The following is a 56,839-nucleotide window of genomic DNA, read 5'->3' as shown; positions in this document are numbered from 1 at the left end:
GGATTGGCAAGGGGGGTGCGAACTGGCGCAGGGCCTTGTGTGGCCGCATCGGGCCCACTGCGCGCTTGGCCACGGTGAGGATCAGGTCAGTGCCGGCGAGCACGTCGACGGCGGCGCTCCAGTGCGGCAGCGCCAAGGCGATGCGCCGGCGCAGGCCCCGTTCACCCAGTGCGCGCTCGATCTCGTCGTGGGCGTCCGGGCGCATGGCCATGAGCACGTGCGGCCGTGCCAGCCAGTCCTCCAGCGCAAGGCCGCCTTTGCCCGGCAATACCTGACGGTCGGCAATGCTGACGAAGCTGTCCTCGAACAGTGTTTGCGCGGTAATGCCTTGAGGCAGTTCGGGGAAGATGCCCAAGGCGAGGTCGAGTTCGCCATCGAGCAACTGCGCCATCATCGCCTCGCGGCTGGCCTGGCTGATGGCCAGGTCCACGCCCGGTGCCCCCTGACGCAGGTGGCGGACCAAGGGCGGCAGGATGAGCCGTGAGGCGTAATCGGACAACGACAGGCGGAACCTGCGCTGGGCCTGAGCGGGGTCGAAGCGAGGTGTGGCCAGCAGGCTGTTGAGGCTGCCCAGCGCGTCCTGCAAAGGTTTGATGAGGGACTGGGCGCGTGCGGTCAGGGCCATGTGACCGTTCTGGCGGATCAGCAGTGGGTCGTCGAAATGCGCGCGCAGTTGTGCCAGTGCATGGCTGACTGCCGGTTGGCTACGGTGCAGGCGGATGGCAGCGCGCGTCACATGTTTTTCGCTGAGCAGCGCATGCAGGGCCAGCAGCAGGTTAAGGTCGATCTTGCGCAGTTCATCCATGGTGCGAATGGCCAGTGGGGTATTTGGGGGCTTCGTATCAGCCTAACAGATGTGCGCAGTGCTGAGCGGCTAGGCCCCGCCGGCAGCGATAAACGCCAGCCAAAGCAGCATCGAGCAATCTCCGGCGCTATAATCGCCGCCCGTTTTACAGTAATCCGAGCATTCCAATGGGTCTTTCCGCAACCGCCACACCCGAACCGCGCCGTCTGCGCGCCCCCCTGATTGCCTTGGCCCTGTTGCTGGCCGGTGCCTGGTTCCTCAATCTCAATGCCGGTTTCAAGCAGGTCTTGCTGCTGATCCTTGGCGCCGCGCTGGGGCTGACGCTTTACCACGCAGCGTTCGGCTTCACGTCGGCCTGGCGCGTATTCATCACCGAACGACGAGGTGCCGGCCTGCGTGCGCAGATGGTCATGTTGGCCCTGGCCGTACTGCTGTTCTTCCCGGCATTGTCGGCTGGCAGCCTGTTTGGCAACCCAGTCACCGGGCTGGTGGCGCCAGCCGGGGTGTCTGTGGTGTTTGGCGCTTTCATCTTCGGCATCGGCATGCAACTGGGCGGCGGGTGTGCCTCGGGCACGCTGTTCACCGTTGGTGGCGGCAACGCCAGAATGCTGGTGACGCTGCTGTTCTTCATCATTGGCTCGGTCACGGCCACGCACCATGCCGACTGGTGGTTCGCCTTGCCATCGTTGCCGGCCACCTCGATCGTCCATGCCTGGGGCGTCGCGCCGGCGCTACTGGTCAGCGTGGCGGTATTCGCGCTGATTGCCTGGGCGACGGTGGTACTGGAAAAACGCCGCCATGGCGCCCTCGAAGCACCCGTAAGCAGTGAGCACCAAGGCCTGCGCCGCTTCCTGCGTGGCCCGTGGCCGTTGCTGTGGGGGGCTGTGGCCCTGGCCTTGCTGAACTACGCCACCCTGGCCCTGGCAGGCCGCCCGTGGGGCATTACCTCCGCTTTTGCCTTGTGGGGCGCCAAGACCCTTTCCAGCCTTGGGGTGGACGTCGGCAGTTGGGTGTTCTGGCAGGCCCCGGCCAACGCCAAGGCGCTGGCAGCGCCGCTGTGGCAAGACGTGACCACCGTCATGGACCTTGGCATCGTGTTGGGTGCGCTGCTGGCGGCTGGCCTGGCGGGGCGTTTTGCGCCGAGCCTGAACATCCCGCTGCGCTCGCTGATCGCCGCAGTGCTCGGTGGCCTGCTGCTCGGCTACGGTTCGCGTCTGGCCTACGGCTGCAACATTGGCGCGTACTTCAGCGGCATCGCTTCGGGTAGCGTGCATGGCTGGCTGTGGCTGGTCGCGGCCTACACCGGGAACATGATTGGCGTGCGCCTGCGCCCGTTCTTCTTTGCCGGTGAGCGCCGGCCAGCGGCGCTGACGGGTTGTTGAAAACAGTGTGGCCCTGCTCGCCGGCATTTGGCGGCCGGGATCTGTCTGGTTCGACCTTCATCGTGTGGGAACACTGCGGTCAAGAGGCGTGCAAGGTGGGGCCGCCTGAGCTTGAATTGTCTCAGGTTCTTTATGAGATTAATCGTTCAACTATATGATTAATAAGGCTTTAACGTTTTGCGACTGCGTGGTGTACGCATTGTTCGTAGTAGGTTTGCTTGATGGCTGCCGGCTTTAACCGCGAGCGGCTGTTGTAGGTCTGTTCGGTGATGCCAAAGGCGGTCATGCGCATCCACGGCTTGGCGAACCGGCGTACCTGCAGTTTCTTGCGCGTGGCATACAAGGTCACGCCGGAAAGCTTGGCCCGCTGGGCCTCGGCGGCGATCTGCGAGCCCCAGCTACATACATGGCGGTCGTTCTGGCTCAGCGCTCTGGCCTGGGCGCCGAAGGCAGTCGTGGCCAGCAGGCAGCCGGCCACCGTTGCTAGAAATACTCGCATGTTGCTGTCCTAAGCATCTGAAGAAGAACGGAGTTTGCCTTCGCTTCAGATGCCTGGGGGCCAGTACGTTTAGGGTCAAGTGGTGGCGATGCGCAGGCGATTTGCCAGTGTGGGGCGCAGGCTATACAGCGCAAGCCCGGCGACCCAGATCACCGAGGCGCCATAGTTCAGCCTTTGGTACAGGCCGAACAACTGCCCGTCCTGCGCCGCTTTGGCCATCAGGGCGGCAGTGGCGATCGCAGTTACCACACAAGCCACTGAAAAGACCCCCAGCGCGGGTGAGCCGGCCACGCGTTTCCCGGCCCATGCCCACAGCGCACTGGCCAGGGTCAACGAGAGAAACATGATCAAGCCGAAGAGGTTGTGCAGTTGCTGCGACAGGGAAGGTTGCGCAGGCGCACAACCCTGATCGCATGCAAACCAACCGGTGCCGGCGCTAGCGAGCCCATGCAGCAGTACCAGTGCAGCGCTGGCCAGGGCGAGCTTCGAGCCACGCCAGCGCCGCGCCAGGCCCCAGGCGAACAGGGTAAACAGCACCGCGAGGGGGAAGTTGTTGAGCAGGGGTGACCAGCGTTGGGTTGGGGCGCCCACTGCGCCCAACTGGCTCATGGCCTGCTGCAGATGGTCGTAGCCGGGGTAGGCTTGGGCGGTGAAGCAAACGCCAAGCAGCAGCCAGGACGGAATGATCAGCCCGCAGCAGAGCAGGCAGCGATCGAAGGTTTTCATCAGCGGTTTTCCTTCCATGGAGTGACCAATCGATGCCTATACAGTACCGGGATGTCTGCCGTCTGTCCTGGCTCCTTCGCGGTTAGGTCCGTTGCTGCGCTGCTAAATTCCGACGCCCTTTGTGCAGGGCGCATTGCGTCTATAAATACCGCGTCGGATGGATGTGATCGTACAACTGCTTGCGCTATCATGGCGGCTGTCTTTCAAGGTGAAAAACAGGGCATGACAGAGCAACAGGTACAGGCAAAGACCCGGCGCAAGCCGCGCAGTCTGGCCCAGGAACTGGTCACGGTGCTGACCGAGCGTATCCGTAGCGGCCAGCTAAAGCGTGGCGACAAGCTGCCGACCGAGTCGCAGATCATGGCCGAGGAGGGCGTGAGCCGCACCGTGGTGCGTGAGGCGATCTCGCGGCTGCAGGCGGCCGGGCAGGTCGAGACCCGCCATGGCATCGGCACCTTTGTGCTGGATACGCCTGCCACGGGCGGCTTCCGCATCGACCCGGCCACCGTGGTCACGCTGCGTGAGGTGCTGGCGGTACTGGAGCTGCGCATCGCCCTGGAGATCGAGTCGGCAGGCCTGGCGGCGCAACGGCGCAGCGAAGAAGAGCTGGCAGGTATGCGCGCGGCGCTGGACGAACTCAACGAGGGCGCCGCCCATGCCACGGATGCGGTGTCGGCGGACTTCCAGTTCCACCTGCGTATCGCCCAGGCCAGCGGCAACCATTACTTCGCCGATATCATCAACCATCTCGGTACCAGCATCATCCCGCGTACCCGGCTCAACTCGGCGCGTCTGGCGCATGATGACCAGGCCCACTACATGAGCCGGTTGATGCACGAGCACGAGGCGATCTACGAAGCCATCGCCCGCAGCGACAGTGAAGGGGCCAAGATGGCCATGCGCATGCACCTGAGCAACAGCCGGGAGCGGTTGCGTCAGGCGCATGCGGAAGCTGAAGCGCAAGGGGTTTGATAGCGCGGCTGGCTGTGCCGGCCCCATCGCCGGCAAGCCGGCTCCCACAGAGATTTGCGTCAGCTTTTAGCAGTTGAGCAAGACAGGTTCCCATTTAATTTGCGCGGGGCCTGAGGGCAGCGCGGTACCTGTGGGAGCCGGCTTGCCGGCGATAGGGCCTGTAAATCCAATGCAAGCGTCAGAAGAAAGCCCCGTAACTACGGGGCTTTTTCTCGCATCAGGGCATTCAGAGCGCGCCGTCACTCCATTGCCCATTCACCAGGCGGCGCAGGCCCAGCGGGTTGTTGTCACGCAGTGCCTCGGGCAGTAGCGACTGCGGATAGTTCTGGTAGCACACCGGGCGCAGGAAGCGGTCGATGGCCAGGGTGCCGACGGACGTACCGCGGGCATCGGAGGTGGCTGGGTACGGCCCGCCGTGGACCATCGCATCGCACACTTCCACGCCGGTCGGGTAGCCATTGATCAGGATGCGGCCAACCTTTTCTTCCAGCAGCGGTACCAGCCAGGCAAATGCTTCGAAGTCTTCAGGCTCACCGATCAGCGTAGCGGTCAGCTGGCCACGCAAGCCGAGCAGGGCGGCGCGCAACTGCGCGGTGTCCTGGGCTTCAACGGCAACGGTGGTCGGGCCAAACACTTCTTCCTGCAGCAGCGGGTCGGCGTCCACCAGCAAGCGGGCGTCAGCCTTGAACAGCTGTGCACGCGCCTGGCTGCCTTCCTGAGGCTGGCCTGCCAGGTGTTCGATGCCGGCGTGGGCCTGCAGGTGCTCCAGGCCGCTCACGTAGCTGCGCAAGCCACCGGCATTGAGCAGGGTCTGCCCGGCTTGCTGGTCCAGGTGCTGGCCGAGGTCGGTGAGCAACTGGCTGAACTGCGGCGACTGCAGGCCGATGACCAGGCCCGGGTTGGTGCAGAACTGGCCAGCACCCAGGCACACGGAGCCGGCCAGCTCGCGGGCAATGGCGTCGCCACGTTTGGCCAGCGCGCCCGGGAGGATGATCACCGGGTTGATGCTCGACATTTCGGCGAATACCGGGATGGGTTGCGGGCGCTCTGCGGCCATGCGGCACAGTGCGTCCCCGCCCTTGAGCGAACCGGTGAAGCCGACCGCCTGGATGGCCGGGTGCTTGACCAGCCACTCACCCACGCCACCGCCAAACACCATGTTGAATACACCCTTGGGCATGCCGGTGCGTTCGGCAGCGCGAACGATGGCCGCCGCGACCAGGTCGGCAGTGGCCATGTGGCCGCTGTGTGCCTTGAACACCACCGGGCAGCCGGCGGCGAAGGCTGCCGCGGTATCACCGCCTGCGGTGGAGAAGGCCAGCGGGAAGTTGCTGGCGCCGAACACGGCGACCGGGCCGACGCCGATGCGCATCTGGCGCAGGTCCACGCGGGGCAGCGGCTGGCGTTCAGGCAGGGCCAGGTCAATGCGTGCACCAAGGTAGTCGCCACGGCGCAGCACCTGGGCGAACAGGCGCATCTGGCCGCTGGTGCGGCCTCGCTCACCTTGGATGCGCGCTGCGGGCAAGGCGGTTTCACGGCAGACTACGGCGACGAATGCGTCGTCCAGCTCGTCCAGTTCAGCAGCGATGGCGTCGAGGAACTCGGCACGACGTGCCGGGGCCAGCTGGCGGAATTCGGCAAAGGCCGCTGCCGCCGCTTGAGCCGCCTGGTCCACCTCGGCCTCGGTGGCTTGGGCGAAGCTGTAGGGCAGGGCCTCGCCAGTGGTGGCGTCCAGGCTCTGCAGGCGTTGCGCGCCAGCGGCGCTGCGCTGGCCGGCGATGAAGTTGTGGCCAAGAATCTCAGGCATGGTGTGCTCCTGTGTTTGGAAGGGTTGATCAGTAAAGGGCGCCTGACCTGTGCGAGCCGGCGTGCCGGTGATCACTGGCCAAGCCCGTGCCCTGCACCGTACAGCCTGCGTCGCCGGCAAGCCGGCTCCCCCAGGCGGGCGCGTGCCATTTGCATACCGGGCAAGGCCGAACCATCAGGTGATTGGCGCCGGGTTGAACAGGGTGATGTCGTTGTGCAGCCGGTGTTGTTCTGCCCAGGTCTGCTTGCGGCCACTGGCCACGTCCAGGTAGTAGTGGAACAACTCCCAGCCCAGTTCCTCGATGCTTGAACGGCCGCTGGCAATGCGCCCGGCGTCAATGTCGATCAGGTCCGGCCAGCGTTGGGCCAGTTCGGTGCGGGTGCACACCTTGACCACCGGCGCCATGGCCAGGCCGTAGGGGGTACCGCGACCCGTAGTGAATACGTGCAGGTTCATCCCGGCCGCCAACTGGAGCGTGCCGCAGACGAAGTCGCTGGCGGGCGTTGCGCAGAAGATCAGGCCTTTGCGGTTCACCCGCTCGCCTGGGCCGAGCACGCCCTGAATGGCGCCGCTGCCGGACTTGACGATCGAGCCCAGGGATTTTTCGACGATATTGGACAGGCCGCCTTTCTTGTTGCCTGGCGTCGTGTTGGCGCTGCGGTCGGCAGCACCTTGCTGCAGGTAACGGTCGTACCAGTCCATCTCGCGCACCAGTGCGTCGGCGACCGCCTGGTTTTCAGCGCGGGAGGTCAGCATGTAGATGGCGTCGCGCACTTCGGTAACTTCCGAGAACAGCACGGTGGCGCCGGCCCGCACCAGCAGGTCGGCGGCATAGCCCAGCGCCGGGTTGGCGGTGATGCCGGAGAATGCATCGCTGCCGCCGCACTGCATGCCGAGGATCAGCTCACTAGCTGGCACGGTCTGGCGGCGGCGCTTGTCGAGCTTTTGCAAGCGCGTCTCGGCCAGGCCCATGATCTGTTCGATCATTTCGCTAAAGCCAAGGCTGGCGTCCTGCAGGCGATACAGCCACGGCTCGCTGAGGTCCACTGAGGGGTCGTTGTCGTGCATCACCTGACCGGCCTGCAGCTTCTCGCAGCCCAGGCTGATGACCAGCGCTTCGCCACCCAGGTTGGGGTTGCGTGCCAGGTTGCGCACGGTGCGGATCGGGATGTAGGCATCACGGGCGTTGATCGCCACGCCGCAGCCATAGCTGTGGGTGAGGGCGACCACGTCATCGACATTGGGGTATTTGGGCAGCAATTCACTGCGGATGCGCTTGACCGCATGCTCCAGCACACCGGTCACACATTGCACGGTGGTGGTGATGCCCAGGATGTTGCGGGTGCCGACGGTGCCGTCAGCGTTGCGGTAGCCTTCGAAGGTGAAGCCATCCAGCGCAGGCAGAGGCGCCGGTACTGCATCGCAGCGCGGCAGGCTGTCCAGTTCAGGGGCGGACGGCATGGCCAGTTGGCTTTCCTGCACCCAACTGCCTTGGCGCAGGTCTTCCAGGGCGTAACCAATGATCTGCCCATAGCGCTTGACTGGCTCGCCTTTGGCGATCAGGACCGTGGCCACTTTGTGGCTCTGCGGGACGGCTTCTACAAGGGTCAGGCCATCGGGGAAGCGCGCGCCTTCACCCAAGCCACCGTCGTTGACCACTACCACGACGTTATCGTCGTCGTGCAGTCGGACGTAGCGGGGCGAGTCGGAATGTTCGATCAACTGCATGTTCGGGCCCTGTTCGTGATGTTCTCAGGCTTTGTACATCCGCCCGCACCGGCATTGCCGGCCGCGGGCGTGCTCACTCAGTGACGTGCGTCAGCCAGTTCGCCCGGGGCGGCAGGCTCAGCGTCTGGCTTTGCACCTTCACGCAACTCGATACGCTTGATCGGCCCGACGATGACCAGGTAGCTGAAGATCGCTACCAGGGCGTTGGCGCCAACATACACCAGCGCCCACTTGAACGAGCCGGTGGCGCTGATGATGTAGCCAATGACGATCGGGGTGGTGATCGACGCAATGTTGCCGAAGGTGTTGAACAGGCCGCCGGACAGCCCGGCGATCTGCTTGGGCGAGGTATCGGCGACCACGGCCCAGCCCAGTGCGCCGATGCCTTTGCCGAAGAAGGCCAGGGTCATGAAGCCGACCACCATCCATTCCGCTTCGACATAGTTGCAGAAGACCATGGTGGTCGACAGCAGCAGGCCACAGACGATCGGCAGCTTGCGCGAGAAGGTCAGCGAGTTGCCGCGGCGCAGCAGCCAGTCAGACAACACACCACCGAGCACGCCGCCGATGAAGCCACAGATTGCCGGCAGCGAGGCGATGATGCCCGCCTTGAGGATGGTCATGCCACGCTCCTGCACCAGGTACACCGGGAACCAGGTCAGGAAGAAGTAGGTGATGGCATTGATGCAGTACTGGCCCAGGTACACACCCAGCAGCATGCGGCTGGTCAGCAATTGCTTGATGTAGCCCCATTTCGGGCCGTCGTTGCCACGCTTCTGGTCCATGTCCACCAGGCCGCCGTTCTGCTCGATGTGCTCGAGTTCCTGCGGGCTGATGCGCGGGTGTTGGCGCGGGTTGTAGATGGTTTTCAGCCAAACGGCGGAGAACACGATGCCCAGTGCACCCATCACCACGAACACGTGCTCCCAGCCGAAGCTGAACACGATCCAGCCCATGATCGGGGCGAACAGCGCGGTGGCGAAGTATTGCGCTGAGTTGAAGATCGCCGACGCCGTGCCGCGTTCTGCGGTGGGGAACCAGGCGGCGACGATACGGGCGTTGCCCGGGAACGACGGCGCTTCGGCGAAGCCGACCAGAAAGCGCAGGGTGAACAGGGTAACCACTGCCCAGGCGACCGGCAGGCCACCGACAAAACCCTGCAACAGGGTGAACAGTGACCAGGTGAAGATGCTGAAGGCATAGACATTCTTGGAACCAAAGCGGTCCAGCAACCAGCCACCAGGAATCTGGCCGGCAACGTAAGCCCATCCGAAGGCGGAGAAGATATAACCAAGGGTTACGGCGTCAATGCCGAGGTCTTTCTGCAGGCTGGAGCCTGCAATGGCGATGGTGGCTCGGTCGGCATAGTTGATCGTGGTCACCAGAAACAGCATGAACAGGATCAGGTAGCGCACATGCGTCTTTTTAGTCGCTTGCATGCTGGCAATACTCCCACTAGTTATTTTTGTGCGGGCTCACAAGTTTTAGTCGGAGTGGGGGTAGCCCACTCCGGGTGCGGCATTGGCAGGCCGCGGGGTGCGCTTATTGCGGACCCATCTTGTCCATCAGAGCTGCGAGCATTTCGTATTCTTCAGCGGTCAGGTCGGTCAGCGGCGTGCGCACCGGGCCTGCGTCGTAACCGGCGATCTTCGCGCCTGCCTTGACGATGCTCACGGCATAGCCAGCCTTGCGGTTGCGGATGTCCAGGTACGGCAGGAAGAAGTCGTCGATCAGCTTGCCAACGGTGGCGTGATCGTCGCGGGCGATGGCGTGGTAGAAGTCCATCGCGGTCTTCGGGATGAAGTTGAACACCGCCGAGGAGTACACCGGCACGCCCAGGGCTTTGTAAGCGGCAGCATACACCTCAGCGGTCGGCAGGCCACCCAGGTAGCTGAAACGGTCACCCAGGCGACGACGGATCGACACCATCAGTTCGATGTCACCCAGGCCGTCCTTGTAGCCGATCAGGTTCGGGCAGCGTTCGGCAAGCTTTTCCAGCAGGTCGGCGTTCAGGCGGCAGACGTTGCGGTTGTACACCACCACGCCGATGTTGACCGACTTGCACACCGCTTCGACGTGGGCAGCGACGCCGTCCTGGCTGGCTTCGGTCAGGTAGTGCGGCAGCAGCAGCAAGCCCTTGGCGCCCAAGCGCTCGGCTTCCTGTGCATACTCGATGGCCTGGCGGGTGGAGCCACCGACGCCGGCGAGGATCGGTACAGAGGTGGCGCAGGTATCGACGGCAGTCTTGATGACCTGGCTGTACTCGCTGGCGGCCAGGGAGAAGAACTCACCGGTGCCACCGGCGGCGAACAGGGCACTGGCGCCGTACGGGGCAAGCCATTCCAGGCGCTTGATGTAACCCGCCTGGTTGAAGTCGCCCTGGGCATTGAAATCGGTGACCGGGAAAGACAGCAGGCCGTGGGAGAGGATGGATTTCAGTTCTTGTGGAGTCATTGTTATTGGCATCCTGTGGCGCTTGGGTGAAGGGTGTTGTTTTGCGTTGGAGGTAAGTTATCGTACAACCTCTGCGATGACTAGTCCCTCTGCACAAAATTTTTCCGAGCACGAGGGGCGCTGGAGGGATGGCGGGTATAGCGACTGAGGTCCGTGCGGGGCGTTGCGAGTCCCGCCACGCGGGCTGCACTGGAGGCGAGGGCGCGAGAAGTCTGACGACGACTATCTAAACAGTCATCGTATCTCTAAGTTGGCGGGGTAAAAAGGATCGCGGAGACAGGCGCAAGCCCGCCGCCCGCAGCCACGGGAAGTGTTCTGGGACCAGCAGAGGGTGACCGGGGAAGCGGGGGCGGCCTTGCGCCGCCCCGCGATCAAAACTAACGAAGCTGAGGGTCAGGCGGCCTGTTGGCGCTTGTTCTGGGATTTGCGCACCTGTGCGCGGCAGGCCTCGCCGAAGGCGCGGAAGATCTTGATCGAATCAGGATTCTTCGCCGCTTGCCACTCCGGGTGCCACTGGACGGCGAACAGGAAGGGCGAAATGCTCGGGCCGTGAATCGCTTCGACCAGGCCATCTTCGGCATGGGCGATCGGCTCGATGCCGGTACCCAGGTTACGCAGGCCTTGGCCGTGCAGCGAGTTGACGCGGATCTCGTCGGTGCCAAGGGCGTCGTGCAGCCAGCTGCCCGCCTTGATCTTCACACCATGCACCTGAGCGTATTGCACGTCGACCGGGTCTTCCGGGTTTTCCCGGTGGTCGTTGAAGCCGGGTTCGGCGTAAACCTTCTGGTAAATGTCGCCGCCCAGGGCGACGTTGATTTCCTGCATGCCGCGGCAGATGCCGAAGATGGGCAGGCCACGCTTGAGCGCTGCCTTGACCAGCGGAATATCGAACAGGTCGCGGTTGACGTCCTGGCCTTTGCCTGGGGTCTGGTTTTCCTGGCCATACAGGCTCGGCTCGATGTTGCTGCCGGCACCGGTCAGGTAGACTCCGTCGGCCATGTCCAGATAGGTCTCCAGGTCATCGACGCCACAGCAGGTGGGCACCAACACCGGGACGCAATCGGCGAAATCGACCAGCGGGGTGATGTATTTGTGGGTCATGACCTGGTAGTCATGGCCTTTGCGCTCTTGGCTGCCCATGGTCATCAGGACGACGGGTTTGCGCAGGGAAGGTTGCTTGTTGCCAATGTTGCTGTTGGACATATGTCACCTTATGACAGGTTCGACCTGCCGTTGTTGTGCAGGTGCACGGCGCGGGGCCTGGTGTGCTACCTGAAGCCCCGAGCACTGCCGGCTCGTCAGAGGCGACGATGCCGGTCGGGGCTTGTAGATAGCTTGCCAGAGCCGTTCGATATGTCAAACGACTGAAATGGGCTAAAGCGCCTGAATTCGGGGGCTAAAAGCCTTGCGAGCCTCAGGCGGCAAGGGTTTGACAGGGGGTTAGGTCAATTATATTTAACGACGCAGTTGGGTCATTGCAGCCGTGCAATAAAGGGGCTTTGTGCCGTGTTTGCTGGCCTTATCGCCGGCAAGCCGACTCCCACAGGTAGGGCGCTGATCTTGAAAGCGCTCATTTCCACAGTGGGGGCCGGCTTGCCGACTAAAGGGCCAGTGGCCTCAATGAAGGATCTGTGCCAGAAAACTGTTGGCCCTTGCCGTGCGCGGCTGGTTGAAGAACACCTGCGGCGGGCTGTCTTCGATGATCTGCCCCCCTTCAAGGAACAGCACCCGCTCGGCAACCTGCCTGGCAAAGCCCATTTCATGGGTGACACAGAGCATAGTCATGCCGGTACCCGCCAGTTGTACCAACACATCCAGCACTTCAGCGACCATTTCCGGGTCCAGCGCCGAGGTTGGCTCGTCGAACAGCATGATCCGCGGTTTCATGCACAAGGCACGGGCGATGGCCACTCGTTGCTGCTGGCCGCCGGACAGTTGGCTGGGGTATTTGTGCGCCTGGTTTTCGATGCCGACCTTGCGCAGATACATCCGTGCACGCTCCTCGGCGTCTTTGCGGGACAGGCCGCGCACGCTGGTGGGGGCCAGCAGGCAGTTGTCGAGCACGCTCATGTGCGCAAACAGGTTGAAGTGCTGGAACACCATGCCGATGTCGCTGCGTACCTGGGCGGCCTGGCGCGTGTTGGCGGCCAGATCGGTGCCGGCTACCTGGATGCTGCCTTGTTCGGCAATCTCCAGGCGGTTGATGCACCGGATCAAGGTGGACTTGCCGGAGCCGGAAGGGCCGCACAGCACGATGCGCTCACCTTCGCGCACCTGCAGGTCGATGTCGCGCAGCACATGGAACGCGCCATAGTGCTTGTTCAGGCCCTCTATGCGGATCAGCACCGGGCGTGGGTCGTGTTCTGGGGCAAGGCTGGCAACGCTCAAAGGGGCGGTCATGTTGTTGTTCTCCCGCGTGGTGTCAGTCGAAACGTGCCGCGCTGTAAGGCGCAGGGTCGGTGAAAGGGCGCTCGCCCGTGAGCAGCTCAGCCACCAAGCGGCCAGTGACGGGGCCCAGCGTCAGGCCGTGGTGGGCGTGGCCGAAGTTGAACCACAGGCCCTTGTGCCGCGGCGCCGGGCCGATCACCGGGCGCATGTCCGGCAGGCAGGGCCGACGGCCCAGCCACGGGGTGTCATCCAGGCGCTCACCCAGGGCCGGGAACAGCGCGCGCGCGAGCGCTTCGCAGCGCTTGAGCTGAATTTCGTTTCCCGGGGCGCTGCTGGCAGCGAACTCGATGCCGGTGGTCAGGCGTATGCCGGCGGCCATCGGTGCCAGCACGTAGCCGCCCTGGGTATCGCAGATCGCGTGGTGCAACTGCGCGCCGTTACGGGTGCCGTAGTGCATGTGGTAGCCGCGCTTGATGCCCATCGGGATCGTATAGCCCAGGCGCTCATAAAGGTCTGCCGACTGTGGGCCAAGGCACGCCACCACTTCGTCGGCCGTGACCGGCCCACGCTGGCTTTCGACCCGCCATTGGCTGCCGACCTGGCGCAGGCTGCGCGCATCGCCATGCAGGAACTGCCCGCCGCGCTGGACGAATAGCGCAGCATAACCACGGGTGAGGGCGCCGGGGTTGGTCACGGTCTTGGGGTCGAGCCAATGGATGCCGCCAACGACGGCGCTGTCGAGCTGGTGCTCGCGTGCCTGCAGTTGATCACGTTCAAGCAGTTCATAATGCAGGCCGTAGCGTGCAAGGCCCTTGACCTCGGCCTTGGCCTGCTCGAACAGTGCCGGGTCGCGGTACACCTCGATCCAGCCCTTGGCCTGAACCAGGCTTTGGAGCCCCGCGGCGGCAATCAGGGCGTCATGTTCTTCGACGCAGCGTTGGACCAGCGGCAGCATGTCGGCTGCGGCCTCGGCCAGCCGCCCCGGTGCCGACTGCCGCCAATAGCGCAGCAACCAGGGCGCGGCTTTGGGCAGGTGCAGCAGGCTGTAGCGCACGTCCGGTTGGCGGTTCAGGCCATAGCGCAGCAGGGCTGCGAATTGGCGGGGGAAGGCATAGGGGATGACGCTGGAGCGTTCGATCAGCCCGGCGTTGCCATGGCTGGTGCCGCATCCGGGTTCATCGCGGTCGATCAGGATCACCTGGCGCCCGCGGGCCTGCAGATGCAGCGCGGTGCTGACGCCGACGATACCGGCGCCCAGGACAAGGGTCTGGCAATGCATGATTGTATCCTTCGGTCAATTCAGGTGGCGGCCCAGGCGGGCCTCCAGGTGTTTGAGCAGGCGCCGCACCAGTTCGACGATCACCAGATAGAGGACGGCGGCCCACAGGTAGATCTGGAAGTCGAAGCTGCGCGAAAACGCCAATTTGGTCACGCCCATCAGGTCGTAGATAGTCACCAGCGAGGCGATGGCGCTGGCCTTGATCATCAGAATCAGTTCGTTGCCCAGCGGGCCGATGGCCACCAGCAAGGATTGCGGCAAGATGACCTTGAAGAAGGTGGTGGAGCGTTTGAGGTTCAAAGCCCTGGCCGCTTCGTACTGCCCCGGGGCCACTGCCATCAGGCTGCCGCGGAAGATTTCGGCCTGGTAGGCGGCAGTGTTCAGGGTGAAGGCCAGCAGGGTGCAGAACCAGGCTTCGCGGAAGAACCACCAGAGGCCAAGGTCCTGCCAGAAGCCCTTCAGCGAACCAAGCCCGTAGTACAGCAGAAACAGTTGGGCCAGCAGGGGGGAGCCACGGAAGAAATAGATGTAGCCGGCCGCCAGGCGTTGCAGCAGCAGTTTGCGCGACATCCGGGCCAGGGCCAGCAGCAGGCCGAGCACGGCGCCGAGGGTAAAGGAAATCGCCACCAGTTTGGCCGTTACCAGCAGCCCGTCGATGAACCGTGGGCCGTAGCGCTCCAGCAGGTCAGGGTCTAGTACCAGGCTCAGCCATTGTTCGGTATTCATGCGCGTGCTCCTTGCAGGTGGCGGTTGCTGCGCCGTTCGATGTAGGCGAATACCCGTCCCGACAGGGCCGAGAACAGCAGGTAACCCAGGCAGGCGACCCCGTAGAAGAACATCGGTTCTTTGGTCACGCTGACCGCAAGGTTGGTCTGGCGCATCAGGTCGACCAGCGAGATGGTCGAGACCAGCGAGGTATCCTTGAGCAACGACAGCCAGTTGTTGGAGAGCCCTGGCAGAGCGATGCGCGTCAGTTGTGGCAGTACCACCTTGAAGAATGCGGTGCGCTTGCGCAGGCCCAGGGCCGCACAGGCTTCAAGCTGGCCTTTGGGCAGGGTCTTGAAAGCGGCCAGCCAGATTTCGCTGGAAAAGGCGGCGAACACCAGGCTGAAAGCGATCATCGCTGCCAGGAAGGTATTGATCAGGAACTCACCTTGATAGCCCATGGCGGCCAGCAGTTGTTGGGCGGCGATCTGGCAACCGTAATAGATGATCAGCAGGGTCAGCAGTTCGGGCAGGCCGCGGAACACGGTGGAGAACGTGGTGGACCAGGCGCGCACCAGGCGCTTGCGTGAGCGCGCCGCCAGGGCTACGGCAAGCCCTAGAGGCAAGCCGATGGGCAGGCAGGCGAGAGCCAGTGACACGGTCACCAGAGCGCCGGCCAGCAGCGCCTGGCCCCAGCCACCACTGGCGAAGGACAGCAAGGACAATTGTTCGAGCATGGCATATCCCTTGTGTTGACTGGCCAGGCCCCATCGCCGGCAAGCCGGCTCCCACCGATACCTCATCGCCCTCGAGGCCGGTGGCAAGCCTGCCCCACCGATACCTGACAGCCTTGGAGGCCGGTGGTAAGCCGGGCGCCACCGATGGGCCACAGCCGCGAATCTGTGGGAGCCGGCTTGCCGGCGATGGGGCCCTGACAGTCAGTTGTAGATATCGAAGTCGAAGTACTTGCTGGCGATTTTCTGGTAGGTACCGTTGGCGACGATTTGCGCCAATGCCGTATTCAGGCGCTGGCGCAGTGCTTCATCGTCCTTGCGCACGGCGATGGCGGCATCGGCCTTGGTCCCGGCTACGTCACCCAACACCTTGCAGCAATCCTGACCGTTCTTGTTCATCCACTCATGCAGCGGAAACTTGTCGGCGATCACCCCGTCCAGGCGGCCGGCGGCGAGGTCGGCATTGGCCTCGTCCATGGTGGGGTAGAGCTTCACGTCAGCTCCCGCCTTGCCATACACATCTTCGGCGTAGATCGCCTGGGTCGAGGACGACTGGGCGCCCACGGTGTAGCCTTCGAAGGTGGTCTGCGCATCACTGATCTTGCTGTCCTTGGCCACGGCAACGGTCAGCGGGGTACGGTAGTAGTGGTCGGTGAAGGCGATTTTCTTGCGCCGCTCCTGGGTATCGATCATCGAGGCCACCACCGCATCGTACTTGCGTGCCATCAAGGCCGGAATGATGCCTTCCCAGTCCTGAGCCACCAGGGTGCATTCGACTTTCATCTGCTCGCACAGGGCGTGGGTGATGTCGATGTCGAAACCATGCAATTGGTTGTCGGCATCCACATAGTTGAAGGGCGGGTAGGCCCCCTCGGTGGCGAAGCGCAGGGTTTCGGCGCTGGCGTTAGCCGCCAGCAGCAGGGCACATGCACCCACCATAGCCATGGTCTTGTTCATCTCGCACCTCTTGCACTCTTGCTATTGTTGTTTTCCCGTCGTGTAGCCGACGAATTCGTTATGTAGAGCGGCAGTCGCTTCCAAGCGTTTTTCAACATCAGGCCCGAGCTTCTTGCAGACCTCGTTGACCATGAGGTGCACCCACGACAGCATGGCCGAGGTGGACTCCCAGAACAGGTTGAATTCGGTGGGGATGCGGAAGACCTCGTCGGCATTGGCGTCGGCCCAGTCGCAGAAGGTATCGGTCACCAGCGTGACCGGTATGCCCGCCTGGCGGGCCTTCTGGCACAACAGCAGGGCATGGCGGGAATAGCGGCGCGCCTCGAACACCACCAACGCGCTGTTTTCCGGGCGCCCGAGCAGCACCTCGCCAAAGTGCCCGGCGCTGCCGTCGACCACCTGAACGCCGTCGCGCAGGTAGTGCAGCAGGTGGGCCATGCACTGGGCCACACCACGCTCGGTCTGGAAACCGGCAATGAATACCCGCGGCCTGTCTGCCAAGCGCTGCGCGGCTGTGTGCCAGGGTTCGCTGCGGCTGTATTCATGCACCCGTACCAGCGCGGCAATTTCCAGTTCAAGGCTGCCTGCGCGGGTGTTGTCGTCGTGCTGCTGGCGGTATTCCTGCAGGCGGTCGCCCACCAGCCATGGGCCATCACCCAGGTCGCTCTGAAGGTCTTGCTTGAGCGCCTTGAGATGGGCATAACCGAGGGAGCGGCAGAAACGCCCGACACTGGATTCGCTGACGCCGAGCTTGGCGGCAATGCTGGCCGAGGTCTGGAACGGCAGCTCATGGAGATTGGCGAGCATGTAGCTGGCGATCTTGTGGCCAGAAGCAGTCGCGGCTTGCAGGCTGTGTTCCAGGCGTTGTCTGATCGGTTGGCTCATGCTGTTGCTCCCGGCGAGGCGTGAGCAGAAGATGAATGTTTTCTGTCATGCCGTCAATATTTGACAGATAGCTGTCACATGCCGGAAAGTTTTTGTCGCTGCCCACGCTGTCGCCATTCCAATTCCAAGAAAGGAGCTTCAGATGTCTGCACCTTCCACCCACCCCGCCGTGCGCATGCCATTCGCCGAACTGCAGGGGTTGTTGCAAGCGATCTTCCAGCGTCACGGCTGCAGTGCGGCGGTGGCCGACGTCCTCGCCCACAATTGCGCCAGCGCACAGCGTGATGGTGCCCACAGTCACGGGGTGTTTCGTGTGCCTGGCTATGTCTCGACCCTGGCCAGCGGCTGGGTGAATGGCGGTGCGATACCCCAGGTGGTCGACGTCGCGGCCGGTTTCGTTCGGGTCGACGCTGGCGGTGGCTTTGCCCAGCCGGCCCTGGCCGCGGCGCGTGCACTGCTGGTCGAAAAGGCCCGCAGCGCCGGTATCGCGGTACTGGCGATTCACAACTCACACCATTTCGCAGCGCTGTGGCCCGATGTGGAGCCGTTTGCCGATGAGGGGCTGGTGGCCCTGAGCGTGGTCAACAGCATGACCTGTGTGGTGCCACACGGTGCCCACAAGCCGTTGTTCGGCACCAACCCGATTGCCTTTGCCGCGCCGTGCGCGGGGCATGACCCTATCGTCTTTGACATGGCCACCAGCGCCATGGCCCACGGGGACGTGCAGATCGCTGCGCGGGCCGGCCAACCGTTGGCGGAGGGCATGGGCGTGGACGCCGACGGCCAGCCGACCACCGACCCCACGGCCATTCTGCAAGGCGGTGCGCTGCTGCCCTTCGGCGGGCACAAGGGCTCTGCATTGTCGATGATGGTCGAGCTACTGGCGGCGGCGCTGACTGGGGGGCATTTCTCTTGGGAATTCGACTGGGCGAGCCACCCTGGGGCGAAAACACCGTGGACCGGGCAGCTGATCATCGTCATCGACCCGAGCAAGGCAGAAGGCGAGCGGTTTGCGCAACGCAGCCGGGCGCTGGTCGAGCAGATGCAGGCCGTGGGGGTGTCGCGCATGCCGGGCGAGCGGCGCTACCGGGAGCGGGAAATTGCCCAGCGTGAAGGGGTGGCAGTGACTGAGCGTGAGCTGCAGGCGCTCAAGGCGCTGGCGGGCTGACATGCCGCAAATGAGCGCTGTGCAATCTTGCATAGACAACCTTGCACAATAGGTGATGTTCCTGCCCGCCGACTCCGGGTATCCTCACCTGAGCCTTTCCGAACTGTCCTGATCCAAGGAGCTGCACGCTGTGTTCAAACATGTCGATGCCTATGCCGGCGACCCGATCCTCTCGTTGATGGAAACCTTCAAGGCCGACCCGCGCGCCGACAAGGTCAACCTGAGTATCGGCCTTTATTACGATGAGGCCGGCGTGGTGCCGCAGCTCGAAGCAGTGGATGCCGTTGAAAAACGCATCGCCGGCGTGGCCCACGAGGCCTCGCTGTACCTGCCGATGGAAGGCCTGGCCAGTTATCGCCAGGCGATCCAGGCGCTGCTGTTCGGTGCCGACCACCCAGCCGTGACCGGCAAGCGCGTGGCGACCGTGCAGACCGTCGGCGGCTCCGGCGCGCTCAAGGTCGGCGCCGATTTCCTCAAGCGTTACTTCCCGGCCTCCGAAGTCTGGGTCAGCAACCCGACCTGGGACAACCACCGCGCCATCTTCGAAGGTGCAGGGTTCAAGGTGCACAGCTATCCGTACTTCGACCAGGCCAGCCGTGGCGTGGACTTCGACGGCATGCTGGCGACTTTGCAGACATTGCCTGGCAACAGTGTCGTGCTGCTGCATCCGTGCTGCCATAACCCCACCGGTGCCGATCTTACCCAGCACCAGTGGCAGCAAGTGGTGGAAGTGGTCAAGGCGCGCCAGTTGATCCCGTTCCTCGACATCGCCTACCAGGGCTTCGGCGAGGGGCTGGTGGAAGACGCGTACGCCATCCGCGAAATGGCCCGGGCCGGCGTACCTTGCCTGGTCAGCAACTCGTTCTCGAAGATCTTCTCGCTGTACGGTGAGCGGGTAGGGGGCCTGTCGGTCGTCTGCGACGATGAAGACACCACCCAAAGCGTGCTTGGCCAGCTCAAGGCGACTGTACGGCGCAACTACTCCAGCCCGCCCAACTTCGGTGCTCAGCTGGTGGCTGGCGTGCTCGGCGATGCTGAGCTGAATGCGCAGTGGGCCGCTGAAGTCGAGGTGATGCGCAAGCGCATCCTTGATATGCGCCAGGCGCTGGTCGATGCGCTGGCCGTGTTGCTGCCAGGCCAGGACTTCCAGTTCTTCCTGCGCCAACGTGGGATGTTCAGCTACACCGGTTTCAGTGTCGAGCAGGTCCATCGCCTGCGCGACGAGTTCGGGGTGTACCTGATCGACAGCGGCCGGGTGTGCATGTCCGGCCTGCGCCCTGCCAACCTGCAACGGGTTGCCGAAGCGTTCGCTGCCGTTCAGCAGTAACACTGCGCCATACCGCTCCTGCAAGGCCTCGCGAGCGCCCGCAGGAGCGGCCTTGAGGCGCGACAGCGCCCCAAACTGACCTCCTAGTGCAACCCGCTTGTAAAGACAAGTGCAACCGTCCCTCGGGCGGGGCTTCGCATCCGCACGGTTTCAGTGCACAATCGCGCCCCTCTTTTCTGGTTGGGGTGTGCGAGGCCTCTGTTTCGCCATTCCCAGCCCTGTTGCAGTCTTGCGAGTGGAGTTGCACCCGGAATGAACGAGCAGGCCCCAAGCGTTGATCAACGCTTCGAATCGACCCCGGCTGCCCTTGGCAGCTGGTCCCGTCATGACACTACCTGGATGCTGGGGCTGTTTGGCACCGCCATCGGCGCAGGCACCTTGTTCCTGCCGATCAATGCGGGCCTCGGTGGTTTCTGGCCGCTGCTGATTCTCGCCGCACTGGCCTTCCCGATGACCTATTTCGCCCACCGCGGCCTGACCCGGTTCGTACTGTCCGGGCGCGGTGACGGTGACATCACGGACGTGGTGCAAGAGCATTTCGGCATCAAGGCCGGTGCATTGATCACCGTGCTGTACTTTTTCGCCATCTTCCCGATCCTGCTCATCTACAGCGTGGCGCTGACCAACACTGTCGCCAGCTTCATGGAGCACCAGTTGCACATGACCCCGCCGCCGCGGGCGTTATTGTCGTTCGTGCTGATCCTCGGTCTTCTGGCCATCGTACGCTGCGGTGAGCAGGCCACGGTGAAAGTCATGAGCCTGCTGGTGTACCCGTTCATCGTCGCCCTGGCGCTGCTGGGCCTTTACCTGGTTCCGCACTGGACCGGGGGGATCCTCGACAGCGCTTCTCAGTTGCCATCGGGCTCGGCTTTCCTGCACACCGTGTGGCTGGCGATCCCGGTGATGGTGTTCTCGTTCAACCACTCGCCGATCATCTCGGCCTTTGCCGTGGACCAGAAACGCCGGTATGGCGACCACGCTGACGAGCGCAGCGGCCAGATCCTGGCCCGCGCGCACCTGCTGATGGTGGCCATGGTGCTGTTCTTCGTGTTCAGCTGCGTACTGACCCTCGACAGCGCTCAATTGGCTGAAGCCAAAGCGCAGAACCTGTCGATCCTGTCTTACCTGGCCAACCACTTCAGTAACCCGACGATCGCTTTCGCCGCGCCGCTGATCGCCTTCGTCGCCATCGCCAAGTCGTTCCTGGGGCACTACATCGGTGCCAGCGAGGGCCTGAAGGGCATTATCGCCAAGACCGGCGCACGCCCGGGCGCCAAGGTGCTGGACCGTGTGGTCGCCGCGCTGATGCTGGTGGTGTGCTGGATCGTCGCCACCCTGAACCCGAGCATCCTGGGCATGATCGAGTCGCTGGGTGGCCCGATCATCGCCGTGCTGCTGTTCCTGATGCCGATGTACGCGATCCGCCGTGTGCCGTCGATGCACAAGTACAGTGGCGCGCTGTCCAACGTCTTCGTTGTGGTGGTTGGCCTGGTCGCGCTGACGTCTGTGGTATACGGCCTGCTGGGCTGACCCGTCCTTCGCGCTGATCAATGTCCGGGCTGCCTGGTGCAACCCGGACATTTTTTTGTCCACAAAAACTGTCAGGCGATAGAACAATTTCATCGAACCCCATAGGCACCCGGGCGCCTTCATGCTTAACTCAGTGTCCTTTTCAAACCCCGCATAAGGATTTCGTCCATGGCTCAAGTGACTCTCAAAGGCAACCCGGTTCAGGTCAACGGCGAGCTGCCGCAGGCCGGCGCCCAGGCTCCCGCCTTTTCCTTGGTAGGTGAAGGCCTGGCCGACAAGTCGCTGAAGGACTTCGCCGGCAAGCGCAAGGTGCTGAACATCTTCCCAAGCGTCGACACCCCGACCTGCGCCACCTCGGTGCGCAAGTTCAACGCTCAGGCCAACGATGTGGCCAACACCGTGGTGCTGTGCATCTCCGCGGACCTGCCGTTCGCCCAGGCGCGCTTCTGCGGCGCTGAAGGCCTGGAGAACGTGAAGAACCTGTCGACCCTGCGTGGTCGCGAGTTCCTCGAAAACTACGGTGTGGCCATCGCTGACGGCCCGCTGGCTGGCCTGGCTGCGCGTGCCGTGGTGGTGCTGGACGAAAACGACAAGGTGCTGCACAGCGAGCTGGTTGGCGAAATCGCTGACGAGCCGAACTACGACGCGGCCCTGGCGGTATTGAAGTAAGGAGCGCATAGGGCTGATGCCAGTCAGCGGGGCTTGTCAGGGATGCTGACGCGGCCCATCGCTGCCTGGCATTGAGCCTGGGGCAGGCCATGTTCCCGGCTCCGGCTGCGGAACTCTCCAGCGCCTTGCCTTTCCAAGCAACACCCTGTAACGGCCCGGAACACACTCCGGGCCGTTTTCATTTAAAGTTCAAACTCTTGGCAACGTCAGGCAAAGGTAAACCTCTGGTAAAGGGCCTTTGCTAAAAGAGTGCCAGTGCTTATCGTTCACCTTCCCCAGTCGTCATTCCGAACAAGGTTCGTTCAACCCATGCAAGTTTCCGTCTCCCGATCCCCTCGTCGCTGGCTGGTTGGCCTGCTGATCCTGCTGCTGGTGGCCTTGCTGGCCTGGTGGTTGTGGCCCGCTGCAACGCCTGGCCAACATGAACCGGGCGGCGGGCGGCCGGGCAAAGGAATGGGCATCGGCATGGGGCGCCCCGGTTTCGGGGGCTCTACAGAGGCAGTGCCCGTGCGCGTGGAACCTGCACGGCTGGGCGACTTCCCGCTCTACTACAAGGCGCTTGGCACGGTCACCGCGACCAACACCGTCAACGTACGGAGCCGCGTTGCCGGTGAGCTGGTGAAAATCCACTTCAAGGAGGGCCAGCAGGTCAAGGCTGGCGACTTGCTCGCCGAGATCGACCCGCGCTCCTACCGCATCGCGCTGCAGCAGGCCGAAGGTACGCTGGCGCAGAACCAGGCACAGCTCAAGAACGCCCAGGTCGACCTGGCGCGGTATAAAGGCCTGTACGCCGAGGACAGCATCGCCAAGCAGACACTCGATACGTCCCAAGCCCAGGTGGCGCAGTTCCAAGGGCTTGTAAAAACCAACCAGGCTCAGGTCAACGATGCCCGCCTGAACCTCGAATTCACCCAGATCCGCGCGCCGATCAGTGGCCGGGTGGGGCTGCGTCAGCTCGACCTGGGCAACCTGGTGGCGGCCAATGACACCACCGCCTTGGTGGTCATCACCCAGACCGAACCGATCAGCGTCGCGTTCACCTTGCCGGAAACCGAGCTGACCACGGTTCTGGAGCGCTATCGCAGCGGTGCAAGCCTGCCGGTCGAGGCCTGGGACCGTGGCGACAGCAAACTGCAGTCCACGGGTGTGCTGGCCAGCATCGACAACCAGATAGACATCACCACCGGCACCCTGAAGTTCAAAGGCCGTTTCGAGAACAAGGACATGGCGCTGTTCCCCAACCAGTTCGTCAACGTGCGCCTGTTGGCCGACACCCTCAAGCAGGTCGTCATGGCCCCGGCGGCGGCCATCCAGTTCGGCAATGACGGCACCTTCGCCTATGTCGTTACGGCTGACAACACGGTGAATGTGCGCAAGCTCAAGGTTGGCCCCAGTGACGGTGAGAACAGTGTCATCCTCGAAGGCCTGAAGGCGGGTGACCGCCTGGTGCTTGAAGGCACCGACCGTCTGCGCGAGGGCTCCAAGGTCGACGTGGTTGAGGACAGCTCGCAGGTACCGGCCACGCCTGGCCAGCACCTGCAGGGGCAGGACAGCAAAGGCTCGGCCCAGACCAGCGAAGCGGCAGGCAAGGCGGGCGCATGAACCTGTCGCGTCTGTTCATCCTTCGCCCGGTCGCCACCACGCTGAGCATGCTGGCCATCGTGCTGGCCGGCCTGATCGCGTACACGCTGCTGCCGGTTTCGGCTTTGCCGCAGGTCGATTACCCGACCATCCGGGTCATGACCCTGTATCCGGGCGCCAGCCCGCAGGTGATGACCAGTGCCGTCACGGCGCCGCTCGAGCGCCAGTTCGGCCAGATGCCGGGCCTGACCCAGATGGCATCGACCAGTTCTGGCGGTGCCTCGGTGCTGACCCTGCGCTTCAGCCTGGACATGAACATGGACGTCGCCGAGCAACAGGTACAGGCTGCGATCAACGCCGCCAGCAACCTGTTGCCCAGCGACCTGCCGGCCCCTCCGGTGTACAACAAGGTCAACCCTGCCGATACTCCGGTGTTGACCCTGGCCATTTCCAGCAAGACCATGCCGTTGCCCAAGCTCAACGACCTGGTCGATACCCGTGTAGCGCAGAAGCTGGCGCAGATCAGCGGCGTGGGCATGGTCAGCATCGCCGGTGGCCAGCGCCAGGCCGTGCGCATCAAGGTCAACGTCGATGCGTTGGCCGCCAATGGCCTGAACCTTGAAGACGTGCGTACCCTGGTCGGTGCCTCCAACGTCAATCAGCCCAAAGGCAACTTCGATGGCCCGACCCGGGTGTCGATGCTCGATGCCAATGACCAGCTGCGCTCCCCCGAGGAGTACGCCAACCTGATCCTGGCGTACAACAACGGTGCGCCGCTGCGCCTCAAGGACGTCGCCGAAATCGTCGACGGGGCCGAGAACGAACGCCTCGCAGCATGGGCCAACCAGAGCCAGGCGGTACTGCTGAACATCCAGCGCCAGCCCGGTGCGAATGTCATCGACGTGGTCGATCGCATCAAGGACCTGCTGCCGTCCATCACCGACAACCTGCCAGCCGGGCTCGAGGTGTCGGTGCTGACCGACCGCACCCAGACCATCCGTGCCGCGGTCAAGGATGTGCAGCACGAACTGCTGATCGCCATCGTCCTGGTGGTGATGGTGACGTTTGTCTTCCTGCGCCGCGTCAGTGCCACCATCATCCCGTCGATTGCCGTGCCGCTGTCATTGATCGGCACCTTCGGCGTGATGTACCTGGCCGGCTTCTCGATCAACAACCTGACCCTGATGGCCTTGACCATCGCCACCGGTTTCGTGGTCGATGACGCCATCGTCATGCTGGAGAACATCTCGCGGCACATCGAGGAGGGCGAGACGCCCATGCAGGCTGCGCTCAAGGGCGCGCGGCAGATCGGTTTCACCCTGATCTCCCTGACCTTTTCGCTGATTGCCGTGCTCATCCCGCTGCTGTTCATGGCCGATGTAGTGGGCCGGCTGTTCCGCGAATTCGCCATCACGCTGGCGGTGGCTATCCTGATTTCCCTGGTGGTCTCGCTGACCCTGACACCCATGATGTGCGCACGCCTGCTCAAGCGTGAACCTAAGGAAGAGGAGCAAGGCCGCTTCTACCGCGCCAGTGGTGCGTGGATCGACTGGCTGATCGAGCACTACGGCCGTGGCCTGCAATGGGTGCTCCGGCACCAGCCGCTGACCTTGCTGGTGGCGGTCGCCAGCCTGGCGCTGACCGTTTTCCTGTACATGGTGGTGCCCAAGGGGTTCTTCCCGGTGCAGGACACCGGGGTGATCCAGGGTATCTCCGAAGCGCCGCAGTCCACCTCGTTCACCGCCATGAGTGAACGCCAACAGTCGCTGAGCGCGATCATCCTGCAGGACCCGGCCGTGCAGAGCCTGTCGTCCTACATCGGTGTGGACGGTGACAACGCCACCCTCAACAGTGGGCGCCTGCTGATCAACCTCAAGCCCCATGGCGAACGCGACGTGACGGCCGGCGAGGTGATCAGCCGCTTGCAGCCTCAGCTCGACAAACTGGTCGGCATCCGCCTGTTCATGCAGCCGGTGCAAGACCTGAGCATCGAGGATCGTGTCAGCCGCACCCAGTACCAGTTCAGCTTGTCCTCGCCCGATGCTGACCTGCTCGCGCAGTGGAGCGCCAAGCTGGTGACTGCGCTGCAACAGCGCCCGGAACTGCAGGACGTGGCCAGCGACCTGCAGGACAATGGGCTGCAGGTGTACCTGGTGATCGACCGTGACATGGCCAGCCGCCTGGGCATCGATGTGTCGCAAATCACCAACGCCCTGTATGACGCCTTCGGTCAACGGCAGATCTCGACCATCTATACCCAGGCCAGCCAGTACCGGGTAGTGCTGCAGTCGCGTGATGCAGCAAGCATCGGGCCGCAGGCGTTGGAGTCGATCCATGTCAAGGCCAGTGACGGGGGGCAGGTGCGCCTGTCGGCCCTGGCGCGCATCGAGCAGCGCCAGGCGCAGCTGGCGATTTCCCACATCGGCCAGTTCCCGGCTGTGATGATGTCGTTCAACCTGGCCCACGGCGCTTCTCTGGGCGAAGCGGTCAAGGTGATCGAGCAGGTACAGCAGGAAATCGGCATGCCTATCGGGGTGCAGACCCGCTTCCAGGGGGCTGCCGAGGCCTTCCAGGCGTCGCTGTCGAGCACCTTGCTGCTGATCCTTGCCGCCGTGGTGACCATGTATATCGTGCTCGGCGTACTGTACGAGAGCTACATTCACCCGATCACCATCCTTTCGACCTTGCCGTCGGCGGCGGTCGGCGCCTTGCTGGCGTTGATCCTCAGCGGCAACGACCTGGGCATGATCGCCATCATTGGCATCATCCTGCTCATCGGCATCGTCAAGAAGAACGCGATCATGATGATCGACTTCGCCCTCGAGGCCGAGCGCAACCAAGGCATGAGCCCGCATGACGCCATCTACCAGGCTGCGCTGCTGCGCTTCAGGCCGATCCTGATGACCACCCTGGCCGCGCTGTTCGGCGCAATACCGCTGATGCTGGCCACTGGTTCGGGCGCCGAGCTGCGCCAGCCGCTGGGCCTGGTCATGGTCGGCGGCTTGCTGGTCAGCCAGGTGCTGACGCTGTTCACAACGCCGGTCATCTACCTGTACTTCGACCGCCTGGCACGCCGCTGGCGCCCGGCCACTGACGCCAAGCAGGCCGAAGCATGAACCTGTCCGGCCCGTTCATTCGCCGGCCTGTGGCAACCATGCTGCTGAGCCTGGCGATCATGCTGCTCGGTGGCGTCAGTTTCGGCCTGCTGCCGGTTTCGCCGTTGCCACAGATCGACTTCCCGGTGATCGTGGTGCAGGCCAACCTGCCTGGCGCCAGCCCTGAGGTTATGGCCTCCACCGTCGCCACGCCGCTGGAGCGCAAGCTTGGCAGTATCGCCGGTGTCACCACCCTGACCAGTAGCTCCAACCAGGGCTCGACCCGGGTGATCATCGGCTTCGAGCAAGGGCGGGACATCGACGGTGCCGCGCGCGAGGTTCAAGCGGCGATCAACGCCACGCGCAACCTGCTACCCAGCGGCATGCGCAGCATGCCGACCTACAAGAAACTCAACCCGTCGCAGGCGCCGATCATGGTGCTGTCGCTCACCTCGGACGTGTTGCAGAAGGGCCAGCTGTACGATCTGGCTGACACCATACTGTCGCAGAGCCTGGCTCAGGTCAGTGGGGTAGGGGAAGTACAGATCGGCGGCAGTTCGTTGCCCGCTGTGCGCATTTCCGTCGAGCCGCAACTGCTCAACCAGTACAGCCTGGCCCTGGACGATGTGCGCACTGCGGTAGCCAACGCCAACCAGCGCCGGCCGATGGGTTATGTCGAAGACAGCGAGCGCAGCTGGCAGGTGCGGGCCAATGATCAGCTGGAAAAAGCCAAGGATTATGAACCGATCGTGATCCGGCAGGAGAACGGTACGATACTGCGGCTGTCCGACGTGGCGACCATCACCGACGGCGTCGAGAACCGCTACAACAGCGGCTTTTTCAACGATCAGAGTGCCGTGCTGTTGGTGATCAACCGTCAGATCGGCGCCAACATCATCGAGACCGTCGACCAGATCCACGCGCAGTTGCCGGCCCTGCAGTCGCTGCTGCCGGCCAGCGTGCAACTGAACGTGGCCATGGACCGCTCGCCGGTCATCAAGGCCACTCTAACGGAAGCCGAGCACACGCTGCTGATCGCCGTGGGGCTGGTCATCCTCGTGGTCTACCTGTTCCTTGGCAGCCTGCGCGCCTCGTTGATCCCCAGCCTGGCGGTCCCGGTATCGCTGGTGGGTACCTTCGCTGTGATGTACCTGTGCGGTTTTTCACTGAACAACCTGTCGCTGATGGCGTTGATCCTGGCCACAGGCCTGGTGGTGGACGATGCCATCGTGGTGCTGGAGAACATTTCGCGGCATATCGAGGACGGCCAGCCGCCCATGCGTGCGGCGTTCCTCGGCGCCAAGGAAGTCGGCTTTACCCTGCTGTCGATGAACGTCTCGCTGGTAGCGGTGTTCGTTTCGATCCTGTTCATGGGCGGCATCGTGCGCAGCCTGTTCCAGGAGTTCTCGATTACGCTGGCGGCGGCCATCATCGTCTCGCTGGTGGTGTCGCTGACCCTGACCCCGATGCTCTGTGCCCGCTGGCTCAAGCCCCACCGCGCCGACCAGTCGCGTCTGCAGCGCTGGAGCGATAACCTGCACAAGCGCATGGTCGAAGGCTACGATCGCAGCCTGGGTTGGGCCCTTCGCCACAAGCGCCTGACCTTGATCAGCCTGCTGGCGACCATCGGCCTGAACATCGTGCTGTATGTGGTGGTGCCGAAAACGTTGATCCCGCAGCAGGACACCGGGCAGCTGATGGGCTTCATCCGCGGTGACGACGGGCTGTCGTTCACCGTGATGCAGCCGAAGATGGAAATCTACCGCCGTGCCTTGCTGGCCGACCCGGCCGTGCAGAGTGTCGCCGGGTTCATTGGCGGCAACAGTGGTACCAACAACGCCATGGTGCTGGTGCGCCTGAAACCGATCAGCGAGCGCAAGATCGATGCGCAGCAGGTCATCGAGCGTTTGCGCAAGGAAATGCCCAAGGTACCTGGCGGTCGGCTGTTCCTGATGGCTGATCAGGACCTGCAGCTGGGCGGCGGTGGCCGTGACCAGACTTCGTCGCAGTACCTGTACACCTTGCAGAGCGGCGACCTGGCAGCGTTGCGCCAGTGGTTCCCCAAGGTGGTGGCAGCCATGCGCGCGCTGCCCGAACTGACCGCCATCGACGCCCGCGACGGTTCTGGTACCCAGCAGGTGACCCTGGTGGTCGATCGCGACCAGGCCAAGCGCCTGGGCATCGACATGGACATGGTCACCACCGTACTGAACAACGCCTACAGTCAACGGCAGATCTCGACCATCTACGACAGCCTCAACCAGTACCAGGTGGTGCTTGAGATCAACCAGAAATACGCCTGGGACCCGAGCAGCCTGGAGCAGGTGCAGGTGATCACCAGCGACGGGGCGCGCGTGCCGTTGTCGACCATCGCCCATTACGAGAACAGCCTGGCGAACGACCGGGTCAGCCATGAGGGCCAGTTCGCTGCCGAAGACATCGCCTTCGACATTGCCGAAGGCTACAGCCCCGACCAGGCAATGGCCGCGGTGGAGCGGGCGGTGGCCAAGCTCGGTCTGCCCGAAGAGGTGATTGCCAAGCTGGGTGGCACCGCAGATGCCTTCGCCAGGACCCAGGAAGGCCAGCCGTTCATGATCCTTGGCGCATTGGTGCTGGTGTATCTGGTACTGGGCATACTCTATGAGAGCTACATTCACCCGCTGACCATACTCTCCACCTTGCCCTCAGCTGGCGTGGGGGCCTTGCTTGCGCTTTACGTCACCGGGGGCGAGTTCAGTCTGATCTCGCTGCTGGGGCTGTTCCTGCTGATTGGCGTGGTGAAGAAGAATGCCATTCTGATGATCGACCTGGCGCTGCAACTGGAACGCCAACAGGGCCTGACGCCTGAAGAGTCGATCCGCCGTGCCTGCCTGCTGCGCCTGCGGCCGATCCTGATGACCACGCTGGCGGCCATGCTAGGCGCCTTGCCCCTGCTGCTCAGCCGCGCCGAGGGCGCGGAAATGCGCCAGCCGCTGGGGCTTACGATCATCGGCGGCCTGGTCTTCAGCCAAGTCTTGACCCTGTATACGACGCCGGTGGTGTACCTGTACCTCGACCGCCTGCGCCATCGATTCAACCATTGGCGCGGCGTGCGCACCGATGCCGCTCTGGATACCCCGCTATGAACTTTGCCCATTCTCCACTCCACCGTGCCCTGCAACTGCTGACCTGCGGGCGTGGTTCGCGCCTGGTCGGTGCCGGTTTGTGCGTAGCACTGCTGAGCGCTTGTACCCTGAGCCCGGACTACCATCGCCCAGAGCTGAGCACGCCGGCGCAGTTCAAGCAGGCCGAGGGCTGGACCCAGGCCAACCCGTCCGATGCCATCGCCCGTGGCGCCTGGTGGGAAATCTATGGTGACCCCGGGCTCAACGCCTTGGTCGAGGAACTCAACCGCAGCAACCAGAGTGTGGCTCAGGCCGAAGCCCAGTACCGCCAGGCCCAAGCGCTGGTGCGCAGCAGCCGTGCGTCGTTGTTCCCAAGCCTGAACCTGACAACCAGCAAGAATCGCTCGGCCCAAGGTACCGGCAGTTCGAGCTCCAGCCTGTCCAACAACAGCAGCGGTATTCGCAACACTTACAACGCGCAGCTTGGCGTGAGCTGGGAAATCGACCTGTGGGGCAAGTTGCGTGAGACCATGAACGCCAACGAAGCCAGTGCCCAAGCAAGCTTCGCCGACCTTGCCGCAATCCGCCTAAGCCAGCAGTCTGAACTGGTACAGAACTACCTGCAGTTGCGCGTGATCGATGAGCAGAAGCGCCTTCTGGAAGCCACTGTCGCCACGTATGAGCGGTCGTTGCGCATGACCGAAAACCAGTACCGTGCAGGCGTCTCTGGCCCCGACGCCGTGGCCCAGGCCCGCACCCAGCTCAAGACCACCCAAGCTGACCTGATAGACCTGGTCTGGCAACGTGCACAGTTCGAAAACGCCATTGCCGTGTTGCTAGGCAAGGCCCCAGCGGAGTTTGCCCTCGCCGACAGCAACAGCATCCCGGCGTTGCCGCAGATTCCGGTGAGCCTGCCGTCGCAACTGCTGGAACGACGCCCGGACATCGCTTCGGCCGAACGCAACGTGATGGCCGCCAACGCCAGCATCGGCGTGGCACGGGCCGCGTATTTCCCGGACTTGAGCCTGAGCATGAGTGGTGGCTATTCCAGCAGTACCTTCAATGACTGGATACAGTTGCCCAACCGTTACTGGTCGGTAGGGCCGCAACTGGCACTGACACTCTTTGATGCCGGCAAGCGCAGCGCGGAGGTTGATCGCACGGTCGCGGTATACGACCAGACCGTGGCGCAGTACCGCCAGACCGTGCTCGACGGCTTCAAGGAAGTCGAGAATTACCTGGTACAGCTAAAGGTTTACGGCGACGAGGCGGTCGTGCGCCAGGAAGCTCTGGATGCCGCGCGTGAATCGTTGCGCCTGACCGACAACCAGTACAGGGCCGGGCTGATCGGTTATCTGGATGTCGTCAATGTCCAGACCACGGCACTGAGCAACGAGCGCAGCGTGTTGAACCTGTTGCAGGGGCGGCTGGTGGCCAGCGTGCAGCTGATCGCTGCGCTGGGCGGGGGCTGGGATGCCGAGCAAGCGTTTGCCGAGCAAGAGTGAAGGCAGGCCTGAGCCACGCCTCTGATCTGTTTTTATGTGCGCCGTGTGGAGGGTGGAAAGCCGACAGGTGGCATTTTAATGTCATTCGCTGATCCAGGCGCTCTATGGCAGGCCTAACGGCCTGTTCGGGTAATTTTTGGATCCATTTTTGTGTCTAGAAATCCCGTGCGTTTCGCCAAAGCTTGAGTACAATCGTCAGCTTTTTCGGGCCCCCCCTTGTCCCGCCGCTGGAACTCTCAATGCTGACCGGTAGTTACTCTTCTTCGCTGGTGCTGATCTCACTGTGCGTGGCCATCCTGGCCTCCTATACCGCCCTGGACCTTACCGGCCGCATCGCTACCGCTCGAGGCAGGGCGGTGCTCATCTGGATGGGCGGTGGGGCGTTGGCGATGGGGATCGGCGTCTGGTCGATGCACTTCATCGGCATGCTCGCCTTCAGCCTGCCGATCGATCTGGGCTATGACGTTGGCCTGACAGCATTCTCATTGTTGATCGCCGTGCTCTCCTCGGGGTTTGCCTTGTGGCTGGTGAGCCAACCGAGCCTGCCGTGGCTGCAACTGGCGTTTGGCGCGCTTATCATGGGCGCCGGCATCAGTTGCATGCATTACACCGGCATGGCAGCGCTGCGTATGTTACCCGGCATCGACTACGATCCGACGCTGTTCGGCGCCTCTCTGGCGATCGCAGTGGGCGCATCGGCAGCGGCACTGTGGATCGCTTTCCGGCTGCGCCAGCATACCCCTTACGTGCGCCAGATCCGAGGGCTGGCGGCTGTGCTGATGGGCATTGCCATCGTTGGCATGCATTACACCGGCATGGCCGCAGCCAACTTCCAGAAGGGCAGTTTCTGCGGCGCCCTGGCAGACGGGTTGCAAGGGGATGGACTGGTCTATCTGGTGCTTATCACTACCCTGGCGGTGCTCGCAGTGGCGTTGCTGACCTCGGTACTCGATGCGCGCCTGGAGGCACGCACAGCAGAGCTTGCGCGGTCGCTGACCCTCGCCAACCAGGAACTGACCCAGCTGGCGCTGCATGACACGCTGACCGGCCTGCCCAACCGCACGCTGCTTTCCGACCGTATCGAGCAGGCGATCGGCAAGGTGGCGGAGCAGGGCGGTTGCTTTGCGCTGATGTTCATCGACCTGGACGGCTTCAAGCCGGTCAATGATGCATTTGGTCATCATGTGGGCGACCTGCTGCTCAAGGCAGTGGCCGCACGCTTGCGCGGCCACTTGCACAGCCAGGATACGCTGGCACGCATTGGCGGCGATGAATTCGTGCTGCTGGTGGCACTGCAGGAGCCTGCAGATGCCATGGATGTGGCAGTCAAACAGGTGAACCTGATATCACGGGCGTTCCGCGTGGCCGAGCATGACTTGCAATTGACGGCGAGCGTGGGCATTGCCCTGTATCCGGGTAATGGCCAAGACCAGCTGGAGTTGCTGCGCAATGCGGATGCTGCCATGTATCACGCCAAGAGCGCCGGCAAGAATGGCTACAGCTTCTTCGACATTTCCATGAACAGCAATGCCCGCCAGCAGTTGCAACTGCTGCAGGACCTGCGCATGGCTTTGGAGCAACGCCAGTTCCGCCTGCACTACCAGCCTAAGTTCGCTGCGCGGGCTTGCCAGGCGATCGGCGCAGAGGCCCTGTTGCGCTGGCAGCACCCGCAGCACGGTCTGTTGCTGCCGGATCGTTTCATTGGCCTGGCGGAAAAAACCGGCCTGATCATCCCGATTGGCGAATGGGTACTGGACGAGGCGTGCCGGCAGATGCGCCAATGGCTTGACCAAGGGCATGAAAACTGGCGCATGGCAGTCAACCTGTCCGCGATCCAGTTTTGTCATGCCGGCCTGGTTGACAGCGTTGCCCGCGCCCTGCGTGACAATGACCTGCCAGCCAACAGCCTGACCCTCGAGATCACCGAAACCACTGCCATGCATGATGCCGATGCCAGCCTGGCGGTGCTGCAGCGGCTGTCCGACATGGGGGTGGACCTGTCCATCGACGACTTTGGTACCGGCTACTCGAGCCTGATGTACCTCAAACGCTTACCCGCCAACGAGCTGAAGATTGACCGCGGCTTTGTCCGCGACCTTGAGCAGGATAGCGACGACGCAGCCATTGTCTCGGCCATCGTGGCGTTGGGCCAGGCGTTGGGCTTGCGCATCGTTGCCGAAGGGGTGGAAACCGGCGGCCAGCAGGATTTCCTGACGCGCCTGGGCTGTGATTCGCTGCAGGGTTACCTGCTGGGGCAGCCGGTGCCGGCCGAGCAGTTCATGGGGACATTGCAGGTGTTGCAGCAAACGCCGGAGGCGGTCGCCTAGCCGGCGTCACGCAGGGCGAAAACCGGTACGAAGGCATCCATTTCAGCTTCTACAGCCTCAATGATGCGTTCGACGTCCGCTGCTGCCATGATCGCCGTGCAGGGGATGCCGGCGATCGCCAGCAACGTTTCGCCCGTGGCACGGTCGAACAGGCGCGCGATCATGCTGCGTGGCGCATCCATGGTGGCCTCGAAGCCCAGAGGGTGGAAGTGCCAGCGCATCACCTGGCAGGCGTTGGGGAACGTCATCTTGTTCATGCCAGCCTCCTTGCCCTTCTGGGCGGGTGATGGGGGAGCCGCGCGCGGCCGCCGGGAAACTAAAGATAGCACCCCACGGCCCGTTGTTCTGCCGAAAATACGCCAAATGCACTGACCCTTGACCCTCGTCACAAACAGCGGGTGTTCGCCGTTTGGCGGCAAATAGCCAAGCAAACGTTTTCGTTGGCAGGCGGTGCCAGAGGTGGCTAAGGGTTCTGCTACTTTTAACTCCATTCGGCACACTTCGTTTTCGGACGAGCGGTGCGAGCTGGGCAGACAAGGAGACAGTCATGCGCTATTCGAGGCTCACTCAACGCATCGCCGGTGAAACCGCTGCTGCCTGGGACATCCACTATCAGGCGCAAGCCCTGCGTCGCGAAGGGCGCGAGATTTTCCTGCTGTCGGTGGGCGATCCTGACTTCGACACGCCGAAGGCCATCGTGGACGCTGCGGTCAGCAGCTTGCGGCGCGGCGACACTCACTACAGCGATGTGCGTGGCAGCCTGGCCCTGCGCCAGGCGATTGCACGCCGCACCGGCCCCGAGGTCAGTGTCGAGCAAGTGATGGTGCTCGCTGGTGCGCAATGTGCTCTATATGCCGTCTGCCAATGCCTGTTCGGGCCAGGGGACGAGGTGATCGTCGCTGAGCCCATGTATGTCACCTACCACGGTGTATTCGGCGCTTGCGGGGCTCGGCCGGTGCAGGTGGCCGTAAGCCCGGAGCAGGGCTTTCGGCTCGACCCACGCGCCGTGGCGCAAGCGATAACCCCGCGTACCCGCGGGCTGCTGCTGAACACCCCGCACAATCCGACCGGCTGCGCCATCTCCCCGCAGGACATGCTGCAGCTTGCGCAGCTGTGTCGCGACCATGATCTGTGGCTGGTGTGCGATCAGGTCTACAGTGGCCTGCTGTACGACGGCGAAGCGGTTGCCCCTGCGCAACTGCCCGGCATGCGCGAGCGCTGCGTGATCATTGACAGCGTGTCCAAGTCGCACGCGATGAGCGGCTGGCGCGTGGGGTGGGTGGTCGGCCCCCCGGCGCTGATCACCCACCTGACCAACCTGGCCATGACCATGTTGTTTGGCTTGCCAGAGTTTGTCATGCAGGGGGCTTGCGTGGCGTTGGAGCATGACTTGCTCGCGGTACAACAGATGCGCAAGGCCTACCGCGAGCGGCGCGACCTGGTGTGCAAGGCCTTGGCCGATTGCCCTGGGGTACGTGCCCACCGGCCGGCGGGGGGCATGTTCGTGATGCTTGATATCCGCGAAACCGGGCTGAGTGCCCAGGCCTTCGCCCAGCGGCTTTTGATAGAGGAGGGCGTTTCACTGCTGCCGGGCGATGCTTTCGGGCCCAGCGCGGCGGGGCATGTGCGCATGGGGCTGGTGCTGGCAGCCGAGCAACTGCAAATGGTGTGTGGCCGGATCGGCGCTTGCGCCCGGCGCATACTAGCCGAGCAGGCCGGCAGCGATATTGATGGTAAAGCCGAGGATTGCCGTGTTGAACACGAAGCCTACCAGTGAATGTGCCAGCACCACCCTGCGCATACCCCGGCTGGCTACGCCGATGTCGGAGGTTTGTACGGCGACGCTGATGGTGAACGAGAAGTAGTGGAAGTCCCAGTAGTCGGGGTTGCGTTCACCGTCGGCGAAACGCAACGCGGGTGCCTGCGGCGCGCTGTTGTAGAACAGCCGGGCATAGTGCAGCGTGAAGATACACCCGATGAGCAGCCAGGAGCCCGCCACGGTCAAACCGGTGTAGAGGTAGTGCAGGGCTTGCTCACTGCCCTGCAGACCGCGGCTTGAGACCAGTTGCAGGGTGACCGCCGCAAGGCTGGCGATGGCGGCAATGCACACGGTGAACAGCACCACCCCGGCGTTTTCGTCTTCGACCTGAGCCACCTCGCGAACCTTCTCGGGCGTTGCTCGCCAGGTCAGCCAAAGCACCAGCAGCAAATAAAGCCAGACCCCCAGGTTCCAGCCAGCGAGGATGCGTTGCACGATGTCGCTGGCAGGAATCAGCCACGCACCAAGGATGCCGATCAGCGCAGCGAAGCTCAGGCGGGGGTGGGTACGGGTCAGTCGGTGCAGTGCCATGGTGCCTCATCGACAGGGAGTCATGGCTACCACGATAGTCCATGGGATACCATTTCAGCTCATGCCAGTGTCCAAGCCCCTGAACTTCAAGGAAATGGCGCAGGCCGCTTTACGCCTGGAGCGCTCGATGGCGCTCCGGGCTTCGCTACAGGATTCAAGTTTTGTCCGACCTCTCGCAAAATCCACTCTTGCAGTACCTTGCCCGGTTGGCGCCTTCCAGCCAGCAAACCATGCGCTACATCCTGCAGGACGCTGCTGACCGGCTGGGCTTCGCTGACTGCAACCTCGTCGATATACCCTGGCACAAGCTTGAGCCAGGGCACGTGATCGGCCTGGTCGCAGCGCTGCGCACCGATGGCTATGCGCCCAATAGTTCGTCACTTTATGTCAATGCAATACGTGGCGTGATGAATGAAGCCTGGCGCCAGGGCCTGATCGATCATGAGCAGTTGCTGCGCATCCGTGAGGTCAAGCCGGCCACCGGTAGCCGCCTGCCGCCGGGGCGCAACCTTCGCCGTAGCCTGATCCGCGAGCTGATGGAGGTGTGCGACGCCGACCCGCGCCCGCAGGGCGTTCGTGATGCAGCGATCATTGCACTGCTGTATGGCACCGGCATGCGCAAGTCGGAGTCGGTGGATATCGACCTGGAACAAGTGGACTTCGAGGCACGCAGCCTGCAGGTGTTGGGCAAAGGCAACCGGCAACTGATCAAGTATGCGCCGCCCTGGGCCTTCGCAAAATTGCAGGCCTGGCTTGAACTGCGCCGGCAGTCGCTGCCAGCGGGCGCGTCGGACGATCCCTTCCTGTTCAATCGCATCCGCCGTGGCAACCACATTACCCGCGCGCGCATCACCAAGCATGCGATCTACTACATTGCCCGTCAGCGCGGGGCGCAGGTGGGGGTGAAGATCATGCCGCATGATTTTCGCCGGGCGTTCATCACCCGGGTGATCGAAGAGCACGACCTGTCGATTGCGCAGAAGCTGGCGCATCACGCCAACATCCAGACCACTGCCAGCTATGACCGGCGTGATGACAACGAGCGGCGGCGGGCGGTGGACCGGTTCGACTATTGAGCGCCCGGGCCACCCCTCAGGCCCGCACCGTGCCAGAGGGCACCGGCCTTGCCCTCGCGCGTCGGCAAGCCGGTGTCGTGGCAGGCGGTGCCGGCTAGTGGATGCTCGACGCCAGCTCGAAGATTGGCATGTACATCAGAATAACGATCACCCCGATAAGCAACCCGATGAAGGTCATCAGCAGCGGTTCGAACAGCTTCACGAACCACTCCACCCAGCGGCCTATCTCCTGGTCATGGAAATCTGCGCAGCGTTCAAGCATCTCGCCCAGATTGCCGGATTGCTCGCCCGCTCGCAGCAGGCGTAGCGACACAGGCGTGACCAACTGCCCGGCTTCCAGCGCTTGCGACAACGGCAGCCCTTCACCCACCCCGCAGCAGGCCCGCTCCAAACCTTGCGCTGCAGCGCTGCCCAACAGCCCACGGGCCATGCCCATGGCCGTCAGGATGGGTATGCCGCCTTGCAGCAGAATGCCCAGCGAGCGATAGAAGCGCGCCAATTCATACATCATCAGGCGCTGATGCAGGGCTGGCATTCGCCGAACCTGGCGTGACGTCCAACGCCGCAGCAGGGGGTTATTGCGTAGCAGCACCAGCGCGCCGATGCCACTTGCTGTGGCCAGGGCCAGGGGCAGTTGCTGAGCATGCAGGAACAGGCCGATCTGCATCAGCATGCGCGAGAGCCAGGGCAGTTCGCTGCCCATGCCCTCGAACACCAGGCTGAAGCGTGGCACCACGTAGCCGAGCAGGAACAGCACCACGCCACCGCCCACCAGTAGCAGCAGCAGCGGGTAGACCGAAGCCCCAACCAGTTTTTGCCGGACCAGATCCAGGCGCTGCCGGTATGCGATATAGCGGTGCAGGGCGTCACCCAGCGCTCCGGTGCGCTCGCTGGACTGGACCAACGCCACGTACAACGGCGGGAATACCCGCGGCTGCTGGCCCAGAGCCTGGGACAGCGAGCGGCCTTCGTACAGCTGGCCAACCAGCGCCGCCAGCACTTTACGGCTTGCCGCGGTGGGGGCTTTTTCCGCAAGGCTTTCCAGGGCATCGATCAAGGGCAGGCCGGCATGTAGCAGCGTGGTCAGCTCCTGACTGAAGAGTAACAGGTCGAATGCGGCCTGGCGGCGCCATGGCAGGCGCCCCAGTACGCTACCCTGGCTGCGCACGCTGACCACCCGCAGCCCCTGGTCTTGCACCTTGCGCCGAGCCTGTTCGGCATCCTCGGCATCGATGTCCAATTGAACCACGCCCTCTCTACCCAGGGCCTTCAGGCTATAGCGCATGGCCTTGCTCCTCATTGCCAACTGGTAATTTCGGCGTTTTCACCGTCGCCACCGGGCTGGCCATCCTTGCCCATGGACAGCAAGTCATACTCGCCGCCGTTTTCGCCTGGCTGGCGGTAGATGTAGGCACGGCCCCACGGGTCCTGTGGGATCGCTTTCTGCAGGTAAGGGCCTGACCAGCGGGCCTCGCCACTGGGGGCGGCAACCAACGCCTGCAGGCCTTGCTCACTGTTGGGGTAGTGGCCGACTTCCAGGCGATACAGGTCCAGGGCCTTGCCCAGCCCTTCGATCTGCGCCCGTGCCACCTTGGCCTCGGAACGGCCCAACTGGCTGAAGTATTTGGGCGCGACGATACCGGCCAACAAGCCGAGCACCACCAGCACTACCAGCAGTTCGAGCAGGGTGAAGCCACATTGGCGTTTGGGTTTGCGCTGCATGGTGAAGCCCTCCTGCATGGGGACATGCCCTTTCGGGTTTTCATGCGCCATGCAACAGCCGTGCACGTCTGCCTCGGGGCCTTGCGCCATGCGCCATGGCAAGCGGCACATTGCTTGCGTCGTAGCAGAAAAGCCCGGGTTTTCCGGGGTATTTCCCCCATATCGGGGGCACGGTGGGGAGGCGACCGACATGCGTGGGATTATCCTGGGATTGATCTGGCTGGCAGGGGCCAGCGCACAGGCTGATGTGTACATTGCCATCGATGGCAAGGGCGGTTACGTGCTGACCAACGTCCACCGGCCCGGGCGCAACTATGAACGGGTGATTCGCGAACCGGTTGCTCAGGCTGGCCCGGCCAATGCGCAATTGATCACCGGGCGCCCCTACGCTGACTTGGTGGCGGCGGCGGCGCGCATGCACAACGTTCCACAGGCACTGCTGCATGCGTTGATCAAGGCAGAATCAGGGTACAACCCGAAGGCCCGCTCGGCGGCCGGGGCAGTAGGGCTCATGCAGTTGATGCCGGGTACGGCGAAGGAAATGGGGGTCGAGGATGTGCTTGACCCGGAGGACAACGTGCAGGGTGGGGCCCGCTACCTCAAACGCATGCTCAACCTGTTCGACAACGACATCACCCTGGCCGTCGCCGCCTACAATGCTGGCCCGGACGCTGTGCGCCGACGTGGAGCGGTGCCGCCCTTCGCCGAAACCCGGCGGTATGTGCCCAATGTGCTGCGCGAATACCGCAAGTTACAGGGGCTGGCAGTGGACTCGCCGTTGTGATGGGCACCTGCTGGCAGGCAGCCTTGCATCGGCCTTGCGCAAATCAATGTCATGGATTCCCCAACTCTGGGCTATAACCTTTCAAAGGTGCTCAGCAGTGGTAGCCGCCATGGACATCGCCTCCCGTTCCGACCCACTCGAGTCACCCGCCAGCCCTGACGCCGGCACACCGCGCAAGCCGTTCAACCTTCTGCGTTGGTACGCCTGGGTCAGCTTGGCCATCATCCTCTCCGTGGCCGCAGGCCTGGGGTTGATCTCCAGCCGTTTCATCATCCACGAAAGCGTCGAGCGTGACGCGCTGCTCACCGCACAGTTCATTACCTCGATCGCTGACGCCGAAGTGCGACATGTGGCGATCCCCAATGTGCGCACCATGGGTGAGCTGCTGGACCCGCGTACAGACCTGGACCCTTTGCCAGGCGTAGACCCCGTGGCGCGGCGCAGGGCCCGCGGCGAATTCCTCGACCACATCGCACACTTGCCAGACATGCTGCTGGCCAACATCTACGCCCCGGACCGCACCGTGATCTGGTCGAGCAATCCGGCGCTGACGGGCAAGCTGATTCAGGGCGATGAGGACCTGGATCGGGCGTTCGAGCATAAAATGCGGGTTTCGGCCAGTTACCACGGCTTCGAAGAGGCCCGCTCCGAACAAAAGTTCGTCACCCCGCCTGAGCAGTTGTTCATCGAGAACTACATTCCGCTGTTCGATGCAGAAGGCGAGCACGTGGTGGCGATGGTGGAGATATACAAGGAACCCCATGACCTGATCGTGCGCATCGAGCATGGCCTTGTGCTCATCTGGCTGGCCATCACGGTGGGCGCCGGGGTGGTCTACATCGGCCTGTACGGCATCATGCGCCGCGCCGCCCGGTTGATGGCGGTACAGCAGAAACGGCTGATCAGCAATGAAACCTACGTTGCGCTTGGCGAGGTGTCCTCGGCCGTGGCCCACAGCCTTCGCAACCCGCTGGCCAGCATCCGCTCCAGCGCCGAGCTGGCTCAGGTGTTCGACGAGGGGCCGGCGCAGCGCAACATCAACGAGATCATCAGCCAGGTTGACCGCATGTCCCAGTGGATCCGCCAGTTGCTGCAGTCGCTGCGACCGCTGGATGACAAGGCCATACCGGTGGACCTGCCGGAAGTTTTGCAGGACAGCTTGCAGACCTTTGCCATACCGCTGGCACGCAGTGGCGTGACCCTGGACTTGAAGCCGCTTCCGGCAGTACAGGTGCTCGGGCAGCCGGAATTGCTCGGGCAGATTTTCAACAGCCTGATCGCCAATGCTCTGGAGTCGATGGAGCAGGGCGGACGGCTGCGTATCGAGGTGGTGAAGCAGGACAGGCGCAGCGTTACCCTGCGCCTGGCCGACACCGGAAAAGGCATGAATGAAAAGCAGCAGCGCATGGCGTTCAAGCCCTTCTTCTCAACCAAACAAGGCGGGCTCGGGGTTGGGTTGGTACTGGTCAGACGGATCATGGAGCGGTTCGGTGGGTCGGTTCGATTGACTAGCCGCGAAGGCCTTGGCACTCAGGTTTCACTTCATTTTCGGCTTGCCAAAACCTAATAAGTCACATGATTAACTGAAGGTAAGCCCATGATCTGTAAGTTATTTATGTCTTTATGGGTAAGGTGACCCAAAAGTGGGGGCTCAGTCTAGAAACCAAATTAAATGCCGTTCATAAGTGGCTGATTGTAGAGGTTTTATATTTTTTTTTTGCCCGTGGCTGATTTTTTGCAGCAAGACCTACGCGATAAATGGCGGCTGCAGCAGGTGTGGCGAAGTGATATCAATTAGCTACGCACGGTAGAGATGCTGGTGACAGCCTTCTGAACGGAATCCTTGCTCGGGAACGACGCGATGCAGACGCTGGAAACCGATGTTCCCGACAAAACCGTCGCCCAACCCGGCAGTGGCCTGGGTGCGCCGCTTCGAGAATTCAATCTGCTGCGCTGGTTTTCCGTGATCAGCTTGCTGATCATCACCTCGGTAGCAGTTGGCCTGGGCTATGTATCGACCCGCTTCGTGGTCCGCGATAGCGTGGAGCGAGATGCCATGCTCACCGCCCAGTTCATCCAGGCCATGGCCCAGGCCGAAGTGCGCCATTCGCAATTGCCACCCGGCACCACCCTGGGTGAACTGCTCGATCCGCGCCTGGACCAGCAGCATCTGCAGGTCAGCCCGCAGCTGGCCATGGCGACCCGGGTCGAGTTCCTCGATCATGTCGAGCACCTTCCGGATACGCTGCTGGCCAATGTCTATGCCCGTGACCGCACCATCGTCTGGTCCACCAACCCTGAACTGGTGGGCAAGCGCATCGAGGCTGATGGCGACCTGGACCACGCCTTCCGCTCGCGCAAGGCGGTCTCTGCCAGCTACCACAAAGTCGAAGAGCATCGCGAGGAGCAGAAGTTCGAGCGTGAGCCCAACTACCTGTTCATCGAAAACTACATCCCCTTGTTCGACAGCCAGGGTCAGCAGGTGCTGTCTATGGTCGAGATCTACAAAGAGCCACAGGACCTGATTCGACGTATTCAGCGCGGTTATGTGCTGATCTGGGCCTCGACCCTGGTGGGCGGGGCCTTGATCTACTTTGGCCTGTTCTGGATCGTGCGTCGCGCAGCCTCAATGCTGCATCAGCAACAGGATCGGCTGGTGGCGAGTGAAACCTATGTGGCCCTTGGCGAAATGTCCTCGGCGGTGGCCCACAGCCTGCGCAACCCATTGGCCAATATCCGCTCCAGTGCCGAGTTGGCACAGGAAATCGCCAATCCGCAGGCGCAGCAGAATATCGTCGACATCATCAGCCAGGTGGATCGCATGTCGCGCTGGGTGCGCGAGCTGCTGGTGTCATTGCGCCCGACCAGCGATATGCCCGAGGCCGTGGACCTGGTAGCCGCCATCAAGGATACCCGCCTGGCGTTTGCCCAGCAGATCGAGCGTAACGGCATCCACTTTTCCTTCGACGGGCCCCAGGCACTGTGGGTGGCCAGCCAGCCTCTGCAATTGACGCAGATCCTCAACAGTTTGTTTTCCAATGCCATCGAAGCCATGCCAATGGGCGGCGAGTTGCGGGCCAGCGTCAGCACCCAGGACGGACGCCGCGCAGCATTGGTGCTCAGTGACACGGGCAAGGGCATGAGCACGCAGCAGCAACGCATGGTCTTCAAACCGTTTTTCACCACCAAGCAGGGCGGCCTCGGTGTAGGCCTGGCGCTGGTTCAGCGCATCATGGAGCGTTTTGGCGGCTCGGTCAGCCTGAGCAGCCGTGAAGAGGAAGGAACCCGCGTCAGCCTCACTTTCAATATCGCAGCGGGAGGGGAACATGGAGCACAGCATCCTGGTAGTCGAGGATGATGAAATCCTTGCCAACAACATTCGCACCTATTTGAACCTGAAGGGTTTCGAGGTGACGGTGTGTAACAGTGCGGAGCTCGCGCTGGAGCAGCTCAAGCGGTTTCAGCCCGACGCCGTACTCACCGACAACTCGCTGCCTGGTATGAATGGGCATGACCTGCTGCGCACGCTGGTGGCGCAGATGCCGGAGCTCAAGGTCATCATGATGACGGGCTACGGTAACGTCGAGGACGCCGTGCAGGCGATGAAAGAGGGGGCGTTCCATTACCTGACCAAGCCTGTGGTGCTCGCCGAGCTCAAGCTGACGCTGGAAAAGGCCTTGGCCACCGAGCGCATGGAGCGCACGCTGTCGTTCTACCAGGAGCGCGAGGCGCAGAAGTCCGGGCTGCAGGCGCTGATTGGTGACTCGCCGGTGATGCTCACCCTCAAGCATACGCTGCGCCAGGTGCTCGATGCTGAACGGCGCATGGCTAATGACGACCTGCCGCCGGTGCTGGTCGAAGGCGAGACCGGTACCGGTAAGGAACTGGTTGCGCGTGCCCTGCATTTCGATGGCTCACGCAGCAAGGGGCCGTTCATCGAATTCAACTGTGCCTCGATCCCGGCCAACCTGCTTGAGGCGGAGTTGTTCGGGCATGAGAAGGGCGCCTTCACTGACGCCAAGGAACGTCGTGTAGGGCTGGTGGAGGCCGCAGACGGCGGCACGCTGTTTCTCGATGAGATCGGCGAGATGGACCTGGTGCTACAGGCCAAGCTGCTGAAACTGCTGGAGGATCGCAGCATTCGACGCATAGGTGCGGTCAAGGAACGCAAGGTTGACCTGCGGGTGATCAGCGCCACCAACTGCAACCTCGAACAGATGGTGCAGCAGGGCAAGTTTCGCAGGGACCTGTTCTTCCGGCTGCGCATCATCGCCCTGAAAGTACCGCGGCTGCACGCGCGGGGGCAGGACATCCTGCTGTTGGCGCGGCATTTCCTCGCCCATCACGGGCGTCGTTACGGCAAACCCAATCTGCGCTTCAGCCCCGAGGCTGAGAATTTGATGCTCGGTTACAGCTGGCCGGGCAACGTGCGCGAGTTGCGCAACATGCTGGAGCAGACGGTGTTGTTGGCACCCAATGAAGTGGTGCAAGCGCACCAGTTGAACCTGTGCCTGAGCTTGGTCGATGAGCCGCTCACACAGCCGACTGCCACCGTATACGAGATGCCGCGCCATGAGCCTGAGCCTGGAACCAGCTTGCCGGACATGGAACGGGATTTGGTGTGCAGGACGCTGGACCGCACCGATTGGAACGTGACCAAATCGGCGCGGTTGCTGGGGCTGTCGCGGGACATGCTGCGTTACAAGATCGAAAAACTGGGGCTGACACGGCCTGAAAAGCGCCAGTGGTAGGGGATTTGGAGCGGTGGTCGTGGGTTGCCGATTCCGCCCTCGTCGCGAGAGACCCGCGACGACAGCGGTACGGATCAGCGCTGACCGCCGTTCGATCCATTGCTACCTTGGCCACCTGTGCCTTCCGACCCACTGCCCTCCATACCAGGCAAATCGCGGTTTTCATTCTGCATGGCAGGCGGGCTTTCAGGGTCGCTGCCCTGTATTCGCGGATCGGTATCGCGCGGCACGGGGTTCTCGATCGGGTGAAGGGTGCTGTCCACGCCCGGCTGGGGTGCCGGGGTGTGCGGATCATCAGGATGGGTCGGCCCGGCGCCGACCGCCAGGGCCAGGGGGGAGGCGAGCAGGGCAGCGAGTAACAGGCTAGTGCGCATCATGGGCAGGCTCCTTTGCGAAGGTAGGGCACGTACTTCGGTTGGGCCCTACACAAAACGCCAAGGTGCCATTGCCCCGATAAGCGGTCACACCACCGTTGAAAGCATCATGATGAAGATGATGCCGACCACCGACAGGATGGTCTCCATCATGCTCCAGGTCTTGAAGGTCTCGGCCACGGTCATGTTGAAGTACTGTTTGACCAGCCAGAAGCCTGCGTCGTTGACATGGGACAGAATGAGCGAACCGGCACCGGTGGCCAGCACCAGCAGTTCACGGTTGACGCCGGGCACTAGGTCGATGACCGGGGCAACGATGCCTGCGCCGGTGATGGTGGCGACCGTCGCCGACCCGGTGGCGATACGGATGACCGCAGCAACCAGCCATGCCAGCATGATCGGGGAAATTTCTGCCTGTACCGCCATCTGGCCGATCACGTTGCCGACACCGGTATCGACCAGCATCTGCTTGAAACCGCCGCCTGCACCGACGATCAGCACGATGGCAGCTGTGGGCGCCAGGCTCTGGTCGAGCATCTTCATGATCTGCTGGCGGTTGAAGCCGCGGGCCGAGCCGAAGGTGTAGAAGGCCAGCAGCAGCGCAGCGAGCAGGGCGGTGATCGGGTGACCGATCAGGTCCATCCACTGGCGCACGATGTGCTCGGCCGGCAGCACGACGTCAGCGAACGTCTTGAGCAGCATCAGCACAACCGGCAGCAGCACGGTGATCAGGGTGACGCTGAAGCTCGGCAGGTTACCCTGGTCCGACTCCTTGGCGATCTGATCCATCAGTTCCTGTGACGGATTGCCGGGGATGTAGCGGGAGATGAAGTTGCCGTACAGCGGGCCGGCGATGATCGCCGTGGGCAGTGCTACCAACAAGCCATAGAAGATGGTCTTGCCGATGTCGGCGTTGAAAATGCCGATCGCCAACAGTGGGCCCGGGTGCGGCGGCACCAGGCCGTGCACCACCGAAAGCCCGGCCAGTAGCGGGATGCCGATCTTGATCAGCGATACGCCGGAGCGCCTGGCAACGATGAACACCAGGGGAATCAGCAGCACGAAGCCGATTTCGAAGAACAGCGGGATGCCGACCAGGAATGCGGCAAACATCATGGCCCAATGCACGTTCTTCTTGCCGAAGGCGCGAATGAGGGTTTGTGCGATCTGGTCGGCGCCACCGGAGTCGGCCATCAGCTTGCCGAGCATGGTGCCCAAGGCGAGGACGATGCCGACAAAGCCCAGTACGCCACCGAACCCGTCCTGGAACGACTTCATGACCTTGGCCACCGGCATACCGGAGGTCAGGCCGAGGAAACCGGCGGCGATAGTCAGGGCGACGAAGGGGTGGACTTTGAAATGGGTGATCAGCAGGATCAGCCCGACGATGGTTACCAGGGCGTCGAGCAGCAGGAAGGTATCTGTAGCCAGTCCGAACATGGTTTTAATGCCTCGGTCTTATCGTTGTTTTTGGCGTTGCTTGAAATTGAACTCTCGACGCTTTCAGGCGTCGGGACAGCGCTGTCTTTGGTGAGCCGGGAAAACCGCCAGGTTCAAGCGGTCCGCGCCAGGTCCCGCTCACCGCAGGGCTTTAGCCAAGTGTCTACCGTCTCGGCCAGCGCATCGATTGGCTGCGTGGCATCGAGGGGAAGGGTCAGGGGCTCGCCATGGGGGGGCTCAAGGGCAGCGAACTGGCTATCGATCAAGCTCGCCGGCATGAAATGGCCGGGGCGAGCGAGCACGCGCTTCTCGGCTTCTGCAGGGGTGAGTTCAAGAAACACGAAGACCAGCTCCGGCATGGCCTGGCGCAAGGTGTCGCGGTAACGGCGCTTGAGTGCCGAGCAGGTCAGGATCGGACGTTCGCCCGCCTGGACCGTGGCTTGCAACTCTTGGCCCAGGCGCACCAGCCAACCGGCGCGGTCGTCGTCGTTCAATGGCGTGCCCGCGCTCATCTTGCGGATGTTTTCGGCAGGATGGAACGCGTCGCCTTCGATCAGGCGGCCGCCACTTCTGGCGGCAATGGCAGCGCCGACGCAGCTTTTGCCGCAACCGGCCACGCCCATCACCACGATGGCGGACAGGGGAGAATTCATCAGTACCTCCTGCGGGGTGAGATAGCGCTGTCTCGTTGATGACGAAACACTAGCTCCCCGATGTTGTTGATCTTGTCGTTACGCAGTATGGACGCTTGGCAGAAGGCGTGTAGTAGCCACCACCAAAGATTACATTGCCTGCGTCCTGAGACAGCGCTACCTTAGTGGCCGTTCCCCTCCCTTGCAAGTAGTAAAATTACAACACTCATGTCGCGATCAGGCTCCCGCACTACCGGTCGACCCACTCTGGCAGAAGTGGCCAGGCTTTCCGGGGTTTCCCCTATCACAGCTTCCCGCGCCTTGCGCGGTGTCAGCACCGTGGCTCCGGCTCTGGTGGAAAAAGTGGTGGCCGCGGCAGCGAGCCTGGGCTACATCGCCAACCCCGCTGCCCGGGCGTTGGCTTCTGCACGCAGCCAGTCGGTGGTCGTGCTCATTCCGTCGCTGTCCAACCAGCTGTTCATCGACACGCTGGAGGCCATTCACGAAGTGATGCGCCCTCGCGGGCTCGAGGTGCTGATCGGCAACTATCACTACGATATCGACGAAGAAGAAAACCTGATCCGCAATTACCTGGCGTACCAACCATGCGGCATCCTGCTCACCGGTTTCGAGCGTAGCGAGGCTTCCCGGCAGATGTTGGCTGCCAGCGGCGTGCCTTGCGTACACATGATGGAGCTGGGGGGGCCGTCAGGCATGTTGTCGGTAGGGTTCTCGCAGCAACAGGCTGGCCGGGCTGCTGCCAGGCACCTGCTCGAGCGGGGCCGGCGGCGCCTGGCATTCATCGCCGCGCAACTTGACCCACGGGTGATGCAGCGTGCCGAAGGGTTCCGCCAGGCGCTGACTGAAGCGGGCGTGCACGCAACCGAACTGGAGGTGCTGTCGCCGCAGCCTTCCTCCATTGCGCTGGGCAGCGAACTGTTCAGCCAGTTGCTGGCGCAGGCACCGGATGTGGATGGCATTTTCTTCTGCAACGACGACCTCGCCCAAGGGGCTGTGCTGCAGGCCTTGCGCCAAGGTATCGACGTTCCAGGGCGCGTGGCCATGGTTGGGTTCAATGACCTGCCGGCCTCGGCGCACATGGTCCCGCGCCTGACCTCCATCCGCACACCGCGGGCCGCCGTTGGTCGGGGCGCGGCACAGGCACTGCTGGCGTTGCTCGATGGTAAGCGGGTAGCTACCGAGCAACAGGACCTGGGGTTTGAACTGATGGTGCGCGAAAGTTCCTGAGCGGGCGAGCGACGGTCGTACATGGGCTGAACGAATACACTAATCACTAAGTGATAGCAGTCTGCTTGCACGTGTCGGGCGCCGATCTATGCTCAGAAAACCCTGCGCATAAAGGACCCGGCGCCATGTTCGATTTCCATCGCAAGTCAGATCTGCTCGAGATTCAGCGCGCTCGCCAGGCTTTGGCACAAGCTCAGGCAAAACTCGCGGCGATCAGCCGCTCAATGGCGATGATCGAGTTTGGCCCCGATGGCACCATTCTCGATGCCAATGCCCAGTTCTGCCTGGCAATGGGTTACAGCGTCGACGAGTTGCGCGGCAAGCACCACCGCTTGTTCTGCGACCCTGACTACAGCAAAAGTGCCGAATACCAGCAGCTGTGGCGCGAGTTGGGCGAGGGCAAGCCCATCAGCGGCACCTTCGAGCGTATCGACAAGGCCGGCCGTGAAGTCTGGCTGGAGGCCAGCTACATGCCGGTGCTCGATGAGCGTCAGCAGGTGGTCAGTGTGATCAAGGTGGCTTCCGATATCAGCCAGCGTATAAAGGATGAACACGAGAGCGAAAGCCTGCTCAAGGCCATCGGTCGGTCCATGGCGGTGGTGGAATTCACGCCGCAGGGCCGGGTGATCAAGGCTAACGAGAATTTCCTGACGACGATGGGCTACCGCCTGGAAGAGGTGGTGGGGCGCCATCACGGTCTGTTCTGCCTGGCGCATGAACGGGAATCCTCCGCCTACCGCGACTTCTGGGCGTCGCTGAACCGTGGTGAGTATCACTCCCATCGTTTCGAGCGGGTCAACAAGCAGGGCCAGACGGTGTACCTGGAGGCCTCATACAACCCGATCTTCGACAGCAAAGGGCGGTTGTACAAGGTGGTCAAGTTCGCCAGCGACATCACCGCGCAGGTCAGCACCCAGCAAAGCGCCGCTGAGGCGGCCCATGCCAGTTCCGTGCAGACTGACGCGTGTGCACGCAAGGGTACCGAGGTGGTACAGCAAACCGTGCAAGTGATCGAGCAGATTTCTGCGGAGCTCAACGACGCGGCGCGCAGCATCGATGCCGTCAGCAAGCAATCGGACGTCATCGGGCAGATTGTGCTGACCATTCGCGGCATTGCCGATCAGACCAACTTGCTGGCGTTGAATGCTGCAATCGAGGCGGCCCGTGCCGGTGAACATGGGCGGGGTTTCGCCGTGGTGGCGGACGAAGTGCGCAGCCTGGCGGCCCGGACCAGCAAGGCGACTCTGGAGATCGTCGACGTAGTGCGGCAGAACCATGACCTTTCGCTCACGGCTGTGGCCAGTATGCAATCGAGCCTGACGCGCACGGGACGAGGGGTTGCCCTGGCTAACGAGGCAGGCACCGTGATCATGGAGATCCAGCAGGGGTCGCGCCACGTGGTCGATGCAATCAGCCAGATCAATTCGACGTTGCAATTGCACTGAGCGCGTCGGACAGTTCGCGCTGCAGGGTTTGCAGGCTGGTTTCCAGTTGCAGGCACAGGGCCTCGGTGGGCACGCCCTGCGCCAAGGCTTGTTCGATCGCTTCGCAATCCTTGACCACGCCGCGCACCTTGACCATCTTGGCGCCGCCCTTGATACGGTGTACGACAGCGCGTACCGCATCACCGTCCGCTTCACTACCCAGGCCGCGCAGCGCGGCGAGGTCTTCGCTGGCGCTTTGCGTAAGCTGCTGAAGCAGGCGCCGGACAAGCTGATCATCGTTCTGGGTCAGGTGGTGCAACTCGTCCAGGTTAAGGCCGCTTGCCTTCGGCTGTGGTGTAGTCGAAGTGGCCTGGCCTTGCGGCAAATGGGCTTTCAGGGCACTGAGCCCGACCGGTTTGAACAGGCAGTCGTCCATGCCGCTGGCCAGGCAACGCTCATGCTCTTGGGTCTGGGCGTTGGCGGTGACCCCAAGGATGGTGCAGGCAGGCAGGCCCCGTTCGTGCTCCTGCGCGCGAATGCTGCGTGCCAATTGATGGCCGTCCATGATCGGCATGCTGCAGTCGGTGATGACCAGGTCGAAGCGTTCAGCCTGCCAGAGGGCCAGGGCCGCTTGGCCATTTTCGGCCACCGTCACTCGATGGCCCAATGTATTGAGCTGCTTCTCCAGCAGCAGCAGGTTGGCCGGGTAGTCATCCACCACCAGAATGTTCAGAGGGCCGCTTTCAGCGCCTTGACCAGGTGCGGCGGGCTCTACCGGTGCGGGTGCTTCGCACGTTGGCAGTTGCAGCTCGACCGATACCTTGGTGCCTACGCCTTCGACGCTTTGCAGGTCAAGGGTACCGCCCATCAGGTTGGCAAGCGTGCGGCTGATCACCAGCCCCAACCCGGCTCCCTGCCGCGCCCGCGGGCCATCAGCCTGGGCAAAGGCGCTGAACAGGCGAGCCTGGTCTGCCGAGCCAATGCCGATGCCGGTGTCGCGCACGCACAACTGGATGTGCGCGCTGTCGCCGGCGGTTAGCCGCTCGAGGGCCAGGCTTACGTGAACCTCCCCGCGGTCGGTGAACTTGATCGCATTGCTCAACAGGTTGGAGAAAATCTGCTTGATCCTCAGGGCGTCTGCCAACACCCAGGCGGGCCCTTCTGGTAGCGAGCAGTGCAGGCTCAGCCCCTTGACGCGGGCAATGCCGTCAAAGACCCTCACGGTGCTGCGTACCAGTTCGACCAGGTCGGTGGCCTCAGGCTGCAGGGTCATGTGGCCAGATTCGATGCGGGAAATATCCAGGATGTCGCCAATCAAACCCAGCAAACCCACGGCCGAATCGTGCGCGGTCTGCAGGGCCTGAGCATCGCAGTGGCCTTTGCGGCTATCTTCCAGCGCGAGCTCGAGCAAGCCGATGACTGCGTTCATCGGGGTGCGGATCTCGTGGCTCATGGTTGCCAGGAACGTGCTTTTGGTATGGCTGGCCCGCTCGGCATCGTCCTTGGCCTGGCGCAATTGTTCGAGCAGGCCGCGGCTCAGGGTCAATTGCGCCTGTAACGCGCGTTGTGCCTCAGTACGCTGGTTTATCAGCTTGCGCAGGTAACTGTTCCAGAACACCACGCCGGCCAGCAGCAGTGCAGAGAGCACCAGCACCTGCAATGCCAGTGTCCGGTAGTTGCGCCATGGGCTATCGCTGACCACCGTGCTGATACGCCAGCGATTGATCAATTGGTCGAGTTCCTCGGGAGGAATGCTCAACAGGGCCTTGTCGAGAATGGCCTGCAACTGCGGCTGGTCAGGGGCCACGGCGAACGCCGCCGTCGCCGGGTCATCACCCAGCACAGTGGCTATGCGTAGCTGGTCTTTGAACACATGGGTAATGTAGTACTTGGCGTTGATATGGCTACTGTAGGCGACGTCAGCATCGCCGTTGGCAACGGCTTCCATCAGGCCCAGCGGGTTGTTCACTTCCACCACTACCGCCTTGGGGTGCTGGCGTTGCACTTCTGCTCGCAGGGGAGAGCCTCGCAGCAGGGCGATACGTTGGCCTTCCAGAGTTCGTGACTGTGGCGGCCAGGGCGCCTGGCTGCGTGTGACCAGAACCCTCGGGCTGACCAGATAGGGGCGGGTGTAGCGCAGTTGCGTCTGGCGCTGCGCACCATAGCCCAGCGCCCCGATCATTTGCGCCTCGCCCCGTGCCACTTGCTCGATCATGGTCTGCACGGCGTTGCGCTCGATGAGCTTGAATGTCAGCCCGGTGCGCAGGGTGATCTGCTTGAGCAGGTCGATGGTAATCCCGCTGGGTTGCTGTTTGGCATCGTTGAAGGTCAGCGGCGCAAGTGCGGTGTCGACCAGTACGCTGACGGTGGGGTTCTGCTCTATCCACGCCTGTTCCTCATCGGTAAGTGCTGACAGATGGCGTTCGAGCAACAGGCTGGTGTTGCCACTGGTCCAGCGGCGCAGGATGTTCAAACGCTCGCTTTCTGTGATTCTTGCCAGGGCCATGTCGATGAGCCGGCGCAGGCGCGGGTTGTCATCGGCGAGGGCGAAGGAAAAGGTGCCCGCTGGCCCACGGCAGAAATGGTCGATCTTCACCGTACCCTGGTAACTTTTGCCAATCAGAAAGTCAGTGCTGATGGCATCCCCGAGATAGGCGTCCACCTCGCCCGTTTCCACCGCCGCCAGCCCAGCCAGGGTCGAGCGATAGAGGCTCAACTGTGCGTTGGGGTAGAGCGCACGGACCGTTTCACTCGGCAGGTAGTGATCGACCATGCCCAGGCGCAGGTCTTTCAGGTCCATGTCGTTTTTAAGGGTGCGCCCTTCGCGGGTCACGATGACTGGCAAATCGTCTGCATAGGGCTGGCTCAGGCTCAACTGGGCATCGGCCGCTTCGAAACCGTTGGAGCTGCCCAGCAAATCGATTTTGCCGTCGCGCAAGGCTGCGATCGCGGCATGGCGGCTGGGAAAGCGCCTGACCTCGACCGGTATTCCCAGAAGCTCGGAGATGAGCCCGGCATAATCTGCGCTCAAGCCCTCATAGTCGGTCGGGCTGATATTGATCTCGAACGGTGCGTAATCGGGACGCGAGCTGCCCAGCAGCAGGACTTTGCGCTGCTGCAACCAGTGGCGGTCCTGGCTATCGAGTTGCAGTGGTGAAGCGGTGCTGACAGAACGCGCCAACAACTGCCGCGTTTCCACATCTGCCGGTGTGGCGAGCGCCGAGCCACCCATGCCAATGGCCAGCAAAAGTGCCAGCAGTACGCACCTCATGCCGATCATGCGCCTAGTTGACGTTGTTGCGTTTGGCCAGGTCGACCATTTCTACCAATGATTCTGTCTTGAGCTTGTCCATGATGCGCCCACGGTAAGTGCTGATGGTCTTGGCGCTGAGATTCATGCAATGGCCTATGTTCTTGTTGTTCTCGCCACGGGCCAGGCGCCGAAGCACTTCCATCTCCCGATTCGACAGGCTGCTCAGGCGCCCTTGCTCGCTGTCCAGCGTGTTGCTGTTCACCGACATCTGCGGGAAGGTCGAGTACCCTTTGACCAGGGCTTTCATGGCAAAGACGACGGCATCGAGATCTTCATCTTTGGTTACGAAAGCGCCGATACCGGCGTCCAGGCAGCGGCGTACGTACAGTTCCGAGGCCTGCCCGGTCAGGACCATGATCCTGGGAGCGTGTTCAAGCTGCTGCAGGCGTTTGATGACTTCCATACCGTCGAGGCCGGGAAGCCCGATGTCCAGCACTACCACATCGGGGCGCAGGTTGCGTGCTACCTGCGCCACTTCGCTACCGTTGTCGACTTCACCCACAACTTTGAAGCGCTCGCGCTCAAGCAGCATGCGCAGCGCAAATCGAACGGTAGAGTGATCGTCAACGATCAGCACGGTTGTCATGAGGCTAACTCCTGTCGGAATGTGGTCCGTTTCCTAAGGCTAATCAGGAATACGTCTGCAAGGTCTTTCTGCAGCGCAGCACGATACGTCCATTCCGGTTCCTTGGTAATGGCGAGTATAGATGTGTTGAGTAAGGGGGACGACTTTGTTGAAAAGTCCTACAAAATCGTCTGAGAACAAGCATCGCCGGGGTATGTTTCGACGATGCTTGGGGCTGCAGGTTACTCAGCCACAGCGGGCGTGGGGCTTGAGCACGCGCGCTGTGGCAGGCGGGTTGTTGCTCAAGGCGGTGCCGACCCGGGTGGGGCGTGCGACCAATTGTCCTGAGCAGTTGGGGCAGCGGCCCTGGAAGTGGGTTTGTGCACAGCGCTTGCAGAATGTGCATTCGAACGAGCAGATCAGCGCGTCAGGGCTGTCGCCCGGCAGATCGGCGTTGCAGCATTCGCAATTGGGACGTAGTTCCAGCATGGGGGCGACTCCGGTCCGCGGGATGGAGCCTGGAGTCTGCTATGGCGGGGATCGGCTTGGCAATGTTCAACTGCCCTGGCGATAGAGGTGCGCATGAGCGGCACGGTACAGGGCGGATTCGGCGAACGGCGCATCGCCCAGCACATGCCCGACGAGAATCAGCGCGGTGCGACGAAAACCCTTCGCGGCTACCTGCTCGACGATATCGTGGAGGGTGCCCCGTACCCAGTCCTGATCGGGCCAGGTGGCCCGATGCACCACGGCCACCGGGCAGTCTGCGCCGTAATGAGGAACAAGCTCATGGACGATTCGTGCCAGATGTTTCACCCCGAGGTGGATCGCCAAGGTGCAGCCATGACGTGCCAGGTCGCTCAGTTGTTCGCCTGCCGGCATGGGCGAGCTGTCACCGTAGCGGGTCAGGATGACCGTCTGCGCCACCTCAGGCAGGGTCAGTTCGCAGCCCAGCAAAGCGGCACTGGCGGCGGTAGCGGTTACACCCGGAATGATCTGGTAGTCGATGCCCAGCTCGCGCAGGTGGCGGATCTGTTCGCCGATGGCACCATACAAGCTGGGATCGCCACTGTGGACGCGGGCGACATCCTGGCCCTGTTCATGGGCCGCGTGCATGGCCGCAACGATCTGCTCCAGGTGCAGTTCGGCGCTGTTTATCACGGTCTGGGCCTGGTGCCCTTCAAGCACGGCAGCGGGCACCAGCGAGCCGGCGTAGATGATCACTGGGCACTGACGAATCAGACGCTGCCCTTTGACCGTGATCAATTCCGGGTCGCCTGGGCCGGCGCCGATGAAGTAGACCGTCATGGAAAATCCTTGCAGGTGAATGGTGAAACAATTATCCGCCGCTGGCGAGGGCGAGGGTAGCGCCGCCCAGGGTTTGCCGCGTGACCACGAGCGCGGCGTTGCCACATTCATGAGCGGCCAGGGCCAGGGCTGCGCTCTCCGCCACGCCCCAGCAACCGCTGTGGGCGAATGCTACCGCAGAGCGGTGGCTCAGTTGTGGCTCGTATGCCTGCAGTTGCGAGGGTGCGAACACCAAAAGGGGCAGGTTGTGACGTTCGGCGAGTTGTCGCAGGCCGGGTTCGTCCGCTTTCGCTGTGATGCTGGCGATGCCTCGCAGCGCCGCCAGCGTCAGCCCATGGCTATGCAGTGCCTGGTGTAGCAGTTCGTCGAGGGCCTCCACCGGGCAGCCCCGGCGGCAACCAAAGCCGGCGTAGAGCGCCGGCAGTGTGCATTGGCTTGCCATCAGGCCTGGCTGGAGCGGCGGTACAACCAGGCGCTGAGCAGGCCCAGGGCCAACCAGAAGGCAGCGTTGGTTACCCACGACGCGATCTTGAATTGGGTTTCCAGCGCTTCTGGGGCCAGGCTTTGGTGAACGTCGGGTTGCGGAGCGCCGATCACGTGCGGGACTACCAGCAACACGGCGCCGCAGGCCTTGAGCAGCCAATGACGCGCGAACACCAGCAAAGCAAGCCCCAATGCGGTTGCGGCGGCGGTGCCAATCCACCAGCTCTGGCGCTGGCCGAGGTCGGCCGCGGCGGTGCCTGGTAGCTCTGGCGGCAGGCCCAAGGTGGGTGCCAGGCAGAACACGGCGAAGCCGGCCAGGCCCCACAATGCGCCGGTGGTGACGCGGTTGGGTTCGCGCAGGCTGTACAGCGCGGCAAGGATCAAGGCAAAGCCGACGGCTACGACCAGGTTGCCTCCGGTGGTGGAGAGGATGCGTTGCCAGCCGTCCTCTGGTGACCACGCCTCTGCGCTGTGTTCGTGCGCCGCGGCGTGTTCATGCCCGGCGGTTGCCTGGCTATCGTGGTGGTGTTCGGCGGCGGGGGCTGCCGATTCATAGGTTTCTGCCTCAAGAATCAGCGGTGCGACCCAGAAGCTTTGCAGCAGGGTCAACAACAAGGCTGCGAGCAGGCCGCTGAAGCCTGCGGTGCGGGCGATGCGCTTGATCATGGGGCGGTCTCAGTGGCAAGGGAATGCGGCGCTGTGGCGGGTGTCGTGGGCGGCGTTGTGTACCGCCTCGATGTGTGAGAAGCCGGCAAAGTAGATCAGGCACAGGCCCAACAGGCTGGCAGCGGTGGCGATGATCACGCGCTGGCTGAGGGTGACGGGGGTGGCGATACCGTGTTTGGCGCTGGTGACGGGCATGACGCGTTCCTCTGCTTTGTGGGGCATTGTGCTTATTGAGCAACAGGCAAGCGCGGCAGCCCCGGGCTTGGGTGGCCCAGAGAAATGCGACAGCGCCCGCCCACCGCGGGGTGTTCATTGACGCCAGGCCGGTCTCCGGGCTTGCGAGGAGGAGCAGGGCTCCTGGTAAAGCGTCACCTTCCCATGCCGGATGGCGTGGCACAGTGGTCTAGACGCTTCGCTCGCTTACCGTTGCGGGGGCAGCACCGGGATTGTCCGGCCCTGATCGAGGGCCTGCGACGCACCGGTTTCCCGTTTCACCCCCAAAGGGGGCACCTGAACGTAAGGTGCAAGGAGAGCACGGGGCAGGGTTTGCGTCAATCGCAGCCCTTATCGCATGCCACGATTTCCCTGCCGTTGCCGTTGCCGTTGCCGTTGCCGTTGCCGTTGCCGTTGCCGTTGCCGTTGCCGTTGCCTTGCTTTTGCTCTTGCCTTTGCTTTTCAGTGCGCGGTAGATCAGACGCTGCAGATTGCGACTTCAGGAGGCCGAACGGAGGTCTTGCGGAGGGAGGTGACGGGCATGGATGCCCGTCAAGCGCTTCGGCCCATGGATGGGCCGTGAGCGCGGTCCTCCCGGGAGCAAGGCCGGAGTGAGGGAACCCCGGAGCGAAGCGTAGGGGCCGGATGATGGGAGCGGGCGGTTTTTGGTTCCTTTTTGCCAAGACAAAAAGGGACCCGCCGTAAGGGCGGAAAGGTGATTCAGCGCCGCCCCGGCAAATGGATATGCACGCTAGCTGAAAGCCGCAAGCCGCAAGCCGCAAGCCGCAAGCCGCAAGCCGCAAGCCGCAAGCCGCAAGCCGCAAGCCGCAAGCCGCAAGCCGCAAGCCGCAAGCCGCAAGCCG

Annotated in this window: 47 protein-coding genes, 1 pseudogene and 1 riboswitch (1 of these 49 cut by a window edge); of the genes and pseudogenes, 20 read left to right on the top strand and 28 right to left on the bottom strand. The window is 62.9% G+C overall.

The features are described 5' to 3' along the window. Window positions 1–805: the 5' portion of a LysR family transcriptional regulator gene (locus tag ACIPZH_RS21730; protein WP_400637782.1), read on the bottom strand. It extends 104 nt beyond the left edge of the window; only the first 805 of its 909 coding nucleotides appear in the window; the start codon lies at window positions 803–805; its stop codon lies beyond the left edge, outside the window. Window positions 806–972: 167 nt separating this feature from the next. Between ACIPZH_RS21730 and ACIPZH_RS21725 the strand changes: the two genes are divergently transcribed. Next, entirely contained in the window at window positions 973–2,187 is a 1,215-nt protein-coding gene (locus tag ACIPZH_RS21725) for a YeeE/YedE family protein (protein ID WP_400637781.1), read from the top strand. 169 nt (window positions 2,188–2,356) lie between these two features. Here the strand turns inward: ACIPZH_RS21725 and ACIPZH_RS21720 are convergent, their stop codons facing one another. Both ACIPZH_RS21720 and ACIPZH_RS21715 read right to left on the bottom strand, forming a co-directional pair. Further along, complete coding sequence (locus tag ACIPZH_RS21720) at window positions 2,357–2,686, bottom strand: hypothetical protein (RefSeq protein ID WP_267816244.1); 330 nt, start codon at window positions 2,684–2,686, stop codon at window positions 2,357–2,359. A 75-nt stretch (window positions 2,687–2,761) separates the two neighbouring features. Then, the gene (locus tag ACIPZH_RS21715) at window positions 2,762–3,412 is read right to left on the bottom strand and encodes a DUF998 domain-containing protein (protein WP_400637779.1); all 651 of its coding nucleotides are present in this window, start codon (window positions 3,410–3,412) and stop codon (window positions 2,762–2,764) included. Between the two features lie 222 nt (window positions 3,413–3,634). On the opposite strand from ACIPZH_RS21715, the gene ACIPZH_RS21710 reads away from it, so the two are divergent. After that, window positions 3,635–4,384 (top strand): FadR/GntR family transcriptional regulator, encoded by a 750-nt coding sequence (locus ACIPZH_RS21710; RefSeq protein WP_241803577.1) that lies wholly within the window; start codon window positions 3,635–3,637, stop codon window positions 4,382–4,384. A gap of 226 nt (window positions 4,385–4,610) precedes the next feature. On the opposite strand, the gene ACIPZH_RS21705 is transcribed toward ACIPZH_RS21710, so the two are convergent. The 11 genes from ACIPZH_RS21705 to ACIPZH_RS21655 form a co-directional block, all read right to left on the bottom strand. Beyond that, window positions 4,611–6,191 (bottom strand): aldehyde dehydrogenase (NADP(+)), encoded by a 1,581-nt coding sequence (locus ACIPZH_RS21705; protein ID WP_400637777.1) that lies wholly within the window; start codon window positions 6,189–6,191, stop codon window positions 4,611–4,613. A gap of 174 nt (window positions 6,192–6,365) precedes the next feature. Next, on the bottom strand, window positions 6,366–7,919 hold the full coding sequence (gene garD, locus ACIPZH_RS21700; RefSeq protein ID WP_267816236.1) for a galactarate dehydratase: 1,554 nt from the start codon (window positions 7,917–7,919) through the stop codon (window positions 6,366–6,368). A 77-nt stretch (window positions 7,920–7,996) separates the two neighbouring features. Further along, the gene (locus tag ACIPZH_RS21695; RefSeq protein ID WP_241803574.1) at window positions 7,997–9,358 is read right to left on the bottom strand and encodes an MFS transporter; all 1,362 of its coding nucleotides are present in this window, start codon (window positions 9,356–9,358) and stop codon (window positions 7,997–7,999) included. A 103-nt stretch (window positions 9,359–9,461) separates the two neighbouring features. Next, window positions 9,462–10,373 (bottom strand): 5-dehydro-4-deoxyglucarate dehydratase, encoded by a 912-nt coding sequence (gene kdgD, locus ACIPZH_RS21690; protein ID WP_241803573.1) that lies wholly within the window; start codon window positions 10,371–10,373, stop codon window positions 9,462–9,464. 393 nt (window positions 10,374–10,766) lie between these two features. Next, window positions 10,767–11,576 (bottom strand): gamma-glutamyl-gamma-aminobutyrate hydrolase family protein, encoded by an 810-nt coding sequence (locus tag ACIPZH_RS21685; RefSeq protein ID WP_400637776.1) that lies wholly within the window; start codon window positions 11,574–11,576, stop codon window positions 10,767–10,769. Between the two features lie 414 nt (window positions 11,577–11,990). Continuing rightward, a complete protein-coding gene (locus ACIPZH_RS21680) occupies window positions 11,991–12,773 on the bottom strand; it encodes an amino acid ABC transporter ATP-binding protein (protein ID WP_277818029.1) in 783 nt (260 codons plus the stop codon). A gap of 22 nt (window positions 12,774–12,795) precedes the next feature. Further along, window positions 12,796–14,040: an FAD-dependent oxidoreductase gene (locus tag ACIPZH_RS21675; protein ID WP_400637774.1), complete on the bottom strand. Its 1,245-nt coding sequence runs from the start codon at window positions 14,038–14,040 to the stop codon at window positions 12,796–12,798. Between the two features lie 15 nt (window positions 14,041–14,055). Beyond that, window positions 14,056–14,766: an ABC transporter permease gene (locus ACIPZH_RS21670; protein WP_241803570.1), complete on the bottom strand. Its 711-nt coding sequence runs from the start codon at window positions 14,764–14,766 to the stop codon at window positions 14,056–14,058. Then, a complete protein-coding gene (locus ACIPZH_RS21665; RefSeq protein WP_400637771.1) occupies window positions 14,763–15,482 on the bottom strand; it encodes an ABC transporter permease in 720 nt (239 codons plus the stop codon). Before ACIPZH_RS21665 ends, ACIPZH_RS21670 begins: the two co-directional genes overlap by 4 nt. Window positions 15,483–15,683: 201 nt before the next feature. Next, window positions 15,684–16,436 (bottom strand): transporter substrate-binding domain-containing protein, encoded by a 753-nt coding sequence (locus tag ACIPZH_RS21660; protein WP_267816224.1) that lies wholly within the window; start codon window positions 16,434–16,436, stop codon window positions 15,684–15,686. Between the two features lie 21 nt (window positions 16,437–16,457). Then, window positions 16,458–17,321, bottom strand: coding sequence for a MurR/RpiR family transcriptional regulator (locus ACIPZH_RS21655; protein WP_241803567.1), 864 nt, complete (start codon window positions 17,319–17,321; stop codon window positions 16,458–16,460). Between the two features lie 142 nt (window positions 17,322–17,463). Between ACIPZH_RS21655 and ACIPZH_RS21650 the strand changes: the two genes are divergently transcribed. From ACIPZH_RS21650 to ACIPZH_RS21610, 9 genes are all read left to right on the top strand, one after another. Further along, window positions 17,464–18,489 (top strand): Ldh family oxidoreductase, encoded by a 1,026-nt coding sequence (locus tag ACIPZH_RS21650; RefSeq protein ID WP_400637770.1) that lies wholly within the window; start codon window positions 17,464–17,466, stop codon window positions 18,487–18,489. 130 nt (window positions 18,490–18,619) lie between these two features. Continuing rightward, window positions 18,620–19,816 carry an aromatic amino acid transaminase gene (locus ACIPZH_RS21645; protein ID WP_400637768.1) on the top strand — a complete coding sequence of 399 codons (1,197 nt, stop codon included), beginning with the start codon at window positions 18,620–18,622 and terminating at the stop codon, window positions 19,814–19,816. A 252-nt stretch (window positions 19,817–20,068) separates the two neighbouring features. Beyond that, on the top strand, window positions 20,069–21,346 hold the full coding sequence (locus tag ACIPZH_RS21640) for a serine/threonine transporter (RefSeq protein WP_400629019.1): 1,278 nt from the start codon (window positions 20,069–20,071) through the stop codon (window positions 21,344–21,346). Window positions 21,347–21,514: 168 nt separating this feature from the next. Next, the gene (gene tpx, locus ACIPZH_RS21635) at window positions 21,515–22,015 is read left to right on the top strand and encodes a thiol peroxidase (protein WP_267816216.1); all 501 of its coding nucleotides are present in this window, start codon (window positions 21,515–21,517) and stop codon (window positions 22,013–22,015) included. Window positions 22,016–22,324: 309 nt separating this feature from the next. Then, the gene (locus ACIPZH_RS21630; RefSeq protein WP_400637767.1) at window positions 22,325–23,617 is read left to right on the top strand and encodes an MdtA/MuxA family multidrug efflux RND transporter periplasmic adaptor subunit; all 1,293 of its coding nucleotides are present in this window, start codon (window positions 22,325–22,327) and stop codon (window positions 23,615–23,617) included. Beyond that, window positions 23,614–26,712 carry an MdtB/MuxB family multidrug efflux RND transporter permease subunit gene (locus tag ACIPZH_RS21625; RefSeq protein ID WP_400637766.1) on the top strand — a complete coding sequence of 1,033 codons (3,099 nt, stop codon included), beginning with the start codon at window positions 23,614–23,616 and terminating at the stop codon, window positions 26,710–26,712. Before ACIPZH_RS21630 ends, ACIPZH_RS21625 begins: the two co-directional genes overlap by 4 nt. Further along, window positions 26,709–29,816, top strand: a complete 3,108-nt coding sequence (locus tag ACIPZH_RS21620; RefSeq protein WP_400637764.1) for an efflux RND transporter permease subunit — start codon at window positions 26,709–26,711, stop codon at window positions 29,814–29,816. Before ACIPZH_RS21625 ends, ACIPZH_RS21620 begins: the two co-directional genes overlap by 4 nt. Further along, window positions 29,813–31,300 carry an efflux transporter outer membrane subunit gene (locus ACIPZH_RS21615; protein ID WP_400637763.1) on the top strand — a complete coding sequence of 496 codons (1,488 nt, stop codon included), beginning with the start codon at window positions 29,813–29,815 and terminating at the stop codon, window positions 31,298–31,300. Before ACIPZH_RS21620 ends, ACIPZH_RS21615 begins: the two co-directional genes overlap by 4 nt. Window positions 31,301–31,539: 239 nt before the next feature. After that, complete coding sequence (locus tag ACIPZH_RS21610) at window positions 31,540–33,627, top strand: putative bifunctional diguanylate cyclase/phosphodiesterase (RefSeq protein ID WP_400637762.1); 2,088 nt, start codon at window positions 31,540–31,542, stop codon at window positions 33,625–33,627. Here ACIPZH_RS21610 and ACIPZH_RS21605 read toward each other — a convergent pair. Beyond that, a complete protein-coding gene (locus tag ACIPZH_RS21605) occupies window positions 33,624–33,884 on the bottom strand; it encodes a DUF1652 domain-containing protein (protein ID WP_241803557.1) in 261 nt (86 codons plus the stop codon). The genes ACIPZH_RS21610 and ACIPZH_RS21605 overlap by 4 nt on opposite strands. A gap of 290 nt (window positions 33,885–34,174) precedes the next feature. Between ACIPZH_RS21605 and ACIPZH_RS21600 the strand changes: the two genes are divergently transcribed. Continuing rightward, on the top strand, window positions 34,175–35,404 hold the full coding sequence (locus ACIPZH_RS21600) for a pyridoxal phosphate-dependent aminotransferase (protein ID WP_400637761.1): 1,230 nt from the start codon (window positions 34,175–34,177) through the stop codon (window positions 35,402–35,404). On the opposite strand, the gene ACIPZH_RS21595 is transcribed toward ACIPZH_RS21600, so the two are convergent. Beyond that, complete coding sequence (locus tag ACIPZH_RS21595; RefSeq protein ID WP_267816199.1) at window positions 35,330–35,977, bottom strand: DUF1345 domain-containing protein; 648 nt, start codon at window positions 35,975–35,977, stop codon at window positions 35,330–35,332. The genes ACIPZH_RS21600 and ACIPZH_RS21595 overlap by 75 nt on opposite strands. Before the next feature lie 161 nt (window positions 35,978–36,138). On the opposite strand from ACIPZH_RS21595, the gene xerC reads away from it, so the two are divergent. Further along, the gene (gene xerC / locus ACIPZH_RS21590) at window positions 36,139–37,053 is read left to right on the top strand and encodes a tyrosine recombinase XerC (RefSeq protein WP_241803554.1); all 915 of its coding nucleotides are present in this window, start codon (window positions 36,139–36,141) and stop codon (window positions 37,051–37,053) included. A 94-nt stretch (window positions 37,054–37,147) separates the two neighbouring features. On the opposite strand, the gene ACIPZH_RS21585 is transcribed toward xerC, so the two are convergent. Both ACIPZH_RS21585 and gspG read right to left on the bottom strand, forming a co-directional pair. Further along, window positions 37,148–38,338: a type II secretion system F family protein gene (locus ACIPZH_RS21585; protein ID WP_400637760.1), complete on the bottom strand. Its 1,191-nt coding sequence runs from the start codon at window positions 38,336–38,338 to the stop codon at window positions 37,148–37,150. A gap of 11 nt (window positions 38,339–38,349) precedes the next feature. Then, window positions 38,350–38,775 carry a type II secretion system major pseudopilin GspG gene (gspG, locus tag ACIPZH_RS21580; protein ID WP_267816193.1) on the bottom strand — a complete coding sequence of 142 codons (426 nt, stop codon included), beginning with the start codon at window positions 38,773–38,775 and terminating at the stop codon, window positions 38,350–38,352. 190 nt (window positions 38,776–38,965) lie between these two features. Here gspG and ACIPZH_RS21575 point away from each other — a divergent pair, with 190 nt between their 5' ends. From ACIPZH_RS21575 to ACIPZH_RS21560, 4 genes are all read left to right on the top strand, one after another. Further along, on the top strand, window positions 38,966–39,559 hold the full coding sequence (locus ACIPZH_RS21575) for a lytic transglycosylase domain-containing protein (RefSeq protein ID WP_241803552.1): 594 nt from the start codon (window positions 38,966–38,968) through the stop codon (window positions 39,557–39,559). Between the two features lie 109 nt (window positions 39,560–39,668). Then, window positions 39,669–41,126, top strand: coding sequence for a sensor histidine kinase (locus ACIPZH_RS21570; RefSeq protein ID WP_400637759.1), 1,458 nt, complete (start codon window positions 39,669–39,671; stop codon window positions 41,124–41,126). Between the two features lie 294 nt (window positions 41,127–41,420). Then, window positions 41,421–42,917 (top strand): sensor histidine kinase, encoded by a 1,497-nt coding sequence (locus ACIPZH_RS21565; RefSeq protein WP_400637758.1) that lies wholly within the window; start codon window positions 41,421–41,423, stop codon window positions 42,915–42,917. Then, window positions 42,886–44,310: a sigma-54 dependent transcriptional regulator gene (locus ACIPZH_RS21560; RefSeq protein WP_241803549.1), complete on the top strand. Its 1,425-nt coding sequence runs from the start codon at window positions 42,886–42,888 to the stop codon at window positions 44,308–44,310. Before ACIPZH_RS21565 ends, ACIPZH_RS21560 begins: the two co-directional genes overlap by 32 nt. A gap of 74 nt (window positions 44,311–44,384) precedes the next feature. On the opposite strand, the gene ACIPZH_RS21555 is transcribed toward ACIPZH_RS21560, so the two are convergent. From ACIPZH_RS21555 to ACIPZH_RS21545, 3 genes are all read right to left on the bottom strand, one after another. Next, window positions 44,385–44,687: a hypothetical protein gene (locus ACIPZH_RS21555; protein ID WP_400637757.1), complete on the bottom strand. Its 303-nt coding sequence runs from the start codon at window positions 44,685–44,687 to the stop codon at window positions 44,385–44,387. Between the two features lie 84 nt (window positions 44,688–44,771). Next, window positions 44,772–46,124 (bottom strand): GntP family permease, encoded by a 1,353-nt coding sequence (locus ACIPZH_RS21550; protein ID WP_241803547.1) that lies wholly within the window; start codon window positions 46,122–46,124, stop codon window positions 44,772–44,774. 113 nt (window positions 46,125–46,237) lie between these two features. Continuing rightward, complete coding sequence (locus ACIPZH_RS21545; RefSeq protein ID WP_241803546.1) at window positions 46,238–46,777, bottom strand: gluconokinase; 540 nt, start codon at window positions 46,775–46,777, stop codon at window positions 46,238–46,240. Window positions 46,778–46,984: 207 nt separating this feature from the next. On the opposite strand from ACIPZH_RS21545, the gene ACIPZH_RS21540 reads away from it, so the two are divergent. The 3 genes and pseudogenes from ACIPZH_RS21540 to ACIPZH_RS21530 all read left to right on the top strand — a co-directional run bounded on the left by ACIPZH_RS21540 (window position 46,985) and on the right by ACIPZH_RS21530 (window position 49,449). Beyond that, window positions 46,985–48,004, top strand: coding sequence for a LacI family DNA-binding transcriptional regulator (locus ACIPZH_RS21540; protein ID WP_267816179.1), 1,020 nt, complete (start codon window positions 46,985–46,987; stop codon window positions 48,002–48,004). A 125-nt stretch (window positions 48,005–48,129) separates the two neighbouring features. Beyond that, a pseudogene (locus ACIPZH_RS21535) lies at window positions 48,130–48,912 on the top strand (PAS domain-containing protein); the annotation flags it as partial. Between the two features lie 42 nt (window positions 48,913–48,954). Next, window positions 48,955–49,449, top strand: a complete 495-nt coding sequence (locus tag ACIPZH_RS21530) for a methyl-accepting chemotaxis protein (RefSeq protein WP_400637809.1) — start codon at window positions 48,955–48,957, stop codon at window positions 49,447–49,449. On the opposite strand, the gene ACIPZH_RS21525 is transcribed toward ACIPZH_RS21530, so the two are convergent. From ACIPZH_RS21525 to ACIPZH_RS21495, 7 genes are all read right to left on the bottom strand, one after another. Continuing rightward, a complete protein-coding gene (locus tag ACIPZH_RS21525) occupies window positions 49,424–52,699 on the bottom strand; it encodes a transporter substrate-binding domain-containing protein (RefSeq protein ID WP_400637755.1) in 3,276 nt (1,091 codons plus the stop codon). The two genes, ACIPZH_RS21530 and ACIPZH_RS21525, sit on opposite strands and share 26 nt — an antisense overlap. Before the next feature lie 13 nt (window positions 52,700–52,712). After that, a complete protein-coding gene (locus tag ACIPZH_RS21520; RefSeq protein ID WP_241803542.1) occupies window positions 52,713–53,327 on the bottom strand; it encodes a response regulator transcription factor in 615 nt (204 codons plus the stop codon). A gap of 225 nt (window positions 53,328–53,552) precedes the next feature. Continuing rightward, complete coding sequence (locus ACIPZH_RS21515) at window positions 53,553–53,795, bottom strand: DUF1272 domain-containing protein (protein ID WP_400637754.1); 243 nt, start codon at window positions 53,793–53,795, stop codon at window positions 53,553–53,555. Window positions 53,796–53,861: 66 nt separating this feature from the next. Further along, window positions 53,862–54,614 carry a precorrin-4 C(11)-methyltransferase gene (cobM, locus tag ACIPZH_RS21510; protein WP_400637753.1) on the bottom strand — a complete coding sequence of 251 codons (753 nt, stop codon included), beginning with the start codon at window positions 54,612–54,614 and terminating at the stop codon, window positions 53,862–53,864. 31 nt (window positions 54,615–54,645) lie between these two features. Then, entirely contained in the window at window positions 54,646–55,038 is a 393-nt protein-coding gene (locus tag ACIPZH_RS21505) for a cobalamin biosynthesis protein (RefSeq protein ID WP_400637807.1), read from the bottom strand. 17 nt (window positions 55,039–55,055) lie between these two features. Further along, window positions 55,056–55,763: a CbtA family protein gene (locus tag ACIPZH_RS21500; RefSeq protein ID WP_400629052.1), complete on the bottom strand. Its 708-nt coding sequence runs from the start codon at window positions 55,761–55,763 to the stop codon at window positions 55,056–55,058. Between the two features lie 9 nt (window positions 55,764–55,772). Next, a complete protein-coding gene (locus tag ACIPZH_RS21495) occupies window positions 55,773–55,958 on the bottom strand; it encodes a CbtB-domain containing protein (protein ID WP_400637751.1) in 186 nt (61 codons plus the stop codon). A 108-nt stretch (window positions 55,959–56,066) separates the two neighbouring features. Then, window positions 56,067–56,292: riboswitch (cobalamin riboswitch) on the bottom strand. Window positions 56,293–56,839 lie beyond the last annotated feature (547 nt).

Source organism: Pseudomonas sp. NPDC089758, assembly GCF_044748705.1.
GTDB lineage: Bacteria > Pseudomonadota > Gammaproteobacteria > Pseudomonadales > Pseudomonadaceae > Aquipseudomonas > Aquipseudomonas putida_X.
This window is presented reverse-complemented; position numbering and strand designations above follow the sequence as displayed.

Bases quoted from the DNA above. Each gene is read 5' to 3' on its own strand.
- ACIPZH_RS21725 (WP_400637781.1), top strand. From the start codon at position 973: ATGGGTCTTTCCGCAACCGCCACACCCGAACCGCGCCGTCTGCGCGCC.
- ACIPZH_RS21720 (WP_267816244.1), bottom strand. From the start codon at position 2,686: ATGCGAGTATTTCTAGCAACGGTGGCCGGCTGCCTGCTGGCCACGACT.
- ACIPZH_RS21715 (WP_400637779.1), bottom strand. From the start codon at position 3,412: ATGAAAACCTTCGATCGCTGCCTGCTCTGCTGCGGGCTGATCATTCCG.
- ACIPZH_RS21710 (WP_241803577.1), top strand. From the start codon at position 3,635: ATGACAGAGCAACAGGTACAGGCAAAGACCCGGCGCAAGCCGCGCAGT.
- ACIPZH_RS21705 (WP_400637777.1), bottom strand. From the start codon at position 6,191: ATGCCTGAGATTCTTGGCCACAACTTCATCGCCGGCCAGCGCAGCGCC.
- garD (WP_267816236.1), bottom strand. From the start codon at position 7,919: ATGCAGTTGATCGAACATTCCGACTCGCCCCGCTACGTCCGACTGCAC.
- ACIPZH_RS21695 (WP_241803574.1), bottom strand. From the start codon at position 9,358: ATGCAAGCGACTAAAAAGACGCATGTGCGCTACCTGATCCTGTTCATG.
- kdgD (WP_241803573.1), bottom strand. From the start codon at position 10,373: ATGACTCCACAAGAACTGAAATCCATCCTCTCCCACGGCCTGCTGTCT.
- ACIPZH_RS21685 (WP_400637776.1), bottom strand. From the start codon at position 11,576: ATGTCCAACAGCAACATTGGCAACAAGCAACCTTCCCTGCGCAAACCC.
- ACIPZH_RS21680 (WP_277818029.1), bottom strand. From the start codon at position 12,773: ATGACCGCCCCTTTGAGCGTTGCCAGCCTTGCCCCAGAACACGACCCA.
- ACIPZH_RS21675 (WP_400637774.1), bottom strand. From the start codon at position 14,040: ATGCATTGCCAGACCCTTGTCCTGGGCGCCGGTATCGTCGGCGTCAGC.
- ACIPZH_RS21670 (WP_241803570.1), bottom strand. From the start codon at position 14,766: ATGAATACCGAACAATGGCTGAGCCTGGTACTAGACCCTGACCTGCTG.
- ACIPZH_RS21665 (WP_400637771.1), bottom strand. From the start codon at position 15,482: ATGCTCGAACAATTGTCCTTGCTGTCCTTCGCCAGTGGTGGCTGGGGC.
- ACIPZH_RS21660 (WP_267816224.1), bottom strand. From the start codon at position 16,436: ATGAACAAGACCATGGCTATGGTGGGTGCATGTGCCCTGCTGCTGGCG.
- ACIPZH_RS21655 (WP_241803567.1), bottom strand. From the start codon at position 17,321: ATGAGCCAACCGATCAGACAACGCCTGGAACACAGCCTGCAAGCCGCG.
- ACIPZH_RS21650 (WP_400637770.1), top strand. From the start codon at position 17,464: ATGTCTGCACCTTCCACCCACCCCGCCGTGCGCATGCCATTCGCCGAA.
- ACIPZH_RS21640 (WP_400629019.1), top strand. From the start codon at position 20,069: ATGAACGAGCAGGCCCCAAGCGTTGATCAACGCTTCGAATCGACCCCG.
- tpx (WP_267816216.1), top strand. From the start codon at position 21,515: ATGGCTCAAGTGACTCTCAAAGGCAACCCGGTTCAGGTCAACGGCGAG.
- ACIPZH_RS21630 (WP_400637767.1), top strand. From the start codon at position 22,325: ATGCAAGTTTCCGTCTCCCGATCCCCTCGTCGCTGGCTGGTTGGCCTG.
- ACIPZH_RS21625 (WP_400637766.1), top strand. From the start codon at position 23,614: ATGAACCTGTCGCGTCTGTTCATCCTTCGCCCGGTCGCCACCACGCTG.
- ACIPZH_RS21620 (WP_400637764.1), top strand. From the start codon at position 26,709: ATGAACCTGTCCGGCCCGTTCATTCGCCGGCCTGTGGCAACCATGCTG.
- ACIPZH_RS21615 (WP_400637763.1), top strand. From the start codon at position 29,813: ATGAACTTTGCCCATTCTCCACTCCACCGTGCCCTGCAACTGCTGACC.
- ACIPZH_RS21610 (WP_400637762.1), top strand. From the start codon at position 31,540: ATGCTGACCGGTAGTTACTCTTCTTCGCTGGTGCTGATCTCACTGTGC.
- ACIPZH_RS21605 (WP_241803557.1), bottom strand. From the start codon at position 33,884: ATGAACAAGATGACGTTCCCCAACGCCTGCCAGGTGATGCGCTGGCAC.
- ACIPZH_RS21600 (WP_400637761.1), top strand. From the start codon at position 34,175: ATGCGCTATTCGAGGCTCACTCAACGCATCGCCGGTGAAACCGCTGCT.
- ACIPZH_RS21595 (WP_267816199.1), bottom strand. From the start codon at position 35,977: ATGGCACTGCACCGACTGACCCGTACCCACCCCCGCCTGAGCTTCGCT.
- ACIPZH_RS21585 (WP_400637760.1), bottom strand. From the start codon at position 38,338: ATGCGCTATAGCCTGAAGGCCCTGGGTAGAGAGGGCGTGGTTCAATTG.
- gspG (WP_267816193.1), bottom strand. From the start codon at position 38,775: ATGCAGCGCAAACCCAAACGCCAATGTGGCTTCACCCTGCTCGAACTG.
- ACIPZH_RS21575 (WP_241803552.1), top strand. From the start codon at position 38,966: ATGCGTGGGATTATCCTGGGATTGATCTGGCTGGCAGGGGCCAGCGCA.
- ACIPZH_RS21570 (WP_400637759.1), top strand. From the start codon at position 39,669: ATGGACATCGCCTCCCGTTCCGACCCACTCGAGTCACCCGCCAGCCCT.
- ACIPZH_RS21565 (WP_400637758.1), top strand. From the start codon at position 41,421: ATGCAGACGCTGGAAACCGATGTTCCCGACAAAACCGTCGCCCAACCC.
- ACIPZH_RS21560 (WP_241803549.1), top strand. From the start codon at position 42,886: ATGGAGCACAGCATCCTGGTAGTCGAGGATGATGAAATCCTTGCCAAC.
- ACIPZH_RS21555 (WP_400637757.1), bottom strand. From the start codon at position 44,687: ATGATGCGCACTAGCCTGTTACTCGCTGCCCTGCTCGCCTCCCCCCTG.
- ACIPZH_RS21550 (WP_241803547.1), bottom strand. From the start codon at position 46,124: ATGTTCGGACTGGCTACAGATACCTTCCTGCTGCTCGACGCCCTGGTA.
- ACIPZH_RS21545 (WP_241803546.1), bottom strand. From the start codon at position 46,777: ATGAATTCTCCCCTGTCCGCCATCGTGGTGATGGGCGTGGCCGGTTGC.
- ACIPZH_RS21540 (WP_267816179.1), top strand. From the start codon at position 46,985: ATGTCGCGATCAGGCTCCCGCACTACCGGTCGACCCACTCTGGCAGAA.
- ACIPZH_RS21525 (WP_400637755.1), bottom strand. From the start codon at position 52,699: ATGAGGTGCGTACTGCTGGCACTTTTGCTGGCCATTGGCATGGGTGGC.
- ACIPZH_RS21520 (WP_241803542.1), bottom strand. From the start codon at position 53,327: ATGACAACCGTGCTGATCGTTGACGATCACTCTACCGTTCGATTTGCG.
- ACIPZH_RS21515 (WP_400637754.1), bottom strand. From the start codon at position 53,795: ATGCTGGAACTACGTCCCAATTGCGAATGCTGCAACGCCGATCTGCCG.
- cobM (WP_400637753.1), bottom strand. From the start codon at position 54,614: ATGACGGTCTACTTCATCGGCGCCGGCCCAGGCGACCCGGAATTGATC.
- ACIPZH_RS21500 (WP_400629052.1), bottom strand. From the start codon at position 55,763: ATGATCAAGCGCATCGCCCGCACCGCAGGCTTCAGCGGCCTGCTCGCA.
- ACIPZH_RS21495 (WP_400637751.1), bottom strand. From the start codon at position 55,958: ATGCCCGTCACCAGCGCCAAACACGGTATCGCCACCCCCGTCACCCTC.